We start from the raw sequence: 57,671 nt of genomic DNA on the forward strand, positions 1-57,671 counted from the left end.
CTCCGGTGACTGGATGCGAGTGTGGTAACCCACATCCTGCCGGAGGTCTTCATCTCATCTCGACCGTTCGCAACGTCCCAAGGAACTACATCTAGTCGTCGGACTTCCCGCCAAAGACGATCTCATCCCAGCTCGGGACCGAGCGGCGACCCGATTTCTTCGAGCGCTTGGGCTTCTCCTGCTTCGGCGCCCGCTCGACCTCGATATTGAGCTCATCTTCTCTCGGCTCCGAAACCTCGCGCTCCGGGAAGGACAGCACGACCGCGTCGTGCGCTTCCTCGGGACGGGAGGGGTGCGCGGCCGGAATATCGTCGCCCGCACCAAAGAGCGGATCGGAGAGCTCATCGACGTCGCCGAACGGTGACGGCTCGGGGCGGCGGCCCCGATTCTTCGCCAAGTGATCAAGGAGCGATTCGGTCGCGCCCGCGGGTTCCTCGGTCTCTTCGGGGCTGGGCGCCGGCGGCTCGTCGGGTTCAAAGGAGCGGACATGGCGACGCGCGCGCGGCGACGACGAATCGGTCTCGGATAGCCAGCGGGCCTCATCTTCTAGCGCACGCACCGAGCGGCTTGCCATATCGAGGCGCCAACGGGCCGTGCGGGTCTTGCCGCCCGCGTCGAACTCGACGGTCACATTCCACGGTTCGCGTGATTCGCGGAACGCATTCCAGGAAAGCGAATCGGTATCGACGCCGCGCTCCGCGAGACGATCGACAACAATCTCCCCGAGCGTGGGGGCACCAAGTTCATGGCCGACGGTGCACTCGCGCGCGACCTGGATCGCCCATTCACGTTCGGCGATGATCGGGCCCTCGAAGCGCTGGACATAGTCCTCGCTCACCTTGCCCTCGGCAGCGATATCGCTGACGGACACCCCGGCGCGCAGCATCTCTTGGATCTCGCGCGGCCGCAGCGTGCCATCCGAAGGAGCCGGGTTCGGCTTCGGTGACTGCATCGGCCGACGCACGGCCTGGCGCAATTCGGGCGTGATCGGCAGGTGGTAGGTCGTTCCTGCGTCGTCGCTAAGGACAAGATGGGTGCCATCCGCCTGGAGTGACACAAAGTTCAGCTTGGTCATCAAACCTCCCGCTCTTACGCCTGAACACTACATGGTAGTTTCTTAACCCTTGCCGAGGCACGCCGTTTGGCGCGCGGGTTCACGTATCTGGACCTAGCCGTGAGCGAAACCTCACTAGGCCATCAGTCCTGGTATGGGCATCGTGGCCGGTTTTATGGTAAGAATCCTCTGGTATGCATCATGACGATGTAACTGACAGCCACCCTCAACCTAAGCGGAGCGTGACGCCCGATGGCCACCGATTACGACGCACCACGTAAGAACGACGATGAACTTAATGAGTCGTCGCTGGAAGAACTCAAGGCGCGGCGTGGTGAAGCTAACTCCGCGTCGGTAGATGAAGACGAAACCGAAGCCGCCGAAGGATTCGAACTGCCCGGTGCGGATCTTTCCAATGAGGAGCTCTCGGTTCGCGTGCTGCCCCCGCAGTCTGACGAATTCACCTGCATGCAGTGCTTCCTCGTCCACCACATCTCGCAGCTGGCTTCCAACGAGGGCGGCGTGATGATCTGTGAGGAATGCCTGGGTTAAGCGCCCGTTACTTCGTGTGTTTGAAGGGCCTGCACCAACTGGTGCGGGTCCTTTACGCATACCAGCCAGTACGGCGTCGGATCGCGCGGATCGTCGACACTGACCTTGACCGCGCTGCGTGCCCACGGCCGGTGCACGACCCACGCGCGGGTGTCAGCCCCCGGACCCATGGCATGCCGCAGCGCGGCCACATCGAGGATCTTCGCGTCTTTTAAGAACTGGACTGGGATGTGGGCGCCACCGGCACACAGTTCGCCGTCGCTCACGCTGACTTTCGGGCTCGAGCCGAGCAACAGTGCGAGGCCGACCGCGCCACCGATGACGGCCACGATGATCGCGAGGGCATGGGAGACCGGAATGAACAGTAACCCAAACGAGGCGGCCAGGAGCACGACGACTATGGTCGTGGCCACGGTGGGGTAGAGGCGAGAAGAGTAGCGCGTCGAGGTCACCCTTCTACTGTGACACATTGGGAAGGCGCCACAAACCGCGATACCGTTAGGCCCGTGAGCGATTTGACTATCTCAGTACAACTTCTGCATCCCGACGCACGCCTGCCGCACCGTGCGCACTATGATGACGCCGGCGCCGACCTGATGAGCGTCGAAGAATGCGAAATCGCTCCGGGCGAGCGGGCTCTTGTCGGAACCGGCATCGCGATTGAGGTGCCGCGCGGATATGCCGCCTTCGTGCACCCGCGCTCGGGTCTCGCCGCGAAGCAGGGCCTTACGGTCTTAAACGCGCCCGGAACGATCGATTCGGGCTACCGCGGTGAAGTCAAGGTCATCGTGCACAACACCGATCCCCACGCCACCGCCCACATCGGCGTGGGGGATCGGATCGCGCAGCTCGTTATCCAAGAGGTGGCTCTCCCACGGTTTACAGCCGCGGACCGCCTCAGTGACTCGGAGCGTGCCGCCGGCGGATTTGGGTCGACGGGCATCGCTGGAAAGGACACCAACTAATGGCATGGTTTAGGCGTAAGAAGGCCGACGCAGCCGAGGACATGGCGCCGCTCGAAGAAGAGCAGGTTGACAGCGTTGCCGAGGAGCTTACCGGCCCGTTCGATATCTCGCAGCTCGACGACCTTGATGATCGCCTCGACCTGGGCGTGCTCAAGGTGCCGCCGCGCATGAAAATGAACGTGCGTATCGAGCTCGACGCCGCCACCCGGGCGCCGCTCGCTGTCGCGGTCGGGATGGACGATTCCGTCATGCAGCTGCAGGTATTTGCGGCGCCGACGTCGCGCGGCATCTGGAGCGAGCTGCTCGAAGAGCGCGCCGAGACCGGCGAGGCCCAAAACGCCGGGGTCGTACGCCAGCACGGTCCGTTTGGCAGCGAAATCGTCTTGCATCTGCCCATTCAGACGCCTGCGGGCACGGGGACCCGCCATCTGCGTTTCGTTGGGATCGACGGCCCGCGCTGGATGCTGCAGGCGATGTTCATCGGCCCGGCTGCGCATGACCCGAGCGCCGCTGTCGCGCTCGAAAAGGTGCTGCGTGACGTCGTCGTTGACCGCGGCAGCGAACCGCTGCCTCCGAAGCGCGTCATCCCTGTGACGATCCCGGGATCGGCGGTGGCCGATGATGCCAACCCGAACCTCGCGATGCCCGGCCGCGGACCAGAAATCCAGGAGATCCGCTAACGCAATGTCGACCACGATCGCATCGGCGGCTCTGCCGATGTCCCAGCTGAATCCTCGGATGCGTGCCCGCGTCGCGGGCCGGATCACGGCGGTGACATACCGTCCGAGCACGCGGCATCCCGAACTGCGCGCGCAACTGTCGGACGATACCGGCAGCATCGGACTCGTCTTCCATGGCCGGCGCGCGATCGCCGGGATCGAGCCGGGTCGCTATCTCATGGCGACCGGCACGGTGGCATCCAGCCCGGATGGCAACCTCATGTTCGATCCGGAATATCGGCTGCTGATTGCCAAGGAGGAGTCGTCATGACGACGCCGGAACAGCCCACCGAACGCAAAAGCGGGATGAAGCAGCTCGCCGCCGAAGAATTCGATCTGGCCGAGGCGATCGGTGGGGTGCGCGGCGTCGTCGAATCCGTCCTGCCCGTCATCGTTTTTCTGGGTGTTTACCTGCCGACGCACCGGCTGCTGCTCGCCTCCGGCCTTGCCCTGCTCGCCGCCACGATCGCGCTCTTGGCGCGCCTTCTCGCGCGCACGCCGATCACCCAGGCGCTCGGTGGGTTCCTCGGTGTCGCGATCTGCGCGATGTGGGCGGCCTATTCGGGCAGCGCGGAAGGCTATTTCGCGCCCGGCCTCGCAATTAACGCGGTATACGCCGCGATCATGCTCATTTCGATGCTCGTGCGCTACCCGCTCATCGGGCTCGCCGACGGCCTCATCCGAGGCGAGAACAACTGGCGCACGAGCCCGCGGATGCCGCGCTATTACGCCATTACGCTGCTGTGGGCCGCCATGTTCGCGTTGCGGCTTGGCGTCCAGTGGCCGCTGTATACGTCGGGCAACGTTGCGGCGCTGGGCACCGCGCGCCTGCTCATGGGCATCCCGCTGTTCGCGGTCGTGATCTTTATCAGCTGGTTGGCTCTTCGTCGGAAGGATCCAGATCAGTCGGCTCCGGAGCCAGCAGCTCCTGCAGCTGAGATAGCTCCGTCGTCAGATCAGCCGCCACAATAAACAGCAGCTCATCGCCCGCCTCGAGCGTGTCATCGGGCTGCGGCGTGATCGGCTGCGCGGCGCGGATGATCGTCGCGAGTTGTACCGCCACCGGGAGGTTGAGGGTCTCGACCCGAGATCCGATCACCGGGCTCGTGGCCGGGAGCGTCAGCTCGTACATCGCCGCTCCGGAGGAGTGGAACGTGAAGAGGTGGACGAGTTCGCCGACGGACACGGCCTCTTCGACGAGCGCCGTCATGATGCGAGGCGTGGAGACCCGCACGTCAACGCCCCACGCGTCGTCGAACATCCACTCGTTCTTCGGGTTATTGACGCGCGCGACGATGCGCGGCACCCCGAATTCGGTCTTCGCGAGCAGCGAGACGACGAGATTGACCTTGTCATCGCCGCTCGCCGCGACGACGACATCGGCCTCATCGGCATTCGCCTGCTGCAGCGCCGTCGGCTCGCAGGCGTCGGCGAGGAGCCATTCGGCGTCGGCGACCGAGGCGATACGCATCGCCGAGGGGTTCTTGTCCACGAGTGTGATCTCGTGGCCGCGGCCGAGCAATTCTCGAGCGATCGATCGCCCGACCGAGCCGGCGCCAGCGATGAGAATATTCATGACCGACTCCTTTGCGGGCCCTTGCCGATGCGGCGTTCGATGACGGGCACCTCGTCCTTTTCGGCGACGCAGTGCAGCAGGTCTTGCTCTTGGATCACCGTGTCGGAGGAGGGCATCAGGCCTTTGCCAAGACGCGTAATGAAGGCGACGCGGGCGCCGGTCTGATCGACGAGTTCGGTAAGCGGCTCACCGATCCACTCCAGCGGCGCGGGCAGGGCCGTGAGCGCGATCCGGCCGGAGGCATCGATGAACTCGGTCGCGCCTCCCATGGGGAGCATGCGGCGCACGATCTGGTCCGTCGTCCACAACACGGTCGCGACGGTCGTGATCCCGAGGCGCTGGAAGACTTCGGCGCGTTTTGGATCGTAGATTCGGGCGACGACGTGTTCGACGCCGAAGACCTCGCGTGCGACGCGCGCGGCGATGATATTGGAGTTATCGCCGCTGGAGACGGCGGCAAACGCGTAGGCGTCTTCGATTCCGGCCTGGCGCAGTGCGTCGCGGTCGAAGCCGACCCCGGTGACGCGCTGTCCGGAAAAGTCGGATTCTAGGCGCCGAAACGCGTCGGAATTCACGTCAATAACGGCCACGGAGTGGCCTGCCGAGTCGAGGTAGGTCGCGAGCATGGCGCCGACGCGACCGCATCCCATGATTACGAAGTGCACAACACCTCACGCTACTCCCTTGCGCGACAGTTACCAATGTTGCGGGCATCGGCTCTAGCATGAAAAGCGTGTCCGTTCATCCCAGCGCTCTCCAGCGTTTCCTCCTCGGCAAGCCCCTGGCGGCCGACCGGTCGCGCGAGACGCGGCGCTCGAAACGCTGGGCGCTGCCCGTCTTCGCCCCCACCATGGTCTCGGCCGTGGCGTATGCGCCGGACGAAATCCTCTTAACGCTCGCGCTCGCGGGTATCGGCGCGATCGCCATCTCGCCGTGGGTCGGTCTCGCGGTCGTCCTTGTCATGGCGGTGGTCGTGGCGGCGTATCGGCAGAACATCGATGCCTACCCGACGGGCGGCGGCGACTATGAGGTCGCGACGAAGAACCTGGGACGGCGCGCTGGGCTCACCGTCGCATCGGCGATGCTCATCGACTTCGCTCTCACCGTGGCCGTATCAGTGGCGGCCGCCGCACACTATCTCGCTGCCCCTATCCCCGCGCTGGCCGACTACAGGCTGCCGATTGCGATCTTGACCGTCATCGCGCTGGCCCTCGTGAACCTGCGCCACTCGCGCGAATCGGGCCGGGTGCTGGCCATTCCCGTCTACCTATACCTCGCCTCGATCGGGCTGCTGACGGTGGTGGGTGCAGTGCGCTATGCCCTCGGCACGCTCCCGCCGGCGGCAAGCGCGGGCCTCGAGCTCACGGGATCATCGACCCTCGATGCCGGCCTGATGGGGTTTGCTGGCGCCATGCTCGTTCTGCGTGTGTTCTCGTCCGGCTGCGCCGCCCTGACATCCGTGGCGAACGTGAGCACTCGCGTCCATACCTTCAGCGAACCGCAGCGGCGTAATGCGCGTGTCACGCTCGTCGTCATCGCGGCGATCACCGCGGTGCTGCTCTTGGCCGTCATTCTCCTCGCGCGCCTCACGGGAGTGCGGATGCTCCCCGAGAGCTCCGCGAATCAGGATCCCGTCATCGCACAGCTCGCCGCGGCGATCTTCGACTTCGCGAGCCCGCTCGTGATCATCGTGGTCGCCGCGACCGCGATCGTGCTGGTCGTCGCCGCCAACTCCGCGATCAACGCGCTGCCCGTCCTTGGCGCGATCGTCGCGCGCGACAGCTACCTGCCGCGTCAGCTCTATACGCGCGGCGACCGGATGGTCTTCTCCCGCGGCATCGTCGTCCTCGCGGTCGTCTCGATCGCCCTCATCGTCGTCTTCGGCGCCGAGGTCACGCGCCTCATCCAGCTGTATATCGTCGGCGCGTTCCTGTCGTTTTCGCTCTCGCAGTTCGCGATGGTTCGTCACTTCACCCGCGCTCTGTCGATCTCGACGTCAGCGAGTGAACGCCGACTGCTCAAGCGGCGCCGCGTCATCGCCGCGATCGCCTTCGTCCTCACCGCGCTCGTCCTCGCGGTCACCCTGATCACGAAGTTCTTCTCCGGCGCGTGGCTCACGCTCGTACTCATCGGCGCGGCCTACCTCATCATGACGCGCATCGGCTCTCACTACGCCCACGTCGCCGAGCAGCTGGCGGTGCCCGACGTGGCCACGGCCCGCGCGCTGCCCTCGCGAGTCCACGCGATCGTGCTCGTCTCGGCGCTGAACCGGCCCGCGCTGCAAGCGATCTCCTATGCCCGCGCGACCCGCCCGGCGACACTGCAGGCCGTGCACGTCGCCGCGAATAAGGATGCGAGCGCGAAGCTACGCAAGGCCTGGGAGGACGCCGAGCTCCCGATCGACCTCACGATGGTCGATTCGCCGAATCGTGATATCTCGCGTCCCGTGATCGACTACGTGCGCTCGATCCGTCGCCAGTCGCCGCGCGACCTCATCGTCGTCTTCCTGCCCGAATTCGTCGTCAAGAATTTCAGCGGACACCTGCTGCATAACAACACCGCGCTACGCCTGAAATCCCGGCTGCTCTCGACGCCGGGAATCGTCGTGTCCTCGGTGCCATACCTCCTGGATGAAACCGGGCAGGAAGGAACTCATGAACCCCCTCGTTGAGATCACGGGCGTCGCACATGGCGGCACCTGCGTTGGCCGAGTCGAAAGCGGCAAAGTCGTCTTCGTTCGGCATACCGCGCCTGGGGAAACTGTGCGCGTGCGCATCACCGAAGAGCTCGCGACTCGGGCGTTTGCCGACGCGATCGAGGTCGTCGAGCCGAGCCCGCACCGCACCGAGCACGTCTGGCCGGCCGCGCAGCGCCACGATATCGGCGGCGCGGAGCTCGGGCACCTGAGTATCGAGGGCCAGCACGAGTTCAAAGAGGCCGTCCTCACGCACACGCTGCGCCGCATTGGGGGAGCGGACGTCGCCGAGGCGGCAACCGAGGTGCGACGCCCCATCCGCTCCGCGTACCGCCCGGGTGAAGGCAGCCGCACCCGACTACGCACGATCACCGACGACACGGGTCGTCCCGCGATGCGCAAGTTCCACTCCAACGAGCTCGTCGCGATCGACGACATGCCGCTCGCAGTGCCCGAACTGGCCGATCTGCGCGACATGATGGCGCCGGGTGGCACCGAGCTTCGCCATGTGGCGACCTCGCGCGGGGATGTCCACGTGTGCCCCGCGGGCGCGGAACAGCGGATTACCGAAGAGGTGCGCGTGGGGGATCGGACATATTCCTACCGCCTCACGACCGACCGATTCTGGCAGGCCCATCGCGCGGCACCCACGCTGCTCGCGAACCAGGTTGTTGACGCCCTGGGCGAGGTAGGCGACCCGACCGGTATCAACGTGCTCGAGCTGTTTTCCGGCGTCGGCCTCTTCTCCGCCCCCATCGCCGACGCGATCGGCTCGCGCGGCGCCCTCATCACCGTCGAGGGCGATAAGGCCGCCGTCGCCGATGCGAAGCGCAACGTGCCGCGTTGGGTCGAGGTCCGCGCCGCATCGATCGATCCGCGCTCCGTGTCCGCCCTCGTCGTCGAGCGGCCCATCGATGCCGTCGTGCTCGATCCGCCGCGCAGCGGCGCCGGGGCGAAGGTCTGCCGGATCCTCGCCGAAGCCGAGCCCACGGCGGTCGTCATGATCTCGTGCGACCCGGCAGCGCTCGCGCGCGATATCGCCGTCTTTATGCGTCACGGTTATCGCCTCGAGTGGGTCGAGCCCTTCGACCTGTTCGAACACACCCACCACCTCGAGACGACGGCATTACTCACGCTGAACTGACACGCGGCGTGCGCCGCAGTGTTAGAACGGTAGTGGAGTATCGGTTGGACGACGCCGCGTCGATAAAGTATCTTGATGTCGAGAGAGTTTTGTCGATTCGGTGAGAACTGCCCGGCAAATCAGGACCGCAAAGGAGACCCAGGTGGATTCATTTAACTCCCGCGCCACGCTCGACGTCGATGGCAATTCCTGTGAAATTCTCCGGCTCGACGCCGTTGAGGGCATCGAGAAGCTTCCCTACAGTTTGAAGATCCTCGCGGAGAACCTGCTGCGCACCGAAGACGGTGCCAACGTCACGGCCGACCACATCAAGGCGCTGGCCAACTGGGATCCGAGCGCGGAGCCCGATACGGAAATCCAATTCACGCCCGCCCGCGTCGTCATGCAGGACTTCACCGGCGTGCCGTGCGTCGTCGACCTCGCCACGATGCGGGAGGCCGTCGCCGACCTCGGCGGCAGCCCCGACAAGATCAACCCGCTGGCGCCCGCCGAACTCGTGATCGACCACTCGGTCGTCATCGACGTCTTCGGTCGCGAGGACGCGTTCGAACGCAACGTCGAGCTCGAATACGGCCGCAACGAGGAGCGCTACCAGTTCCTGCGCTGGGGCCAGGGTGCGTTCGATGACTTCAAGGTCGTCCCGCCGGGCACCGGCATCGTCCACCAGGTCAACATCGAATACCTCGCCCGCGGCGTCATGACGCGTGAGGTCGACGGCACGCTGCGCGCCTACCCCGACACCTGCGTCGGCACCGACTCGCACACGACGATGGTCAACGGCCTCGGCGTCCTTGGCTGGGGCGTCGGCGGTATCGAGGCCGAGGCGGCCATGCTCGGCCAGCCCGTCTCGATGCTCATCCCGCGCGTCGTCGGCTTCAAACTCACCGGCGAGATCCCGACGGGCGCAACCGCGACCGACGTCGTCCTCACGATCACGCAGATGCTGCGCGAGCACGGCGTCGTCGGGAAGTTCGTCGAGTTCTACGGCGAGGGCGTCTCAGCGGTGCCGCTGGCTAACCGCGCCACGATCGGCAACATGAGCCCGGAATTCGGTTCGACTGCCGCGATCTTCCCGATCGATGACGTCACCGTCGACTACTTCCGCCTGACCGGCCGCTCCGAGGAGCAGGTCAAGCTCATCGAGTCGTACGCCAAGGAGCAGGGCCTGTGGCACGATCCGTCGCGCGAGGCCGCCTACTCCGAATACCTCGAGCTCGACCTGTCGAGCGTCGTCCCGTCGATCGCCGGCCCGAAGCGCCCGCAGGATCGCATTCAGCTGAGCGAGGCGAAGGAGTCCTTCGCCGCTGTGCTGTCGAACTACGCGGCCGCCGACGAGGGCACGGACCTCGACGAGGCCATCGAAGAGACCTTCCCGGCTTCCGACCCGATCACTCCGAACGTCTCGGAGGATTCCGCCGAGGTCGCGACCGAAACCCCGACGGCGACGAAGCGCGCGCACAAGCGCGTGCCGCTGACGATGGCCGACGGAACCGAGACCGAACTCGACCACGGCGCCGTCGTGATCTCCTCGATCACATCCTGTACGAACACGTCGAACCCATCGGTCATGCTCGCCGCCGCGCTGCTCGCCCGCAATGCGGTCGAGCGGGGCCTTAAGGTGAAGCCCTGGGTGAAGACGTCGATGGCGCCCGGCTCGAAGGTCGTCACGCACTACTACGAGAAGGCTGGGCTTTGGCCCGCGCTCGAGGCGCTCGGCTACCACCTCGTCGGCTACGGCTGCACCACGTGCATCGGTAACTCGGGCCCGCTGCCCGAAGAGGTCTCCCAGGTCATCAACGACAACGACCTCGCGGTCGTCTCGGTGCTGTCCGGCAACCGCAACTTCGAGGGCCGCATCAACCCCGACGTCAAGATGAACTACCTGGCGTCCCCGCCGCTCGTCATCGCCTACGGCCTGGCCGGCACGATGGACTTCGACTTTGAGACCGAAGCCCTCGGCAAGGACAAGGACGGCAACGACGTCTACCTGCGTGACATCTGGCCCTCGCCCGATGAGGTGCGGGAGGTCATGGATTCTTCGATCACGCAGGAGATGTTCGAAGATGACTATGCCGACGTTTTCGCCGGTGATGAGCGCTGGCGTTCGCTGCAGACGCCCGAGGGCGACACCTTCGCCTGGGATGCCGACTCCACGTACGTGCGCAAGCCCCCGTACTTCGAGGGCATGACGATGGAGCTCACGCCCGTGGAGGACATCGCGGGGGCTCGCGTGCTCGCGAAGCTTGGCGATTCGGTCACGACGGACCACATCTCGCCGGCCGGCGCGATCAAGTTCGACTCGCCTGCGGGTAAGTACCTGAAGGACAACGGCGTGGAGCGTCGGGACTTCAACTCCTATGGCTCGCGTCGTGGCAACCACGAGGTCATGATCCGCGGTACCTTCGCCAACATTCGGCTGCGTAACCAGCTGCTCGATGGTGTCGAGGGCGGCTACACGAAGAACTTCCTTTCCGGTGAGCAGGACACGATCTTCGACGCGTCGCAGGCCTACCAGGAGGCCGACATTCCGCTGGTGATCCTCGGTGGCAAGGAATACGGTTCCGGCTCTTCGCGTGACTGGGCTGCCAAGGGCACCGCGCTGCTCGGTGTCAAGGCGGTCATCACCGAGTCCTTCGAGCGCATCCACCGTTCCAACCTCATCGGCATGGGTGTGCTGCCGCTGCAGTTCCCCGATGGCGAGAACGCGGATTCGCTCGGCCTCGATGGCACGGAGATCTTCGATATCGCTGGCATCACCGAACTGAACGACCGCGTCACGCCGAAGACGGTCAAAGTGACGGCGACGAAGGAAGACGGCTCCACCGTCGAGTTCGACGCGCGCGTGCGTATCGATACGCCCGGAGAGCGGGAATACTTCCGTAACGGCGGCATCCTGCAGTACGTGCTGCGTTCGCTCGCGAAGTAGGAGCGTTACTTTTCAGGTGGCCCGGATCGGCGACGGTCCGGGCCAATTGGCATGTTCGTTAAAACGGTGGCTCGCCGTCATCGGGCGGGTCCTTGGGGCGGGCGAGGAAGCGTCGGCGGCGCGGCGTGCGAACCGGTTCGTGCCGGGAGATTCCGCCGATATCCCAGGTGCGGCTGCCGTCGGCGTGGATCGCGCTCAGGCGCGCGGCCTCGGTGGTCTTGAGGCGGTGGCAGCGTTTGCACAACAGGTGGAGGTTCGCGACCGAGGTGGTGCCGCCGACGGCCCAGGGCTTGATGTGATCGAGTTCGAGGTTGCGAGTCCTCGTGCACCCGGGGCCGCGGCAGAAGCGGTCCCTGATTCGGACGGCATCGGCGATTGCCGCCGGCGGCCGGTACCGGGTGCGGCCGATATCGAGGACCTCGCCGGTGAGGGTGTCGGTGACGAGGCGTCGCCACGTGCCTCCGGCGGCCAGCAGGATCGCGACGGCCGGGCTGATCGGCCCGTAAACGTCGAGCCAGGGCACCTCAAGGCGGCTGGCATCAGCGGCGGTCTCGGTCGTGTCGCTGTCCGCGATGCTCTGCGCGATCGAGCGCGATCGCCTGCTCGGCGGGGAGCTGGCACACGATCCTCGCCATCCCGTGGGCGCGGATCTGGGGCCGTGAAACGCCGCGGGACGCCGCCGTCTTCTCGTGCTGCGCGTCGGCTTCATCGGGGCTAGTTCGATGAGGAGCTTCTTGACTTCCCGCGCCGCCTGGCTGGGCATGAGATGCTCGAGCCGCTTGGCGAGGACGGAGTCGACCGCGAGCCACATCGACGTGGTGAGGTCCTTCAGTGGGGCGACGAGGCCTCGGATGAGGCATGCTCGAGGGCCTCCAGCTGGCCGAAATCTCGCGTTAGCTCCATGAGCACTTCGGTGGACTACACCGAGCTGTCGTGCACCAGGCGCAGCTTCAGATCGAGGTCACCTGCGGGACCTGCGATCGGCGGAAGCTCCGGTGCTGTGGACATGCCTCAAGTCAAGCAGCAACCACCGACATTGAGCCGCGCGCCTGTTCTACGTCGCGTAGGGACCTGCAATCGCGGCGGCGAGAATATCGCGCACGGTCGGCGCCTCGAAAACGAAGCCCGCGTCCGTCAGCTTCTCAGGTACGACGCGCTGGCTGGCGAGCAGGAGCTCTTCGCCCATCGCGCCCATGGCCCGCAGCGCGGCCGTCGGCAGCGGCAGCGGGGAGCTGCGCCCGAGCAGATCCTGGAGCGTTTCGTGCCAGACCTCGAAGGGAACCGGTTCGGGGCCGACGACGTTAAGCGGGCCGGACAGCGAATCATGCTCCAGGGCGAACAGCGTCGCCGCGGCATGGTCCTTGATCCAGATCGACGGGAAGTACTGGTGGCCGTCACCGAGCTTTGCGCCGAGGCGGTAGCGGTAGAGAGGCAGGAGGACGCCGAGCAGACCGTCGGCGCGGTCCATGAGGTGGCCGGTGCGCAGCTGCAGGGTGCGCACGCCCAGATCGGCGACAGGGAGAGCCGCGGCCTCCCACGCCCGGCAGACCTCGGCGAGCCAGCCGTGACCGGCCGGGGAGTCTTCGGTGAGGATCTGGTTGCCGCGCGAGCCGTAAAACCCGACGGCCGATGCCGAGGCGAACACCCGCGGGCGGTCGGCCTCGGGAAGCTGCGCGATCGCGTCGGCGAGGAGCGTAACGGTCTCAATGCGCGAGGCGATGATCTCGCGCTGGCGGCCCGGCGTCCAGGGGCGGTCCGCGATGCCCGCGCCGGACAGGCACACGATGGCGTCCGCGCCCGCGAGCTGTGGGGCGTGGAGCTTGCCCGCTGCGGGGTCCCACAGGATCTCGCGCGCGGAGCGTGGGGCGCGCCGCACGAGATGGGTGACGTCCCAGCCGCGCTCATGCGCCAGCGCGGTAAGGGCAGTTCCGAGGAAGCCGGACGCGCCGGCGATGATGAGGCGTGCCATCTTCCTACTCTAGAGCCGCCCCTCGTCGTGCGCCTCAAGAGAGTCGCGATGCCGCCGAAACTCCGCGATGCGCGCGTTCATGCGGGAGCCCCAGGAGGACTCGGATTCGGCCTGTTCGAGGGCACGGCGCTGCTGGCGGTAGATGCGGCGCACGAGGTCGCGTTGAGCGACCCAGCCGATGAGTTTGCCGTCGTCATCGGTCACGGCGATGCCCTCGACGCCCGCCTCGAGAAGGGTGCGCAGGACGACGGAGGCGAATTCGCTGCGGCGGACGTGTTCGTCGCCGAGCTGCAGGCTCGTGACGGGCTGGGACGTGTCGATGCCCTGTTCGCTTGCGGTGGCGACGGCGAGGGCGCTGAGCGTGCCGAGGAAGGTGCCGTCGGTCGCGACGACGGGCACAACGGTGGTGCCGGATTCGCGGACGACGGTGGCCGCGTCCTTGATGGACAGGGTCTCGCCGATGATGGCGGGCTCGCGGCCCATGAGACCCTCGGCGCGCACACGCCCGATGAGGGTCTTTTCCACAGGGTCATCGAGCACATCGCCGCGGCGCACGAGTTTCGTCGTGTAGATCGTGTAGCGCGTGAGGAAGGTCGAGACGCCGGTCGCGAGGCCGACGAGCGCGCCGCCGATTGCGGGGCGCGCCCAGTCGGGGCCGCGGTAGGCGAGCGTCATGAGGTCGTCGATGACGTAGATCGAGCGGGAGAAGGCGACGCCGGCGAGGCCCGCGATGATGCCGCGCGAACGGCGAATAGCGGTTGACGGCGATCCCGCAGATGAGGCCGGAGATCACGGGAACGGCGATGACGAACGCCGGATGCCAACCGTAGGCGCCGTGGGACGCGCCGCCGGTGGCGCCATAGTCGCGAAAGTCCGTCATGAGATACGAGACCAGCGCGATGAGGTGCTGGAACGCGACGGCCGAAAGGCCCACGCAGATCCCGACGAGGGCGCACAGCGCCGCGAAGGCACTGCGGTGATGGGTCAGCAGCGATCGAATCCGCCGAACCGGCGGAGACGGTGGAGTGATCGGTGCCGACATGCGCGCCTAGCTCCAGGGCACGGCGGCTTCGATCCCGTGCGGCTTAAACCCGAGGACGTCGCCGTAGAACGCGAGCTCGGTCGCGGCCGCGTCCTTCTTCACATCGGCGGTGCGGAAGCCGTGCGCCTCGCCCGGGTACATCCGCAGCGCGACGCGCTGGCCGGCCGCGTGCAGGGCATCGTGGATGACCGTTGCCTGGCTGGGCGGTACGACCTTGTCGTCCTCGCCCTGCAGCAGCAGGACGGGCGCGGTGATCGCGTCGAGGTGGTGGATCGGGGAGCGGTCGCGGTAGGTGTCGCGGTCCTCGGGGTAGGCGCCGATGAGGCCATCGAGGTAGCGCGCCTCGAATATGTGCGTCTCCTTGGCGAGCAGCTCGAGGTCGGCGACGCCGTACAGGGAGGTCCCGGCGGCGAACACGTCGGAAGTCGACAGGGCACGCAGCACGGCGTAGCCGCCCGCGGAGCCGCCGCGGATAACCGCGCGGTTCTGATCGATGAGGCCGGAGTCAGCGAGGAAGCGCACGCCGGCGGCGATATCGGCATTGTCGATGACGCCCCACTGGCCGACGAGTAGGTCGCGGTAGGCGCGGCCGTAGCCGCTGGAGCCCGCGTAGTCGACGTCGAGGACGGCGAAGCCGCGCGTGGTCCAAAACTGGATGCCATCGCGCAGCACGGGCCACGTCGAGGAGGTCGGCCCGCCATGGACCATGACGATGAGTGGGGGCTTCTCGCCTTCCGGAGCCGTGACCTCGGGGTGGTGCGGGGAATAGAAGTAGCCGTAGGCCTCGTGCGCGGGCAGGCCATCGACCTCGGGCGTTTCCCAGCTGATCGGCTCGGGCAGCGAGATCCACTCTTCGGGCAGTGCGTCTTTTTCGGAGGTCGCGACGACGCGCGTGCGGGCGTGCGGCAGGTCGATGTTGAGGACGACGGGGGACTGGGTGGCAGAGCCGGCGAGGATCGCGACGCGGTCGTCGAGGCAGGCGGGCGTGCCGAGCGGGTCGTAGCCGATGAGCCATTCCTCGAGCTCGCCGGTGCGCCACGCGAGCGAGCCGATATGTCCCTGGCCGTCGGCCCTCCACTTGACGAGGACGTGCTCCTCATCGAGGACGGTATAGGGGCTTTGCATCACCCACGCGGGATCGGCGAATTCGGCCTCGGCCGGGTGCACGGTGCGCAGCCGAACCTGGGGCCCGAGCTCGGCGCGGTAGATATTCCACCAGCCGGAAAGGTCGTCAATGAACAGGAGGTCATCGTCGGTCACGAACATCGGGAACACCGCCGCAGACGTGCCGGAATCGATGCGCGTGATCTCCTTGATGCTCGTCTCGAAGCGTTCGCCGAGCATGATGCGGGTGTCATCCCACGGCATCTGGCCGAGCTCCCATTCGAACCAGGTGATGCGCTCGCGGGAGGGGGAAAGGCGCACCCCGGCGATGAAGTCGGCGCCGTCGTACAGCACGGTGCGCTCGAGGTCGGCGCAGTCGATATCGACGATGGCGTGACGCGGGTAGCCATCGGCGCGCGAGTTGTCGTAGATTTCGGCGACGGCGATGACGTGGCCGTCGACGGCGCTGATGTCGCAGTAGCGCCAGCCATCATCGGGCGTGATGGGGCTCGCCGACGCGCCGGGCTCGGCGGCGAGCGGCGCGCGGTAGAGGCGGCCGTCGTCGCGGTTAGAGACGATGACGTCGCTCCCTTCGATCGCGAGGGCGGGACCGCCGTATTCGTGCACGCGCGAGCCGATCGAGATTTCTTTTCCGGTCTCGTCGTGCAAGGGGATTTCGATCAGGTGGCCATCGCGCTCAACGGCGAGTCGCGTGATTCCGTCGCTGCCGGTTTTCGTCGTCACCAATCCGGTCTCGGTTAGGAGCGGATCGCCGAGCGTCGTCTTTGACGCGGTGAGGGCTTCAAGCGAAAGAATCGAGGGCCAGGCGCCATACGGCATCGTGGTGGTCGTCATAGCTCCCATTGTATGGCGCAGCGCTTCCCAAATCGTCATAGAGTGGGAGGTCGAAGTATGCCGCGCGTGCGAGGAGAGAAATGAGCCAACTATCCCGGTTGACGTCAATCGACGTCCTACGCAGGATGACGCCTTCCGAACTGCGCGCACTATCGGAAGAGATTCGCGAATTCCTCGTCGATGCGGTCTCCAAGACCGGCGGACACCTGGGGCCGAACCTCGGCGTCGTGGAGCTTTCGATCGCCCTGCACCGGGTGTTTGACTCGCCGAAGGACCGGCTCGTATTCGACACCGGCCACCAGTCCTATGTGCACAAAATTTTGACGGGCCGCACCGATTTTTCGGCGCTGCGCAAGCGCGGCGGGATCTCCGGCTACCCGGCGCGTAGCGAATCCATTCACGACATCGTCGAAAACTCGCACGCCTCGACGGCGCTGTCGTGGGCCGAGGGGATCGCCCGCGCCAACCGCATCAAGGGCCTGACCGATCGCAGCGTCGTCGCCGTCATCGGCGATGGCGCGTTGACCGGCGGCATGTCCTGGGAGGCGCTCAATACAATCGCCGACGAGGACGACACGCGCCTTATCGTCGTCATCAACGACAATGGCCGGTCCTATGAGCCGACGATCGGTGGCCTCGCCCATCACCTCGACGCGCTGCGCACGGCGCGCGGGTACGAAAAGTTCCTCGACTGGGGCAAGCGCACGCTGAAGAAGGGCGGCACTCCCGGTAACATGGCCTATGACGCGCTGCACGGGTTGAAAAAGGGCGTCAAGGACGTCATCGCGCCGCAGGGCTTTTTCGAAAACCTCGGCATCAAGTACATCGGCCCGGTTGACGGACACGATCCGATCGCGGTCGAGTTCGCGCTCACGCGCGCCAAGGCGTTCGGCGGTCCGGTCCTCGTGCACGTCATCACGGAAAAGGGGCGCGGCTACCGCCATGCGGAAAACCACGTCGCCGACCGCTTCCACGCCGTCGGCGTTATCCACCCCGAAACCGGCCTGCCGGTCGCGCCGTCGCGCTTCGGCTGGACGTCGGTTTTCGCTGAAGAGATGGTGAAGGTCGCGCGCAAACGCGCCGACGTCGTCGGGATCACCGCGGCGATGCTGCACCCCGTGGGCCTTGCGCCGATGCGCGAGGAATTCCCCGACCGTGTCTTTGACGTCGGCATCGCCGAGCAGCATGCCGTGACGTCCGCCGCGGGCCTCGCGTTTGGTGGCATGCACCCGGTCTTTGCCGTCTACGCGACGTTCCTCAACCGCGCCTATGACCAGCTGCTCCTGGACGTGGCGCTGCACAAGGCGCCGGTGACGTTCATGCTCGACCGCGCGGGCATCACGGGCGATGACGGCGCCTCGCACAACGGCATGTGGGATCTCGCGCTCATGCGTACGGTACCGGGCATCCGGGTCGCCGTGCCGCGCGATGGCGATGAGCTTGTCGCCCAGTTCCACGAGGCGCTCGACGAAGACGGCGGGCCGACGCTCGTGCGCTACCCGAAGGGCTCGCTGCCCGAGGCGCTGCCGGCGCAGCGCTCGATCGGCGAAGGCTATGATCGCGTCGACGTGCTGTCGGAAGCGCAGGGCGAGGAGGGCGCCCGCCGCGTCCTCGTCGTGGGCCTTGGTCCGTTTGCGCCGACCGCGGTCGCCGTCGGTAAGACGCTGGCCGGGCGCGGCGAGCACGTCACTGTCGTCGACCCGCGCTGGGTCCTGCCACATTCGCCAACCCTCATCGATCTCGCGAGCGCGGCCGACCTCGTTGTGCATATTGAAGACGGTCTCGTCGACGGTGGCATCGGCGACAGCCTGCGCGATGAGCTCGCGCGGCGCGGCAGCGCGACGCAGGTCGCCTGCTTCGGCATCCCGAAGGACTTCCACACGACGGCCTCACGCGCCCAGCTGATCGAGGATTTCGGACTGACTCCGGAAGCGATCGTCGCGTCCGTGGGAACCGACGCATGAGCGTTACTGACATGCGGGAGCACACGGTAGCCCCGCCTCCTGCCGCGCTGCGCTATGACGTCGTCGTCACGCTATTCGTCGGATTTTTGCTGCTGTCGAATATCTCGGCGACGAAACTTATCCAGCTTGATCTCGGCGGCCTGCAGCTGATTTTCGATGGGGGAGCGATCCTGTTTCCGCTCACCTATATCCTCGGCGACGTGCTCGCGGAGGTCTTCGGCTTTGCCCGTGCCAAGCGCGCGATCATCCTCGGGTTCGTCGTCTCGATCGTCGCGTCGCTCACGCTGTATCTCGTCCAGATCGCGCCGCCCGCGGCGGACTATCAGAACCAGGAAGCTTTCGCCGCGGTCCTCGGTTTTGTGCCGCGCATCGTCGCCGCCTCGCTCGCGGGCTATCTCGTCGGGCAGTATCTCAACGCCTGGGTCCTGACCTGGATGAAGGGCCGCAGCGAAAAGAACCTGTGGGCCCGTCTGCTCGGCTCGACGGTGGTCGGTGAGGCCGCCGATACGATTATTTTTTGCACGATCGCCTTCGCGGGCACCCTATCGAGTGGCAATCTCGTGAACTACATCGTCGTCGGGTTCGCCTACAAGGTGGGCCTGGAGGCACTCCTGCTGCCGGTGACCTACCGGGTGATCGGCCTCTTTAAGCGCTACCGAGTGGGAGAGTACCAATGAGCGAGGTCTTTACCGTAGGCGAGCGGCTCGCTACGGGCGGGCGCACAGGCACGATCCACACGCCGCACGGCGATATTCAGACCCCCGCGTTCATTCCCGTCGCGACCCAGGCGACGATCAAAGCGGTCCTGCCCGAGACGATTGCCTCCCTCGGAGCGCAGGCGGTCCTCGCCAACGCCTACCACCTCTACCTGCAGCCGGGCCACGAGGTCGTCGAGGCGGCCGGGGGACTGGGACGGTTCATGAACTGGCCCGGACCGACGTATACCGACTCCGGCGGCTTCCAGGTGCTCTCGCTCGGCTCCGGCTTTAAGAAGGTCCTGTCCGACCAGTTCGCGGGCAAAGCCAACGCCGACACGGACGTCGCCGAGGACAAGAGCCGGCGCGCCCAGGTCGACGATGACGGCGTCTGGTTTACCTCGCACCGCGACGGGACGAAGCACCGCTTCACGCCCGAGGTCTCGATGCAGGTCCAGCACGCCATCGGTGCCGACATCATCTTTGCCTTCGACGAGCTCACGACGCTGCTCAACAGCTACGACTACCAGGTCGAATCGCTCGAGCGCACCCGGTTGTGGGCGATCCGCAGCCTGCGCGAGCACACGCGCCTCATGGCCGCCCACCCGGATCGGCCACGCCAGCTTCTGTTCGGCGTCATCCAGGGCGCCCAATACGAGGACCTGCGCCGCAAGGCCGCCCGCGATCTGGGGGCGATGGAGGTCGACGGCGCGCACTTCCCGGGCTTCGGCATCGGGGGTGCGCTCGAGAAAGAAAACCTCGCGACGATCGTGCGCTGGGTGACAGAAGAACTGCCGGAGGACCGGCCGCGCCACCTGCTCGGAATCTCCGAGCCCGATGACCTTTTCAACGCGATCGCCGTCGGCGCTGACACGTTCGACTGCGTCTCGCCCTCGCGGGTCGCCCGCACCTCGGCGGTCTACACGCGCACGGGCCGCACGAATCTGCTGCGCAGCGAAAACCGGACGGCGTTCGTCCCCATCGACGAGACCTGCACGTGCTACACGTGTGAGAACTACACGCGCGCCTACCTTCACCACCTGTTTAAGGCCAAAGAGATGGTGGGGTCGACGCTCGCGACGATTCACAACGAGCATTTCACGCTGACATTGGTCGATCGGATCCGCAAATCCATCACGACCGGGGACTTCGAAAGGCTGCGAGCCGATGTTCTCGGAGACTATTACGGACAACGGTGTGAGTGAGGACACCGGTCGAATCGGTCGAAAGTCCCCTGGCTTTTGTGACCGATTCGTTACGGTAGAGGGGTAGTAACCGAATACCGAAGGAGGCCCGCTCGTGGCTACCGAAACCGCCGCCGCCGATACCATCCCCGAAGCTTGGCGCGGTTTTACTACGGGACGCTGGAACGATTCGATCGACGTTCGTGACTTCATCCAGCGCAACTACACGCCCTACGAAGGTGGAGCTGATTTCCTTTCCGGCGCGACGGAGCGCACCACCCACATCTGGGACGAGCTCTCCAAAATGTTCCCGGAAGAGCGTAAAAAGGGCGTCTACGACGTCGATCCACACACGCCCGCCGGCATCACCGCCCACGCCCCCGGCTACATCGACAAGGACGAGGAACTCATCGTCGGCCTGCAGACCGACGCTCCGCTCAAGCGCGCCATCATGCCCTACGGTGGCTGGCGCATGGTTGAAGGCGCACTGAAGACCTACGGCTACGAAGTCGATCCGGTCGTCCGCGATATCTTCACCAAGTACCGCAAGACCCACAACCAGGGCGTCTTCGACGTCTACCCGCCCGATGTGCGCAAGGCCCGCTCCGCCCACATCGTCACCGGCCTGCCCGATGCCTACGGCCGCGGCCGCATCATCGGCGACTACCGCCGCGTCGCCCTGTACGGCGTGGACCGCCTCATCGAGGCCAAGCAGGCCGAGCGCTGCGTGCTTGACAAGGTCCGCTCCACCGAGGACATCATCCGCGATCGCGAGGAAAACACCGAGCAGATCCGCGCGCTACAGGAACTCAAGCAGATGGCCGCGTCCTACGGCTACGACATCTCCGGCCCGGCCAAGAACGCTCACGAAGCGATCCAGTGGCTCTACTTCGCCTACCTCGCTGCCGTCAAGGAGCAAAACGGCGCGGCGATGAGCCTTGGCCGTACCTCGACCTTCCTCGACGTGTTCATCGAGCGCGACCTCGCCAACGGCGAGATCACCGAAGAACGCGCCCAGGAACTCATCGACGACTTCGTCATCAAGCTCCGGATCGTCCGCTTCCTGCGCACCCCGGAATACGACGAACTGTTCTCCGGCGACCCGACCTGGGTCACCGAGTCCATCGGCGGCATCGGCAACGACGGCCGCACGCTCGTCACCAAGAACTCCTTCCGCATGCTCCAGACCCTGTACAATCTCGGTCCGGCCCCCGAGCCGAACCTGACCGTGCTGTGGTCGCCCGAGCTGCCCGAAGGCTTCAAGAAGTTCTGCGCCAAGGTCTCGATCGACACCTCCGCAATCCAGTACGAGTCCGACACGCTCATCCGCACCTCCTGGGGCGATGACGCCGGCATCGCGTGCTGTGTCTCGGCGATGGCGATCGGCAAGCAGATGCAGTTCTTCGGAGCGCGCGTCAACCTCGCCAAGGCCCTCCTGTACGCCATCAACGGCGGTAAGGACGAGACGAGCGGCAAGCAGGTCGCGCCCGCGAGCGAACCCGTCGGCGAAGGCGTCCTCGACTACGAGGATGTGCGCGCCAAGTTCGATCACCTGCTCGACTGGCTCGCCAAGACCTACGTCGATGCGCTGAACTGCATCCACTACATGCACGACAAGTACTCCTACGAGCGCATCGAGATGGCGCTGCACGACAAGGAGATCCTGCGCACGATGGCCTGCGGCATCGCCGGCCTGTCCGTCGCGGCCGACTCCCTGTCCGCCATCAAGTTCGCGTCCGTCACCCCGGTGCGCGACGAGCGCGGCCTCGTCGTCGACTACCTCGTCGAAGGCGACTTCCCGAAGTTCGGCAACGACGATGATCGCGTCGACTCGATCGCCGTCGAGCTGGTCGGATCCTTCATGGAAAAGATCCGCGCGCTGCCGACCTACCGAAACTCGGTGCACACCCAGTCGGTGCTGACGATCACCTCGAACGTCGTCTACGGCAAGCACACCGGCAACACACCCGACGGGCGCCGTGCCGGCGAACCGTTCGCCCCGGGTGCCAACCCGATGAACGGCCGCGACACCCACGGCATGCTGGCCTCGGCCCTGTCGGTCGCGAAACTGCCGTACTCCGAGGCGCAGGACGGCATTTCGCTGACCAACACCGTCGTCCCCTCCGGCCTCGGCCGCACCGAGGACGAGCAGGTGAAGAACCTCGTTGGTCTGCTCGATGCCTACATGGGCTCCGAGGGCTTCCACGTCAACATCAACGTCCTGAACCGGGACACGCTGTATGACGCGATGGAAAACCCGGAGAAGTACCCGCAGCTCACCATCCGCGTGTCCGGTTACGCCGTGAACTTCGTGCGGTTGACGCGCGAGCAGCAGCTCGACGTCATCTCGCGGACGTTCCACGGTTCTATGTAGGGACACATGACCCATCCTCACGGCGGCATCGCCGGCGATGGCGTGACCGGAGAAGTCCGGCTCGAGCCCGCCGGCGAGGACGTCCCTCGCCTCCGCGGCTCGGCCGGACTTGCCGGTATCGACGCCGCGGAGGCGATGAGCCGTTCCGAGCACTTCGCCGCCGTACGCGCCGGCGAGATCGGCTCCTTACACTCCTGGGAGCTCGTCACCGCGGTCGATGGACCCGGAACCCGGCTCACCGTCTTCCTTGCCGGCTGCCCCCTGCGGTGCCTGTATTGCCACAACCCCGACACGCTGAAGATGCGCGACGGGGAGGCGGTGCGCACCGATGACCTGCTGGAGCGGATCACCCGCTACCGGCCCGTCTTTAACGCAACGCTCGGCGGCGTCACGTTCTCCGGGGGAGAGCCCCTCATGCAGCCCGCGTTCCTCTCCCGCCTGCTCGCCGGCTGCAAACAACTCGGCATCCATACCGCGATCGACACCTCCGGCTTCCTCGGAGCGAACGCGAGTGACGAGATGCTCGACAACCTCGACCTCGTCCTGCTCGACTTCAAATCGGGCATCCCCGAAACCTATAAGTCGGTCACGGGCCGCGACCTCGCGCCGACGATCGCATTCGGAAACCGGCTGAACGATAACGCGGTCGCGATGTGGATCCGCTTCGTGCTCGTCCCGGGCCTGACCGACGCGCCCGAGAACGTCGAACGCGTCGCCGATCAGGTCGCGCGCTGGGGATCCGTCCACCGCGTCGAGGTCCTGCCCTTCCACCAGATGGGGCGCGATAAGTGGGCGAGCCTCGGGCTGGACTATCAGCTATCTGACACGGAGCCGCCCTCAGCGGAGCAAACGGCCGCCGTCCGCCAGGTCTTCGCCGCCCGCGGCCTTGACGTGTACTAGAAATAGAGCTATGCAGGATTACTCTTCCGTCACCGCCGTCGTCCTCGGTGGCGATATCGGCGCCTATTCCGTGGCTCGTGCGTTCTTTCAGGCGACCGGTAATAGACCGACGATCATCTCCGCGTTCGGAGGCGGGATCGTGCGCGATTCCTCGATCGCGCGCCTGATCGTCGAGCCGCAGATGGAAGACCACGAGGTCCTTCTGCGCCATCTGCGTCAGATCGAGGCCGCCTCGAACGCAAACCATATTTTCGCGGTCGCGAGCGCGGACTGGAACGTCGAGAGCCTGATCGCGCTGCGCGATGACCTGCCCGAGCGCTTCATCGTGCCCTATCCCGACAAAGCTACCGTTGCCCGCGCGACGGATAAGGCGAGCTTCACCGAGCTGTGCGTCGCCCTCGGGATCCCGCATCCGCGCAGCGTCGTGCGTGCCCCGGGCGGCCCGATCCCCGCCGATGGAGAGGCGATCACGTACCCGATCGTCGCGAAGGCAACCGATACGCCCGCCTATCACGAGGTCGAATTTGCGGGGAAGAAGAAGGTCTTTACGTTTGCCTCGCCCGCCGAGGCGCAGGCAGCACTCACGGCCGCGGACGCCGCCGGCTATGCAGGTGACTTCCTGCTGCAGGAATACATCCCCGGACCCGACTCGCAGATGCGCGTGCTGAACCTTTATTGCCAGGCAGGCGGCAAGGTCGTCTTCGCGGGGCTCGGCCGCGTCCTGCTCGAAGAGCACGCCCCGAGCGCGATCGGTAACTCGGCAGCGATCATCACCGAGATCGACGAGGACATCATCGCGCACGCGAGCCGGATCGTGGAAGAACTCGGCTGGCACGGTTTCGCCTGTTTCGACATCAAGGTCGACCCGCGCACGGGCGTCCCGATGATCTTCGAGATGAACGCCCGGCTCGGCCGCGCCCACCACTACCTCACGGCCGTCGGCGCGAACCCCGTCGAGTTCTATCTGCGCGACTATGTTGCCGGGGAGGTCATCGATCGGCGCTACACGGTGGCAAAGGAAGGCCTGTACACGGTCGTACCGATCAGCCTGCTCATGATGTACACGCCCGGGGAGCGGGCGCGCATCGCGCGGCTTGTCGCGTCCGGCCGCGTCGCGAGCCCGCTGTTCAATACGTCTGAGCGCAGCCCGAAGCGGTGGGGATACGTGCTCGCCGCCTATGTCAACCAGTGGCGCAAGTTCCTGCGCCACCACCCGCCGACGAAGGCCGACCGGCCGGGCCTGGATCGCTAGAGTTTGCGCAGCGCCTCGGCAAGCGGGGCGGACAGCAGCGCGATCTGCCAGGAGCGGCTGCCCATCTCATCGAGGGCGGCTCGTACCGCGGCCGGGGTCGCGGGGAATTCCACCCAGGCAAGCAGGCGCTGATGCGCCGGGAGCAGCATGTTCTCGGCCGGGACGTTGTGTTGCTCGCCGACCTCGGCAACGACGGCGCGGATCGCGGCGAGCCGCTCGGCGGCCTCCGGATGGGACTGGCTCCAGCGCCGGTGATCGGGCAAGCCCGGATTGCCTGAGCCGCGCTTGCTCGGCAGTTCATCCGCGGGCAGGGCGCGGGCGCGTTCGAGCGCGTCATGCCAGTTCTCGGCGAGCCGGCGATGGCGCAGCCCTGACATCTTCTTGATCTGGCGCGAGTTACGCGGATTCGCCTTGACGATTGAGATCACCATGCGGTCGGGCAGCAGCCGCGAGGGGCACGTGTTCGTCTCTTGGCCGAGGCGGTCGCGCTCCCGCCACAGTTCGCGGGCCGCGGCTAGCTGGCGGCCGCTCTTGAGTTCAGACAGGCGAGAAATCCGCCGCCACTGATGCGGTTTCGGGGCCGGGGGCTCGAGCGTGCGAACGTATTCGAATTCTTCTTCGGCCCACGACAGCTTCTTCGCGTCTTTTAGGCGCGCGACCTGGCGTTCCATGACCTCATCGAGCAACTCCACGTCGAGCGCCGCATAGATCAGCCAGTCATGGGGCAGGGGCCGCTGCGACCAGTCGACGGCGGAGAACTCCTTGGCGAGGCGGATGCCGAGTTCGCGCTCGACGACGGCTCCGAGGGAGACCTTGGGATCGCCGAGCAGCCGCGCGGCGAGTTCCGTGTCGAAAATCGTCTTTGGTCGCATCCCGAGGCGGTTGAGGCACGGCAGGTCCTGGGAGGCCGCGTGCAGCACCCACGTGACATCGGCCATCGCATTGGACAGGGATGACAGGTCGAACAGGAATTCGGGATCGATGAGGGCCGTGCCGGCGCACTCGCGGCGCACCTGAACGAGGTAGGCATCGGAGGTGTAGCGAAAGCCCGAGGCGCGTTCGGTATCGACCGCGAGCGGCCCTTTGCCGCGCTTGAGCTTCGCAATATAGTCGGCGAGCTCGGCCTCTTCCGTCATGACGTCGGGGACACCGTTGCGAGGAACGGAAAGGAGGGGCAGCTCAGTTTCGCTCATAGTCCTGACGGCGGAATAATTCGGGGAATTGGAACGAGATCACAGGAGATCTCTACTAGGTTAAGCCATGCCTGCAGGTGAGGGCCAAGATCGCTCGTGACGGGCGTCCACGAGCCGCGGATCTCCATCTCGATGTCTTGATCAGACAGTTCGAGACCGCCGAAGGTCTCGGACAGTACCCGCGTGACGGTTCCCGACAGGTGGTGATAGCCGGCGCCCTGGTCATCGAGCGCGCTGGTCAGCCACGACCAGCCCACCTCGCCGAGCAGTGGGTCGTCGGCGACCTCGGAGTCCATGGGCGCCTTCACGAGGACGATGATGCGGAAGTCGCCGTGCCAGGCGGGTTGCCCGTCGGGGTCGTAGAGGATGACGAACCGGCCGTGGCCCGCGAGCTCATCGTCGTCGGTGAGGACTTCGGCACTGAGTGCGGCGGCATAGGGCGCGAGGCGCGTCGGCCCCGGAATCTCCGTCAGCGCGATCTCCGGCCGCAGCTGATGACCGCGCAGCGAGGCGAGTGCTGCACGAAAATCGCTGGGGGCAAGAGGTTCGGTCACATCGTCAGACTAGGACACGGGTGCGCCACCGGGGCGTAGGCGCGCCGATCCGCAAGATGACGCTGGAGCGGGCGGGCACGGTGACATCGGTCCTCGTCGTGGTCGCGTCCGTGTCGTCGGCGGTAAAGGCCTGCACGATGTGCCCATCGGCGACCTCGATCGTCTCCGGGTCCTCGCCGCGGTTGAGGATGACGATTAGCGGGCCGCGACGCATCGCAAACCAGTGATCGCCATAGGAGGGGGTGATGACGTGTTCCGTCTCGCCATCGCCGAAGGTCTCGCGTCGCAGGGCGATGAGCGAGGTGAACCAGGCGAGCATGCGGGCGTGGATCCCGGTTTCGCGCTCGTCCCATGGCAGGACGGCGGAGGTGACCGTCGCCGGGTCTTGCGGGTCGGGGACAGCGGCGTCCGGGCCGTACAGGTCCGTCCAGCCGTGTTCGGCGAATTCGCGGCGGCGGCCCTCCCGGATGGCGTGCGCGAGTTCGTTTTCGGCATAGTCGGTGAAGAACGGGAACGGCGTCGAGGCCGACCATTCCTGGCCCATGAACAGCATGGGGGTAAAGGGGGAGAGCAGCAGTAGCGCGGCGCCGCCGGCGACGAGCGGGGCGGGCAGGCGTTCGCTCGGGCGGTCGCCCATGCCGCGGTTACCGACCTGGTCATGGTTTTCGGTGAAGGCAACAAATCGCCTCGGGTCGACATCGGCGGGGACGGGGGTGCCCCAGTGCTTGCCGCGGAAGGAGGAGAACGTGCCGTTGTGGACGAAGACTTCGGTCAGGGCCTTGGCGAGGGTCGAGGACTCGCCGAAGTCGGCATAGTAGCCGTGGCGCTCCCCGGTGAGCCAGGCATGCAGCGCGTGGTGGATATCGTCGTCCCACTGGGCATCCATCCCGTAGCCGCCGCGGCGCGTAGGCGTGATCGTCGTGACGTCGTTGAGGTCGGATTCGGCGATGAGGCGCAGCGGCCGGCCGGTTTCCTCGCGGAGCTCGTCGACGCGATCGGAAAGCTCGGCGAGCAGGTGGTATTCGGAGTCGTCGATGAGCGCGTGAACGGCGTCAAGGCGGAGCGCATCGATGCGGAAGTCGGTGAACCAGCGCAGCGCGGAGTCGATGATGAAGTCGCGCACGTGCCGCGAGCCGGGCCCATCGAGGTTGATGGCCTGGCCCCACGGCGTGTGGTGGGCGTAGGTGAAATACGGGCCGAATTCGGCGAGGTAATTGCCCGACGGTCCGAGGTGGTTGTAGACGACGTCGAGGCACACCCCGATGCCGCGGGTGTGGGCGGCGTCGACGAATTCCTGCAGGGCGGTCGGTCCGCCGTAGGCCTCATGGACGGCCCACAGTCCCACGCCGTCATACCCCCAGCCGGCCTTGCCGGGGAAGGCGGCGATCGGCATGAGTTCGATCATCGTGATGCCGAGGTCAGCAAGGTGGTCCAGTCGCTCGATCGCGGAGCGCAGCGTGCCGGCCTCGGTGAACGTGCCAACGTGCAGCTCGTACATGACCGAGGTGAGGGCATCGATACCAATCTCGGCGCCGGAGTGCCACGCGTAGGCGGCGGCATCGACGACTTCGGAGGGGCCATGTACGCCCTCGGGTTGGAAAGCCGAGCGCGGATCGGGGCGGGCCGGGCCGCCGTCGAGGGAGAACGAGTAACGCGTGCCGGCCGGCAGGCTTGCGGTGAACCAGCCGTTGTCCTCGGCGCTCATGTCAGATCGGCCGTCGTCGGTGATGAGTTCAACGCGTGTTGCGTGCGGCGCCCACACGTCCACGGGGAGCGTCATGGTTTAACCTTCCGTCGCTTTGAGGACCGCTACGGGATAGTGCGCGAAGAGCTCGGCGAGCAGGGTGCGTCCGCCCGGATAGCTGCGTCCGGTCAGCACATCGGTGACGGGGCGTTCGGGCAGGACGACGACATGGTTGCGCAGGCCGCCGCGCTTCTCGGCGCGATGCCCGAGACGCTGGGCGACGACGGCGACCTGTTCGTCAGCCCCGCGGGTGTAGGCCAGCGCGAGGGTCGTCGTTGTGGGCAGTGGCGCGAGGATGCCGGACAGGAACGGATCGGGAAGCTCGCGGCGCAGCCGCGCAAGGCAGGCTGTGATCCAGAGTTTTTCCTCATCGAGGGTAGCGGGCCGGCGTCCGGCATCGAGCTCGGTGAGCAGGTCGGAAAGGCCCGCGAAATCGACGGGACGGCGATTGTCGGGATCGACGAGCGAGGAGCGCAGGACCTCGCTGCCCTGATAGATATCCGCGACGCCAACGAGCGAGAGCTGCACGGCCTTCGACGCGAGGATCGCCGTGCGGATGCCGCTTGCGAGATGCTGGTTGAGCGCCGCGAGGTCGGCCTGCAGGTCCTCATCGGCAAGCGCCGCCTGCGCCGCAGCGATCGTCGTGGCTTCGGTCTCCTCATCGACCCGCGTCCAGGAGGTGACGTCTTTTTGTTCGCGCGCCGACTTCGTGACGAACGCGGCGAGGCGTTCGGGCGTCATCGGGTCGGATTCGATCAGCGTGCCGAACAGGATCTGCCAGATGATGTTCTTCAGCCGGCCATGGACTCCGTCGAGCAGATGGCCGTGGTTTTGCAGGATCGTGCGCCAGGCGACGACGTCTTGGGAGAGCACCGAGATGCGGGCGCGCACGTCCTCGCCGCGTTTCGTATCGTGCGTCGTCCCGAGCGTCATCGACACCGGGTGGCTAGCGCCGTGGCGCTGCGCCCACGCGAACAGATCGTCGGGGTGGTAGCCGAAGGAGTGCGGGTCGGCGCCGACCTCAGTCAGCGAGATGAGTAGGCTCCACCGGTAGTAGGCGGTGTCCTCGACACCCTTCGCAGTCACGGCGCCGCACACCTGCTGGAAACGCACCGCGAGTTCGGCACGCCGCTGCTCGTGGGTGCGTCCCGCGCTGCCAGCCTCCGCGCCGCTCAGCAGGTCGAGCAGGACCTCGAGGGTCTGGAGCTGGTCGGTGGAGAGGTGGCGGCGTGCGCGCTCGTCCGCCCGGTCCAGGGTGGCGCGATCGTCGGTCTCCATCGGCGGCCACGGCTCACCCGCGGGGGCGGGACGCACGTAGGCGCGGTATCGGTCGATGCCGATGACGAGCTCGCGCAGGCAGGTAAGGATCGCGGCGCGCGTGTGGTCGCGCAGCCGAATATCGTCGTGGCAGATGTCGGCGGCGAGTTCGGCCAGGCGCTGCATTTCGGCGCCGAGCGAGCCGTCGATGATCTCGCGCTTGGATGCTTCGATGATCTCGTCGAGCGTGCCCGGCAGATCCCCGGTCAGCTCGGTCATGATGCGGGCCATATCGCCCTGGCCGTGGCTATCGACCTGGACGCCGCCGATGCGCCAGGCGGCGTCATAACCCGTCGTGCCCGCCACGTCCCAGGAGCTCGGCAGGACTTCGTCACCCTCGAGGATCTTTTCCGCGACGATATAGGCGCCGCCGGTTGCCTCCCACAGGCGCGCGAAATAGCCCTGCGGGTCGGCGAGCCCATCGGGGTGATCGATCCTAAAGGCGTTGATGAAACCGGCCTCGAAGAGCTCGAGGAGCAGCGCATGCGTCGCGTCGAAGACCTCCGGGATCTCGACGCGCACCGCGGCCAGGGTGCCGACGTCGAAAAAGCGGCGATAGTTCAGCTCTTTGTCGGCGACCTTCCAATACGCGAGGCGATAGTGCTGCCGGTCGACGAGTTCGGCCAGTGGCAGGTGTTCCGTGCCGGCGCGGATCGGGAAGACGTGATCGAAGTAGCGCAACACCGCAATGGGGTCGTTGCCTTCGCCTTCGATGACCTCGGTGTCGACCGTGAGATTGCCGGAGCCGAGCGCCTCGCCGATGCGCTCGCCCAGCACCGGCATGATGAGGCCGTCGTCGCCGAAGTCGACGTCGAACCACTGGGCATACGGTGAGTCGTGGCCGTCCTTCAGCACCGACCACAGGGCGCGGTTGTGCCACGCGGGGGTCGGCACGGCCATGTGGTTGGGGACGAGGTCGACGAGCACCGACATCCCCGCCTCGTGCGCGGCGCGGGAGAAGTCCTCGAAGGCCGCCCGGCCGCCGAGCTCCGCGGAAATGCGGGAGTGGTCGACCACGTCATAGCCGTGGGTCGAGCCCGGCGCGGCCTGCAGGATCGGGGAGAGGTAGACGTCGGTCACCCCGAGGTGGGCCAGGTAGGGCAGGACGGCCTTGGCGGCCGCGAAATCGAGCTCGCTCGTGAGTTGGAGTCGGTAGGTCGTGACCGGCTGGCGCCCCTCGGGCAAAGGACGGTGGGTATGCGTTGCCGACATACCTCGAGGCTATCGCGATTGGCGCATTTCCGGCGCGGGCGGGACCTCTCCCGTCGGCTCCTTGGGAAGCGGCGTCTCATCGGAGACCTCGCTGGGAATAAGGGAACGCAAATAGATCACCGACCGGGACTGCACCGTCAGCATCGAGCCGGGGTCGATGACCTCGCCCACGGCATCCGGCGCCTCGGTATTGAGGACGATCTCCCAGGACTTGCCGGGCTCCTTATCGGGGATCGAGAACTCGATCGCGTCCTCGGCGGCGTTGAACAAAATGAGGAAGGAGTCGTCGTGGATCTTCTGGCCGCGCGAGTCGGGCTCCGGGATCGCATCGCCGTTGAGATAGACCATGATCGAGCGGGCATACGTCGTCGACCAGTCCCGATCGAGCATCGTCTGCGCCGACGGGGTCAGCCATTCGAGGTCGTCTTGGTTGATATCGCCCTTGCCCGGCTGGCCGGCGAAGAACCGGCGACGACGGAAGACCGGATGGTTCTTTCGCAGCGCGATGAGGTCGGTGGTGAACTTCAGCAGCTGCGCGTCCTCGGGGGACAGGTCCCAGTCGATCCAGGACAGGGGGGTGTCCTGACAGTACGTATTGTTGTTGCCCTGCTGGGTGCGGCCCATCTCATCGCCGTGCGAGATCATGGGAACGCCCTGGCTGCCGAGCAGCGTGGCGAGGAAATTGCGTTGCTGGCGGGCGCGCAGATCCTTGATACGCTGATCGGTCGTCGGACCTTCGCAGCCGCAGTTCCACGACCGGTTATGGGACTCGCCGTCCATGTTGTTCTCGCCGTTGGCGTCGTTGCGTTTCTCGTTATAGGACACGAGGTCCGCGAGCGTGAAGCCGTCGTGCGCGGTGACGAAGTTGATCGAAGCGACCGGGCGGCGGCCGGAGTGCTCATACAGGTCCGCGCTGCCGGTCAGGCGCCGCGCGAACTCGGCGAGCGTTGAGGGCTCCCCGCGCCAAAAATCGCGCACGGTATCGCGATACTTGCCGTTCCATTCACTCCACAGGGGCGGGAAGTTACCGACCTGGTAGCCGCCGTCGCCCAGATCCCACGGCTCCGCAATGAGCTTGACCTGCGAGATCACCGGATCCTGGTGGACGAGTTCGAAGAAGACGGCGAGGCGGTCGACCTCGTGGAACTGGCGGGCGAGCGTGGACGCGAGGTCGAAGCGGAAGCCGTCGACGTGCATGTCTTCGACCCAGTAGCGCAGCGAATCCATAATGAGCTGCAGGACCGCTGGCGACCGCATGAGCAGCGAGTTACCCGTGCCGGTGGTGTCGAAATAGTGCGACGGGTCCTCATCAACGAGTCGGTAGTAGGCCGGGTTATCGATGCCGCGGAAGGACAGCGTCGGACCCAGGTGGTTGCCCTCGGCGGTGTGGTTGTAGACGACATCGAGGATGACTTCGATATCGGCCTCGTGCATCGCCTTGACGAGCGCCTTGAACTCTTGAACCTGCTGGCCGCGCGAGCCGTAGGCGGCATAGCCGTTGTGGGGTGCGAAGAACCCGATCGTGTTGTAGCCCCAGTAGTTGTGCAGGTTCCGCTCACGCAGATTCGGGTCGTCGACGAACTGGTGAACGGGCATGAGCTCGACCGCGGTCACGCCGAGTTCGACAAGGTGCTCGATGACGGCGGGGTGGGCCATACCCGCATACGTGCCGCGCAGTTCTTCGGGAACGTCGGGATGCAGAGCCGACATTCCCTTCACATGCGTCTCGTAAATGATCGTGTCGTGGTATTCGTGGCGCGGCGGGCGGTCGTGTCCCCAGTCGAAGAAGGGGTTGATGACGACGGCGAGCATGCCGTGTCCGGCGGAGTCGTCCTGGTTGCGCTTGCTGGGATCACCAAACTGGTAGGAGTACAGGGACGGGTCGCCATCGATCTGGCCGTCGATCGCCTTGGCATACGGATCGAGTAGCAGCTTGGACGGATCGAAGCGGTAGCCCTTTTCGGGCGCGTACTCGCCGTGGACACGGTAGCCGTAGCGGGTTCCGGGCTGGACGCCGGGAAGGTAGCAGTGCCAGACGTGGGCGTCTTGTTCCGTTAACTCGATCTGCGTTTCGGCCCCGTTATCGTCGATAAGACACAGCACCACGCGTTCGGCGAGGTTAGAAAAGATGGCAAAATTTGTGCCGGAGCCATCGAAGGTGGCTCCGAGCGGATACGACGTACCAGGCCAGATCTGCATGCTCCTAGATTCCCATGAGATGCCTCTCGCGCGAGTGACCTCGGAGTGGAGTTTGGTCACAATGCGCTCTCTCATGCGCTATTTCGCGGTTACGCGGGTCGCGAACTCACTACAATGACGCAATGCCTTGGTTAGAAATTTTTGGCTGGACCGGGTCAGCCATTTTGGTGTTTTCCATGATGCAACAGCGCATCATGCGACTGCGCATTATCAACCTCATCGGTTGCATCATCCACGTCATCTACAACACGGTGATCGGGGCCTGGCCGATCGTCGGCCTCAACGTGGTACTTTCGCTCGTCCAGATTGTCAACCTGTACAAGCTGCTCAACACCCGGCACGACGATCGCGAGTATCAGGTCGTCGACACCCGGGTGGACGATCCCTACCTGGCTCACCTTATGAATCAGCAGCGCGACGATATTGCGAAGTTCAACCCGCACTTTACGGGGATCGAATCCGCAACCCACGCGTTCCTCATCATGAAGGGGGCAGAGACCGTCGGATACGTGCTGGCGCACGACGGGAGAGACGGGCGCGCCCATATCGACCTCGACTTCGTATCCGAAAAGTACCGGGACTTCACGCCGGGCGAGTTCGTCTTTACGAATCCGGCCTGGTTCACTGACCACGGATTCCACACCGTCGTGGCCCCGGCTTCGGGTCCGGACTACTACCCGAATGTGGGTTTCGATAAGACCGACGAGGGCTACGTTAAGGCGCTTGCCTAGCACCCTTACAGTGTGGCGAGCGGCACCCGTGCTGATTTTGACCGGCTTGCTTTGGCCGGTCTAAGATAAGTGGGCGCCAAGGCGCACTGCGGATGTGGCTCAGTTGGTAGAGCATCACCTTGCCAAGGTGAGGGTCGCGGGTTCGAGTCCCGTCATCCGCTCGATAACACGATGCAAGCGTGTGAGACACGGCACCGGAATTCGGTTTTGAATCGAGGGATTGGTCCGGTAAAGTTTCAAGCCGCAGGTGATCGCAAGATCACCGCGACACAACGCTTGTGTCGGGCGATTGGCGCAGCGGTAGCGCGCTTCCTTCACACGGAAGAGGTCACTGGTTCGAACCCAGTATCGCCCACGCAACGGCGGGTCGCTAAGGGCGATTGGCGCAGCGGTAGCGCGCTTCCCTGACACGGAAGAGGTCACTGGTTCGAACCCAGTATCGCCCACCACCGCCGAAGCAACCGGGGAGACCCGGGATGCGGATGTGGCTCAGTTGGTAGAGCATCACCTTGCCAAGGTGAGGGTCGCGGGTTCGAGTCCCGTCATCCGCTCCAGGTCCGGCCCTTGGCCCGACCATGGTGGGTTGGCCGAGAGGCGAGGCAGCGGCCTGCAAAGCCGTATACACGGGTTCGAATCCCGTACCCACCTCCAGATCCCTTTGCGCAATGCGCAGGGGGATTTTTGTTTTCCCTTCCCGCAAATAGGGAAAGTGCGCGCCCGTCGCTAGACTTTAAACCGAGCCGCGCACGCGCACGAAGCCATACACAACACGAGGAGGACCGGTGTCTGACATCCAGGTAACCATTGACGGGAACGCAACCACGCTGCCCGAGGGGACCACCGGTACGACCGTGTACGAGGCTCGCCGCGACGTCGTCGCGATGAAGGTCAACGGCGAGTCCCAGGACCTGTTCCGCGTCATCCCCGATGGCGCCGTGATCGACGCGATCGACCTGTCCAGCGATGAGGGCCTGTCGATCCTGCGCCACTCCTGCGCGCACGTCCTCGCGCAGGCCGTACAGGACATTCACCCAGACGTCGACCTCGGAATCGGCCCGCCGATCACCGACGGCTTTTACTACGACTTCGGCAATGTTGAGCCCTTCACCCCCGAAGACCTGAAGGCCATCGAAAAGCGCATGGGCCGTATCGTGAAGGAGGGCCAGAGCTTCGCGCGTCGCGAAGTGAGCGACGATGAGGCGCGCGCCGAACTCGCCAACCAGCCCTACAAGCTCGAGCTCATTGGGCTCAAGGGTGCGAACGCCGATGATGCCGCGGAAGGCGCGAGCGTCGAGGTCGGCGGCGGCCAGCTCACTATGTACGACAACGTGCGCCGCGGGGGAGCGGTCGCCTGGAGCGATCTGTGCCGCGGACCGCACGTGCCCACCACCAAGTTCATCGGCAACGGCTTTGCCTTGCAGCGCTCGGCCGCAGCCTACTGGCGCGGTAGCGAGAAGAACCCGCAGCTGCAGCGCATCTACGGCACCGCCTGGGCATCCAAGGACGACTTACGCGCGCACCTCGACCGCCTCGCCGAGGCCGAGCGCCGTGACCACCGCAAGCTCGGCAACGAGCTCGACCTGTTCTCCTTCCCCGACGAGATCGGCTCGGGACTTGCGAACTTCCATCCCAAGGGCGGCATCATCCGCATGGAGATGGAAGAGTACTCGCGTAAGCGCCACATCGAGGCCGGCTACGAGTTCGTCTATACCCCGCACATCACGAAGGAAAACCTCTTTCAGACCTCCGGCCACCTCGAGTGGTACGCCGATGGCATGTACCCGCCGATGCGCCTGGAAGAAGAACGTGACGAATCCGGGCAGATTACGAAGCAGGGGCAGGACTACTACCTCAAGCCCATGAACTGCCCGATGCACAACCTCATCTTCGACTCGCGCGGCCGGTCTTACCGGGACCTGCCGATGCGACTATTCGAGTTCGGCACCGTCTACCGGCTGGAAAAGTCAGGCGTCGTACATGGCCTTGCGCGTGGCCGCGGCTTCACCCAGGACGATGCGCACATCTACTGCACGCGCGAGCAGATGAAGGACGAGCTCGCCTCGCTGCTCACGTTCGTGCTCGATCTATTGAAGGATTACGGTCTGAACGACTTTTACCTCGAGTTGTCGACCAAGAACGAAGACAAATTCGTGGGCGATGACGACACCTGGGAGGAAGCAACCCGGGTGCTCGAAGAGGTCGCCACGGCCTCGGGCCTCGACCTTGTGCCCGATCCGGGCGGCGCCGCATTCTACGGCCCGAAGATCTCCGTGCAGGCGAAGGACGCGATCGGTCGCACGTGGCAGATGTCGACGATCCAGCTCGACTTCAACCTGCCCGAGCGCTTCGACCTCGAATACACCGCGGCCGATGGCACCCGCAAGCGTCCGGTGATGATTCACCGCGCGCTATTCGGCTCGATCGAGCGCTTCTTCGCGGTACTGCTGGAGCATTACGCGGGCGCGTTCCCGGCCTGGCTGTCGCCGGTCCAGGTGCGTTGCATCCCCGTCGCCGACGCCTTTGAAGGCTACCTCGACGAGGTCGCCGCCAAGCTCCGCGCCGAAGGCATCCGCGTCGAGGTCGATCGCAGCGATGACCGTTTTGGCAAGAAGATCCGCAACGCCGCCAAGGACAAGATCCCCTTCACCCTGATCGCGGGTGGCGAGGACGAAGCAGCCGACGCCGTCTCCTTCCGATACCGCGGCGGCGAGCAGCGCAACGGCGTCAAGATCGACCAAGCCATCGCCGAGATCGTCGAAGTCGTTCGCTCGCGGCGCAACGACGACAACTTCGTGACCGATGACGCCTGAGTCACAGGACATGCCGGCGGGGGTCCCAGACGCGTTCGAGCGCCTGTGGACCCCGCACCGGATGGTCTATGTCGGGGGCGAGAACAAACCCACCGACGCGACGAGTGAGCAGTGCCCGTTTTGTGCGGCGCCTGCGCGTAGCGATGAGGACGCACTGATCGTCGCGCGCGGTGAGCACTGCTTCGTCATCTTGAACCTCTACCCGTACAACCCAGGCCACCTGCTCGTGTGCCCCTATCGCCACGTGGCCCGCTACGTGGATTTGAGCGCCGAAGAACGCGCCGAGTTCGGTGAGATCTCCGCGCAGGCGGTCCGAGTCCTGGAAAAGGTCTCCGCCCCGCATGGGTTCAACCTCGGGATGAACCAGGGCGAGGTGGCAGGCGCCGGGATCGCCGCGCACCTGCACCAGCACATCGTGCCGCGCTGGGGCGGGGACGCCAACTTCTTCCCGATCATCGCGCAAACGAAAGCGTTGCCGCAGGTGCTGGGAGACACCCGCACCCTGCTCGCAGAAGGATGGAACGCGTGTTAGGTCAGCACGGTCGCGGCGCCATGAAAGCCGTCTTCACCCCGCTCGCCACACAGCTCGTCAAACTCGGGGTGAGCCCCGATGCGGTCACCATCACGGGCACGGTGTTGGCGTCCACCGCCGCGCTCGCCCTCATCGCTCCCGGTTACTTGATCGTCGGATCGCTCACGGTCGGCCTGGTCGTCTTCACCGATTCCCTCGACGGAATCATGGCCCGGCTCATCGGGCGGGAATCGCCGTGGGGCGCATTCCTGGACTCCACGCTCGATCGCATCACGGACGGCGCGATCTTCGCGGCCCTCGCGATCTACTTCGCCTCCGTTCCGGGCACGATCGGACGCTGGGGCCTGTACGCGGGGATTGCTGCGGCGATCCTCGGCGGCGTCGTGCCCTATGCGCGTGCGCGTGCCGAAGCGGTCGGTTATACCGCGTCCGTCGGGATCGCCGAGCGTTCGGATCGGCTCTTGATCGCCCTCCTCGCGACGCTCCTCGTCGGGCTCGGACTGCCACTGTGGGTGCTGGCGGTTGCGCTCACCTACCTGGCGATCGCCGCCGCCATCACGGTCGGCCAGCGTCTTGCGACCGTCAAGAAACAGGCAGGGGCATGAAAGACCGCCTCCTCGCCACCGCTTTCGCCCTCGCGCCCCGACTGCCGGGCCGCCTCGTGCGAGCCGCCGCCCACCTGGGCGCCGATGCCACGTGGTTGGTACGCGGCTCCGGCGTGAAACAGCTGGAGAAGAATCTCGTGCGCGTTGGGGCCGCGACCCCCGAGACCGTCGCAGGTGCTAGCCGGCAAGCGATGCGGCACTACATGCGCTACTACGCCGAGGCGCTGCAACTGTCATCGCTCACGCCCGAGCAAGTGGACGCCCGCGTCTCGGTGGTTATGGACCCGACGATTGCTGAAAAGTGTGCTCAAGGCTCCGTCATTTTGACGCTTGGCCACCTCGGCAACTGGGACCTGGCTGGTGCCTGGGCCTCGCGCCACCTCGCGCCCGTGCTTACGGTTGCCGAACATCTCAAGCCCGAAGAGGTCTTCCAAGCCTTCGTGGCGCTGCGCGAGGCCGTCGGGATGACGATCCTGCCGCTCGACAAGGGCGGGGCCGTCTTCCCCCAGTTGCTGCGGCGTAGCCGAACCGAGCGCCGACTCGTGTGCTTGCTCGCCGACCGCGACCTGTCACGTTCGGGCGTGCCCGCCCAGATCTGCGGCCATCCGGCGCGCGTCGCGGCCGGCCCCGCGGCCCTGTCACTCGCAGCAAAGATCCCGCTGTACTTCGTCGGCAGTCGTCATATTCGCCTCACGGGCGAGCGTCGCCGCCGCGCGGGCACGCCGTGGGGCATGGAGCTCGAGTTCTCCGCGCCCTGCGTGACGGATCTGAAGGGCGCGGAGGGCGTCGCCGATCTCACCGCCCAGTGGACCGCGCATCTATCGGACTACCTGCGGCGCTATCCGCTTCATTGGCACATGCTGCAGCCGGTCTTCGATGCCGACCTCGACATGGCGAGAATCGAGGCGAAGCAGGGGAGTGGGACATGAGAATCGGTCTTGTCTGCCCCTATGCCTTCGACGTTCCCGGCGGCGTCCAGTTCCATATCCGCGACCTCGCCGAGTGGCTGATCGCGGCCGGTCATGACGTCTCGGTCCTGGCACCGATCGATAAAGACACCGACGTGCCGGACTATTACGTCTCGGCCGGTGGCTCATTCCCGGTTCCGTATAACGGCTCGACCGCCCGCCTGTGCTTTGGCCCCGGAGCCGCCAAACGCACGCAACGGTGGCTGACCGGGGGAAACTTCGACGTCATCCATATTCACGAACCGCTCACGCCCTCGCTCGGCATGATCGCACTGTGGCAGGCGGAGGTCCCGATCGTTGCCACGTTCCATTCCAACCAGTCGCGATCGCGCGCGATGTGGACGATGCGACTGCCCTTCCAGCCGATGCTGGACAAGATCACGGCGCCGATCGCCGTCTCCAGCGAAGCTCGTCGCACGATCGTCGAGCACCTCGGCGCGAACCCCGCGATCATCCCGAACGGGGTCCAGCTGTCGGCCTTCGCGGTGGAGCCCAAGGCCGAGTGGGCAGGCACCCGCATCACGGGTGATGCCAAGCGCCCGGTCATCAGTTTCCTGGCCCGCCTCGATGAACCCCGCAAGGGGCTGCCCGTACTCGCCGGAGCGATTCCGCGTGTCTTGGAACGCTATCCGGGCGCACGCTTCCTCATCGCGGGGCGCGGCGAGGCCGAAAAGGAACGGGCCGAACTCGCGGCCGTTGGCGATGCGGTGACATTCCTCGGTCCGCTGAGCGAGGCCGATAAGGCGGCCCTGTTTGCCTCGAGCGATATCTACGTGGCCTCGCAAACGGGCGGCGAGTCTTTCGGCATCGTCCTCGTCGAGGCGATGGGGGGCGGCTCGAGCGTCATCGCTTCCGGGATCACCGCATTCCGCGATGTCCTCGACCAAGGCCGGGCAGGTGACCTGTTCGACGTCAACGACTCCGCATCGCTGGCCTCGACGATCATGACGGTGTTGGAACGCGACCCGGCCGACAAGACGGAACGTGACCGGTACGTCGAACAGTGGCGCGGCCAGTATGACTGGGACAGCGTGGGCCGACGCATCGTCGCGACCTATGAGTACTGCCTCAGAGCGGGTGTGCCCGACGACGATGGCGGTTGGTTCCCCGCCGCCTGGAAGTTCGGCGGTGACTCGCGGTGAGCACCGGACAGTACTTGCTCATTGCCGCGGGCATTGTCGCGGTGATCCTTGTCGTGCGCGGCGTCATCCTGGCGCGCCGCCTCGACCGCCTGCACAAGGCGCTGATCTCCTGCCGCCACGTCCTCGATGCCGAACTCGTCAAGCGCGCGAGCGCCTGCCTCGAACTTGCCGGCAGCCAAGCCCTCGATCCCGCCTCCTCCTACCTGCTGTCCTCCGCGGCGCACGCGTCGCTGTCCGGCACGGGCTCCGTCGTCGCCGACGGCCTCGAACGGCAGGAGGTCATCACGCACGAGGGCACGCTCGCGGACACTATCGTCGAGCGCGACCGCGCCCGCGTCGAAAGCGAACTCACGAGCGTGCTGCGGCAGGTCCTGACCGTCTTGCCCGACGACGCTCCCGCCCGACAGTCGCCGGCGTTTTCCGACGTGTTGCGTTCCTGGTATCAGGCCGCCCTCGCCCGCACGTTCCATGATTCGCGCCAAGCCCAGGTTCTGCGGATCCGCCGTGATCCCCAGGTGCGGGTCATGAAGCTCGCCGGTTTTGCCGCGACCCCGATCGCATTCGACGCCGACCTTGGCGGCTCGCCGTACTCCGTGCCCGGGACGACAACGCGCGTCGAGACGCGAGGAAGTGACTCGTGGCCGATCGGCCCGTCGGGCTATCCCGAACGCGATGCGGCTCGCGTGATCCTCTTCGACCCCGACGGCCGCCTCCTTGTCATCCACGGTCATGACCGCGATGACGTCAATCATCACTGGTGGTTCACGCCCGGCGGCGGCCGCGACGAGGGCGAAGACCCTCGCAGCGCGGCGGCGCGCGAACTCGCCGAAGAAACCGGGATCACGCTCGATCCTGCCGCGCTCATCGGCCCCGTCGCCGTGCGCAGCTCCAAGTTCGAATTCCTCTCCGAAACCCGCGTCCAGCACGAAGTGTTCTTCACCTATACGCTCGCCGAACCGGTCGACGAATTCGACTCCTCGGGCTTCACCGCGACCGAGAACGACGTCCTCGATGAGTTCGCCTGGCGCAGCATCGAGGAGATGGAACAGATGCGCGCAGCGGGCGAGACGATTTACCCCCTCGCCCTCATCGAGATGGCGACGCGCTTGCGTCGCCACGGCTGGGACGGGTCGACGCCGAAGATAAATTGATTAGGCTAGCGACATGACGCAACTCACAGCCGACGATGCTCGCCATGTTTCTGACCTCACCTCTCGCATCGTCGACCAAGTGTCACACGGCCTTACCGGCAAAGACGACGTCATTACGACAGCCTTCCAAGTAATGCTCACCGGCGGGCACCTGCTCATCGAAGACGTGCCCGGCGTCGGCAAAACCCTCCTCGCGACAGGCCTCGCCCGCGCCTGCCGCCTGAGCTTCGCGCGCATCCAATTCACGGCCGACCTCATGCCCGGCGATATCACCGGCGTCCGCGTCTACCAGCCCGCCTCCGGTAACTGGTCCTTCGAGGCCGGTCCGATCTTCCACGAACTCGTCCTCGCCGACGAGATCAACCGCTCCGGCCCCCGCACGCAGTCCGCGCTGCTGGAAGCGATGGAAGAGCGCCGCGTCAGCGTCGACGGGACGACGTATCGCACGCCCCAGCCGTTCTTCGTCATCGCGACAGCGAACCCCGTCGAGATGGACGGCACGTTCCAACTGCCCGAGGCCCAGCGCGACCGCTTCACCGCGCGCCTGTCGATCGGCTACCTCGACGAGGCGGCCGAGGCCGCGATGGTCGCGCAACGCACAAGCGCGTCCTTCGACCAACAAGCGGCCTCGAGTATCGCCGCCGTTGCCTCGCCCGAGGATCTGCTCACCGCGATGGCGTGCGTTCGCAAGGTGCACGTGGCCGAATCCCTGCACAGCTACGCCGTCCGCCTCGCTCGCACGACACGCAACCCCGACCTCTTCCGGCTCGGAATCTCGCCGCGCGGCGTCATCCACCTCATCGTCATGGCCAAAGCCATCGCGCTCACCGCGGGTCGCACCTACGTGCTACCCGACGACGTGCAGGACGCCGTCCATGCCACGTGGCACCACCGACTGACGCTGTCCGCCGCGGCGAGCCGGGCGGGGGACCGCGTCGGCGATATCCTCTCGACCCTCATTTCTCGGACCCCCGCCCCGGCCCGAGCGGATACCTAGATGCCCAATATTCGTCCTACCCTCGGCGTCCTCGTCACGCTCGCCGGGCTTGGCCTCGCGGTCTACCTCGCAGCCGTCTTCTCGCTGCGCGTCGGCGCGGTCATCGCGGGCATCCTCATCGGGATCATCGTCTCCGGCATCATCGGAGCGGTCCTGCGCCGGCGGGAGATCGTCGTCTCTCCCGTCGATGACGTCATTACCGCGGGCGAGGTGCCGACCTGGCGCGGCGATGGCTGGATACTGTCGCTACCGCCCGTGGACTACGGCTATGCGCACCTGCCCATCGTGGAGTTGCGTGCCATGCTGCCGTTCGGGCTCGGCCACGGCTATTCGCCGGTCCACTCCCGCGAGGACGTCCTCATCTTGCCCAAGGCCGCACCGGTCGATACGGACATCATCGCGACCGTCGTGCGTTCGCAGCGCGCAATCTCAGCCACGACGATCGGCGCGATGCAGGCGCGCCGCTATATCCCGGGGGACTCGCCGCGCGCCGTCCACTGGAAGGCCAGCGCGAAGACCGGCGAGCTCATGTCCAAGGTCGCGGAGCTCGAACCGCATCCCACGATCGCGCTCGCCATCGACAACCGCTCCGGCAGCGCCGTGCACTTCGGCAACGTGCTTGCCACGTCGCTTGGCGTCGTGCAAACCCTTGCGCGGGTCGGCGCCGACATCGTCGTCGTCGGCCCCGCGGGCCAGATCCTTACGCTCGGCGACTCCGAACGCCATATCCACGAAACCCTCGCCGTCATGTCGTTCGGCGAAGAACTGCCCGCACCGCTCGGGTATCTCGACGATGCCCGCGTCGTTTTGTGGGCTGGCGACGGCCCCGCCCCGCAGCGGCTGCGCGGCATCCCCGTCCGTCAGGTCCCCGTCACCGGGGGCGACAGCTCCCCGCATCGCGTCACGAACGTGACCGACGTGTCGATCCAACACGACGAGGATCGACCAGACACGCTTGCCGCGAGGCTCATGCGCTCGGCGATCGCGCTACTCGCCTCCCTCGCCACGATTGGAACGGTCGGTTCCGTCGCACCCGGCGGCTGGCTGCTCGTCGCCGCCGTGCTCGCCACCTTGATCGTCGCCGCCGGGGCGGTCATACGGTCGACGGCGCGGTTTAAGGATTCCTCCCTTACCGTCGCGGCGATCCAACTGCTCATACCGATAGCGTTTTATCTTCTGCGGTTTGGCCTCAGCAGTCCGGCAGAAATCATCGGCTCGGGCACGCATCAGCTCGACACGATGTATCCCGGCGACCACGCTACCGGTGCACTATCAACCCTGCTCGCGCTCATCACGTCGCTGCTCGCGATCGCCTTCGATACCGACATGGCGGCGGCACGCTCGTCGGCCTATCTGTGGCGCCGCGGCCCGCGCCAGGGTTTTGTCGTCGGGCGCGCATCGGGCAGCGGGTTGTTTACCATCCTCGTGCTCCTCGTCATTGCTGCGATTCCGGAGATCTTCGGCGGCCGTTTCCTGCTGAACTGGCCCACTCTCGTGATCGGGGCGCTCATCATCGCGATCGCGCTGCTCCAATCGAGGGACCTGCGCCTGCAGCGACTGAAATCTTTTACCACCGTGGCGACGGTGACCGTGATCGTCCTCGGTGCCCTCACCGGCCTCGCGGCACCGATGACCACCAACAGCACGCCGCTTGCCCAACAGTTCGGGTCCGGCATAGCGCCGCTGTACCGGATCACGGGAGCCACCGCCCTCGACCCGCAGGTCTCCTTAATCCAAAGCCGGATCCAGACCCGGATGAGTCCTGTCGCACGGACGTCGCGACCCGAGTACCTGCGAACCGCGGTCCTCGACCGATTCGATGGCTCCCGCTGGTCGATGACGAAGGAACCCGACGCTCTCACCTCAGCTCCTACCGATCCCGCGATCTTCGACCAGAACCCCGAGTTGTGGGTCGAGCTGGCAAAGCCAGCCTCCGGCCTACTGCCGCTGCCCGTGGCACCGGTGGCGCTTCAAATCGATGAGGGGATCGCCCAGCGAATCGCCCCGGACGCGAGCGGGGTTCGGATCGAGGATCCCGCGGCGCTGTACCGCGTGAGCTATCGGCCGCAGCGCGGGATCGATGAATGGCTGAACGGGGCGGTAGCGCCCGAACAGGACCCGGAGCGCAGCGTCGACATCGTCCCCGATGAGGCACGCGCGCAGCGCGCCCGGGAGATCGTAAAGGGATCGACCGACCCGTCCATCCAGGTCGGCGAGCTGCTGCGCTACTTCTCGCAGTTCAGTTACTCTCTGAACGTCGCGACCCCGCTCGGCGTTGATCCGCTCGAGCATTTCTTGACCGAGCGCGCCGGCTACTGCGAGCAGTTCGCCGCGACCTTTGCGCTGTTCGCCAACGACCTCGGCATCCCGGCCCGCGTCGCGGTCGGCTACGCACCCGGACGGCCGACCGATGACGGCTACGTCATCACCGCCTCGCAAGCGCACGCCTGGGTCGAAGTTTATCTCGACGGCACCTGGCTCACGGTCGATCCGACGCCGGGCGGTCCCGCGATCGAACGCGAATCCCAGCTCGAACTCGGTACCTTCCCGCGTACGCTGCCGAGTGCCCCGCCCTCGCCCCTTCCGACGAACAGTACGCTCGAGCCGGACGCCCCCGAACCGTCCGCGCCTACCGGCGGTGGCGAGCGCCCCGATACCGGGAACGCCCCCGACCTCGGTGCGGGCCCCACCCAGGTAACGCCGCTCTCGCCCTGGATCCCGCTGGCCGCGCTCATCGCAGTGATGGCGGTCGCCATTGTGGTCGCGCGGGCGCGGCTGACGCGCGACCCGGCCTACGTGCTCGCGGACCTCGACGATGGGCTGCGCGTCGCGCTGCGGAAGTCGGGACAGCAGGCACCGGCCGGAATGTCCGAGATCGCGATGGGGGAAAAACTCGCCGGATGCCGCAGCGACCTGGCCGAACCCGCGCGCGATGTGGCACAGATTTTGACAACTGCCAGGTATCAGCCGGAAGGCGTCACACTCACCGCGGCCGAACGCCGCCGCGCCCACGACCTCGCGAGACAGCTGCGCCGACGGTCGTGAGATAATGAGGAGCGGAATTGTCGTTAATACGGATGGAGTTCTTACATGGCCGGCCACTCTAAATGGGCCACAACGAAACATAAGAAGGCCGCACTCGACGCCAAGCGCGGCAAGCTTTTTGCTCGCCTGGTGAAAAATATTGAGGTCTCGGCTCGCACCGGTGGCGGTGACCCCGCGGCCAACCCCACCCTGTATGACGCGATCCAAAAGGCGAAGCGCAACTCCGTTCCGGCCGACAATATCGAGCGCGCCGTCAAGCGTGGCTCCGGTGAAGAAACCGGCGGTGCCGACTGGGAAACGATCATGTATGAGGGCTACGGCCCTGGCGGCGTCGCCTTCCTGATCGAATGCCTCACCGATAACCGCAACCGCGCCGCCTCCGACGTGCGCGTCGCGCTCACCCGTAACGGCGGCAACCTCGCCGACCCGGGCAGCGTGTCCTACCTGTTCTCCCGCAAGGGCGTCATCGTAGTTCCCAAGACCGAAGGGATGACGGAAGACGACATCCTGGACGCCGTCTTGGAAGCGGGCGCCGAAGAGGTCGAGGACCAGGGCGAGGTTTTCGAGATCCGCACCGAGCCGGGTGACGTTGTCGCCGTGCGCACCGCGCTGCAGGACGCCGGCGTCGAATACGACTCGGCCGAAGCCCAGTTCGTCCCCGCAACCGAGGTCGAGGTTGATCTGGAAGGCGCCAAGAAGTGCCTGCGCCTGGTCGATGCGCTCGAAGACTGCGATGACGTCCAAAACGTCTTCGCCAACTTCGATGCCTCCGATGAGGTCATGGCTCAACTCGACGCGGAGTAGGACCTGTCTCCGCTCATCATCCTCATTGCTGTGGCCGCCTTCATTCTTGGAGGCGGCCTGCAGCGCATTTGTGGGATGGGAACCGGCGTCGTCGCAGGACCAATCCTCGCGCTCGCCATGGGCCCGGTGCTCGGGGTCCTCACGACAAACACCGCGGCGATCGTCACCGCGGCGGTCCTTACGGTCTCGCTGCGCGCGCACGTCGACTGGCGGCGCGTCGCGATCATCTGCGTAACCGGCGCGATCGGGATCGGTATCGGCGTCGCGGTCATTCATCGCGTGACCTCCGCCTGGCTCGAGGTCGTCATCGCGACCCTGCTCCTTGCCGGCCTCGCGACAACGTCCATCGCGGCGCGCCCGCGGCCCGGCCGGGCACCTCAATTCGATGCGCTCGGCGGCGGCATCGGGGGAGTGATGAACGCGCTCGTCGGGATGGCCGGACCTATTCTCGTGCTGGACTCGCGCCTGACGGGCTGGGAACAACAGCGGTTCGCCGCCTCGCTGCAGCCGATCTTCCTGTTCCTCAATATCGGATCGGTGCTCGCCAAGGTCGTCCCGGGCCTGCCGCCCGGCGTCGACCTGCCGCCGTGGTGGGTCGTCCCCATCGTCTTTGCCTCGGTCTTATTCGGTGCCTGGCTCGGCGGGCGGTTGGCGCCGCGCGTCTCCAGTACCCACGCACGTACCCTCGCCATCCTCGTCGCCTCCGCCGGCTGCATCACGCTGCTGGTCCGCGGCGCGAGCACGCTCCTTTAGGATCAGCAGTATGCGAATCATGGGAATCGACCCCGGCCTCACCCGATGCGGTATCGCCGTGATCGAAGGACCGAAGGCGGGCCTACCGGGCTCGATCGGTTCGCCCAAACCCACCTTCGTCGCCGCCGACGTCCTTCGCACCCACCCGAATAAGGACCTCGAATTCCGCCTCGCCGAAATGAGCGCGCAACTCAATGAGTGGGTGGAGCGCTACCGTCCGGAGATCCTGCTCGTGGAGCGCGTCTTCGCGCAGCACAACGTCTCCACGGTGATGACCACGGCACAGGTCGCTGGACTCGCGATGGTCGCTGCCGCCTCGCGCGGCATTCCCGTCGGCCAACACACGCCGTCGGAGGTCAAGGCCGCGGTCACCGGCTACGGCGATGCCCCCAAGGAACAGGTCCAGCACATGGTCCAGCGCATCCTGGCCCTGCCGAAGCTGTCGCAGCCCGCCGACGCCGCCGACGCACTGGCGCTCGCCATCTGCCACTCGTGGCGCCAAGGCAGCGCCGTCGCCACCGATACCTCGATCCAGACGACCGCGCAGCAACGCTGGGCCGCAGCGGAACGCGCGGCGCGCCGCACCGGCTATCGCGCGGGACGTGGTCGGATGGGAAAGAAGTCGTCCTAGCCGCCCGGCGCGTTATCGTTCGATTCGTACAGTTGTTCTACTATGCTGGACCCAGTGGCTAACATAAGGAAGTGGGCATGATCGATCACGTTCGCGGATCCGTCGCCAGCGTCGGGCTCGACTACGCGGTCATCGATGTAGGCGGCTTCGGAATGCGTCTGGAGGCGAGCCCCGGCACTCTCGCGAGCTTACGCGTCGGGGAGGATGTCACGCTCGTGACCGAGTTCCTCGTGCGCCAAGACGCCATGACGCTCTACGGTTTCCTCGATACCGATGAACGAACCTGTTTCAGGGCCCTGCAAACGGTGACGGGCGTTGGGGCGCGCACCGCCCTGGCGGTCCTCGCGGTCCACACGCCCGATGAGCTTCGCCGCGCGATCGCGAGCGAGGACCTTGCCGCCTTGCAAAAGGTGCCCGGCATTGGAAAGAAGTCGGCGAGCCGGATGGCGCTCGAGCTCAAAGATAAGCTCGGTGCGCCGGTCTCCGATATTCCTGCCGCGCCTCTCGCCGCCGACGTTGATGCCGCGGTCGTCGATGCGCTCATCGGCCTGGGATGGCAGTCGAAGGTCGCCGAGAGCGCCGTCGGCGACGTCATGGCGCCGGGGATGACGACCTCGCAAATCTTGCGCGCCGCCCTCCAGCACCTCGGAGGCAAGGCGTGAGCGAAGAGGAGTTCGACGACCGGTTCGTCGACGCGCGCGCCGGGGACCTCGAACGCGCCGCCGAGGCGGCCCTGCGTCCCGGAACGCTGCACGAGTTTGTCGGCCAGCCGAAACTGCGCGCCCAGCTCGATCTCGTTCTTACCGCCGCGGCTCAGCGCGGCAGCGCACCCGATCACGTCCTGCTGTCGGGCCCGCCCGGCCTGGGTAAGACGACGCTTGCGATGATTATCGCCGCGGAAACCGGGGGAGTGCTGCGCCCGACGTCAGGGCCCGCCGTCCAGCACGCGGGCGACCTCGCCGCGATCCTGTCCTCACTCAACGAACACGACGTCCTGTTCATCGACGAGATCCACCGCCTGGCGCGCGCGGCCGAGGAGATGCTCTATCTCGCGATGGAAGACTTCCGGGTCGATGTCGTCGTCGGCAAGGGCCCGGGCGCAACGTCGATCCCGCTCACGCTGCCACGCTTCACGGTCGTCGGAGCGACGACGCGCGCGGGGCTGCTACCCGCGCCGCTGCGCGACCGATTCGGCCTCACGGGCCACCTCGAGTTTTACTCCACCGACGAACTCCACTCCGTCCTGACTCGCTCGGCGGGTTTGCTTGGCGCCGAGCTCGACGCGGACGCGGCCGAGCTCCTGGCCGCGCGCTCACGTGGCACACCCCGTATCGCCAACCGGCTGCTGCGCCGCGTGCAGGACTGGGCACAGGTCCACGGCACGGGCCGGCTCGATCGCGAAGCGACCGAAGCCGCGCTCGAGCTGTTCGAGGTCGATGCCAAGGGGTTGGACCGGCTCGATCGCGCCGTCCTGCAGGCGCTGTGCACCCGCTTTGGCGGGGGACCGGTGGGCCTCACGACGCTAGCCGTCGCCGTCGGGGAAGAAGCCGAAACCGTCGAGACCGTGGCCGAGCCATTCCTCGTGCGCGAGGACTTCATCGTCCGCTCGCCGCGCGGCCGGATGGCGACGGTACAGGCCTACCAGCACCTCGGCCTCACCCCGCCATCCAACGGAGCGCTTCCCGGCCTTTAACGTGGCACACCGCACCTCTTCTTTCGATCAGCGCCGCACTGGCCTAGAATCGGGGAGGTTAATCGAAATCTTTGCTTGGAGATAATCCATGGATCCTCTCATTTTGATGCTCATCGTCGTCCTCGGCATGGTGCTGTTGATGAACTTTTTCGGCAAGAAGCAGCGCCAGCGCATTATGGAGCAGCGGGAAACCGCGATCGTCGTGGGCAATCAGGTGCGGACCCAATCGGGTTTCTACGGAACCATCGTCGACATTGACGGCGACACCGTCACGCTCGAATCTCCCTCCGGTGATGAGACCGTGTGGCACAAGCACGCCATCGCGATGGAACAGGCGCCGCCGTATGCCGTGCCGGAGACCACGACGGATGAATTCGTCGAGCAGGATCCCGCACTGGCCGAGGGGTACGAGCCCGAATTCGGTGAGCGCCTCGATCCCGATACGCCCCGCCCGGATGAGGACAAGCCCAAACAGTCCTAACGTCCGCGCCCATCTAACCGTTCGTCGCTGAAAAGATCACCTGTGAGTACGACTCCCCATCGTTCTAAAACGGAACCCAGCGCAGCGCCGCGCCCGTGGCGATCGCTGATCACCCTCGCCATCGTCACGATCGCGATCTTTGTATCGCTTGGGATCGGCACCAAAACCTCCGATGCGTCCTGGGCACCGAAGCTCGCGCTCGACCTTGAGGGCGGCACGCAGCTGGTCCTCACGCCGAAGACGACAGACGGCTCGGAGATCACCTCGGAGGACATCAACGAAGCGATCGCGATCATTCGCCAGCGCGTCGACGCCTCCGGCGTGGCGGAAGCCGAGATCACGCGCCAGGGCCAGCAGAACATCGTCGTGTCGCTGCCCGGTAAACCGAGCGATGCCACGCTCGATCTCGTACGTCAATCGGCCCTCATGCGATTCCGTCCCGTCCTGCAGATCGGCCAGCCGGGTGTCGTCCCGGCCGATCAGCTGAACCTGCCGGACAAGGCCAAGGAACACCCGAAGGCCGAAGAAGATAAGTACTTCGCGCTCGCCGACCAAGACGGCGACGGCAAGCTCTCCGAAGAACCGCAGACGGCGCCGAGCAATAATTCGGACCCCGCCTGGGTGACGGAAAAGATCCTGTACGACTTCTTGAAGCACGACTGCACCGACCCGGCCAACCTCACTGGCGGCACCGTCAGTGATGCGAAGAAGCCGCTCGTCGCATGCGATGCGAAGGGCGAGGGAAAGTTCATCCTCGGCCCGGCAGACCTTGAAGGCACGGAGATCAAGACCGCCGTGGGCCGCCCGCACATGCAGGGCCAGGTCCTCACCGGCGACTATGAAGTCGGCCTGGAGTTCAAGTCAGACGGCACCCAGCAGTTCGCCGAGGTCTCCAAGCGCCTCGTGTCGCTGCCGGCGCCGCGCAACCAGTTCGCGATGGTCCTCGACGGCCTCGTGATCTCGGCGCCGCGCATGCAGGCGACGATCGTCGACGGGAAGGCCTCCATCACGGGTGGCTTCACGCAGGAGGCCGCACTCGCACTGGCAAAGCAGCTGAGCTTCGGCTCGCTGCCACTGAACTTCGAAGTCCAGTCCGAAGAGCAGATCTCCGCGACGCTTGGCACCGAACAGCTCGAGCGCGGTATCCTCGCCGGCCTCATCGGACTTGGCCTCGTCATGGTCTACATGATCTTCACCTACCGCGGCCTGTCGATCATCACGCTCGCCTCGCTCATCATCGCTGCGGTGCTGTCCTACGGCACGATCGCGGTGTTGAGCTGGGTCCAGGGCTACCGATTATCGTTGCCCGGTGTCGCCGGCTTGATCGTCGCCATCGGTATTACCGCCGACTCGTTCATCGTCTACTTCGAACGCGTGCGCGATGAGGTCCGCGAGGGTGCCTCGCTGCAGCGCGCCGTGACCGAAGGCTGGCGTCGTGCTCGACGCACGATCCTCGCCTCCGACGCGGTGAACTTCCTCGCGGCGATCGTGCTCTACTTCCTCGCTGTCGGCGGTGTGCGTGGCTTCGCGTTCACGCTCGGCCTCACGACCCTCGTCGACCTGCTCGTCGTCTTCCTGTTCACGCATCCGCTGATGGAACTGCTCGTGCGCACCAAGTTCTTCGGTGAGGGACACAAGCTCTCCGGCCTGGACCCGACCCATCTCGGCGCCAGCCCGATATATCAGGGCCGCGGCCGCATTGCGACCGGGCAACCGAAGAAGGCGAAGGCCAGCGCTGGCGGTATGACGATTGCGGAGCGGCGGGCAGCAGAGCGAGAAGCACAGCGCGCCAAGAATGAGGAGGGCGTCGTATGATTTCGCTCGCGAAGTTTGGTAACGAGCTTTACACCGGCGAACGTTCCTACCCGATCGTCCAGCGTCGCAAGTGGTGGTTCATCATCGCGATCGCGGCCATGGCGCTCTCGGGCCTCATCGTCGCCACCATCGGCCTGAACCCCGGCATCGAGTTCCGTGGCGGCACCGAGTTCACGATCACGAATACCCAAAACCATTCGGGCGATAAGGCGCGTGAAGTCCTTTCCGGCCACGATGTGAAGGAACCGCCGCGCGTCTCGACCGTTGGCAACAGCACGGTGCGCATCCAAACCGAGAACATCCCGGTTCCCGAGGGGAAAACCTCCGGTGAGATCCTGCGCGAAGTCGCGGACGAACTGGGCGCAGCCTACGGCGTCGGCGAAGCGGATGTCACGTCCAACTCGGTCGGCCCGTCGTGGGGCGCGGACGTGTCCAAGAAGGCGCTGCAGGGCCTCGTGACCTTCATGGTGCTCGTCACGATCGTCATGGCGATTTACTTCCGTGCCTGGCGCATGGGCCTGGCCGCGATCCTCGCCCTCATCCACGACGTCATCGTCACCGTCGGTATCTATGCCCTCGTGGGCTTCGAAGTCACGCCGGCATCGGTCATCGGCCTGCTGACGATTCTCGGCTACTCGCTGTATGACACCGTCGTCGTGTTCGATAAAGTCCGCGAAAACACCGAGCACCTGTTCGACCAGTACGAGGACACCTACGAAGAACGCGCGAACCTCGCGGTCAACCAGACGCTCGTGCGCTCGATCAACACCTCGATCGTCGGCATCTTGCCGGTCGGCTCGATCCTCTTCGTCGGTGCGTTCCTGCTCGGTGCTGGCACGCTTCGCGATATCGCGCTCGCGCTGTTTATCGGCATGATCGTCTCGACCGCGTCCTCGATCTTTATCGCGACGCCGCTGGAAGTCCAGTTCCGTAATCGCGAAACGAAGATCGCCGAGCACACCCGCCAGGTTCGCCGTCATCGCGGCGAAGAGGACGCTGGCGAACTTGTCGGCGCGCATCCCGCCACAGGTTCAGGTCACAAGGCTAAAGTGGAAACGTCACCCGATGTCCTTCCCGGCCAGCACCTGGGAAATCGACACCAGCCCCGAAAGAAGAAGGCTCGCCGATGACCTCGCCGCAGCTGCCGTCTAGCCTCACGGATCTCGTTCTTACACATATCCGCGAAGTTCCTGACTTTCCGGAACCGTGCGTCCTGTTTCGTGACATCACGCCCCTGCTCGCCGATGGCAAAGCGTTCCGGGAACTGATCAAGGGACTCGCCGATTTCTATCGCGGCCGGATCGACTCGGTCGCGGGCCTGGAGTCACGCGGGTTCATCCTCGCGGCGCCTCTCGCGGTCGAACTCGGCATCGGGATGATCACGATCCGTAAGGCCGGCAAGCTGCCCGGCGCCGTCTTCGGCGTGGACTATGCGCTCGAATACGGCACTGCGCGCATGGAGGTTCACCCGGAGATCGTCAAGGACGGCGATCGCGTGCTCATCATTGATGACGTCCTCGCTACGGGCGGGACGGCGCGCGCGGCAATCGACCTCGTCGAACATTCCGGTGGCGAAGCGACAGCGCTGTGCATGCTGCTAGAACTCGCGGATCTGAACGGCCGCAAGAAGCTCGAGGGCTACACCGTCGACTCGGTTGTCGTCTACGAGTAGATCCGAAGGTTTTTCGGCTGAACTAGACTAGGGACATGAGTTCCCCTGAGCCGACGTCCCCGGACACCGCGAGTCCGCAGCGATCGCGGTTGCATTGGCTGGGGTCACGTAAGAGTAAGGTCGACCCGGCGCTAGAGACGCTCGTGAAGTCCCTTCACGAGCACCATCCGAAAGCGCCGACCGACCTCATCGAGCGCGCCTATGTCGTGGCCAAGCGTGCGCACGAGGGGCAATTCCGCAAGAGCGGGGAACCGTACATCACCCATCCCGTCGCCGTCGCGGAGATCCTCGCTGATCTCGGCATGACTCCACCGACGCTGGCCGCCGCGCTACTGCACGACACGGTCGAGGATACGTCCTACCGGCTATCCGACCTCAAGGCGGAGTTCGGCGAAGACATCGCGCTGTTAGTCGATGGCGTCACGAAGCTCGACAAGGTCAACTACGGCGATGCCGCGCAGGCCGAGACCGTGCGCAAGATGGTCGTCGCGATGTCGAAGGACATCCGGGTCCTCATCATCAAACTCGGCGACCGCCTCCATAACGCTCGGACGTGGAAGTACGTGCCGTCGGAGTCCGCGAAGCGTAAGGCCCGCGAGACCCTCGAGATTTACGCACAGCTTGCGCATCGCCTCGGCATGAACGCGATCAAGTGGGAACTGGAAGACCTCTCCTTCGAAACGCTCTATCCGGAGGTCTACCAGGAGATCATCCACCTCGTCGCGGATCGCGCCCCGGCCCGAACCGAATACCTCAACAATGTGCTCTCGCGCATCGAGGATGTGCTGAAGCAGGCTGGGATCCCGGCGACGGTCACGGGCCGCCCGAAGCACTACTATTCGATCTACCAAAAGATGATCGTGCGCGGTCGCGACTTCAACGACATCTACGACCTCGTGGGCATCCGCGTCCTCGTCGACACGGTCACGCAGTGCTACGGCGTGCTTGGCGCGCTGCACGGCTGCTGGAAGCCGCTGCCCGGCCGGTTCAAGGACTATATTTCGGTCCCGAAGTTCAACCTCTACCAGTCGCTGCATACGACGCTGCTCGGCCCCGGCGGCAAGCCCATCGAGGTCCAGATCCGCACCTACGAGATGCATAAGGCTGCCGAGTTCGGCGTCGCCGCGCACTGGAAGTACAAGCAAAACCCGAACGCGACGAAGTCTTCCGAGGCCTCCGATACCGACCCGCAGGATATGCGCTGGCTGCGCCAGCTCGTCGACTGGCAGCGCGAGACACAAGACCCGGCGGAGTTCCTCGAATCGCTGCGCTATGAGATGGCCTCGACTGAGGTCTACGTCTTCACCCCTCGCGGGGACGTCATCACGCTGCCGTCGGGATCGACCCCGATCGACTTCGCGTACACGGTCCACACGGAGGTCGGCCACCACACGGTCGGCGCGCGAGTCAACGGCAAGCTCATCCCGCTGGAGACCCAGCTGGAAAACGGCGATACGGTCGAGATCTTTACCTCCAAGGCCGAAAACGCCGGACCGAGCCGCGACTGGCTCACGTTCGTCGGATCGGCACGTGCCCGCAATAAGATCCGTGCATGGTTTTCCAAGGAGCGCCGCGAAGAGGCTGTCGAAGAGGGCAAGACGCTCATCGCGAAGGCGATGCGCAAGCAGAATCTGCCGATCCAGCGCCTGATGAACCACCAGACGCTCACCTCGCTGGCCGATCAGCTGAAGTACCAGGACGTCTCCGCGCTGTACGCTGCCGTCGGCGAACGTCATATCTCGGCCGGCAACGTCGTCACCCACCTCATCGAACTCGTCGGGGGCGACCAGGGCGCCGAAGAAGACCTCGCCGAGGCGACCGTCCCGGGCGCTATCCAGGAACGCCGTGCCTCTCTGAACGAGCCGAACATCATCGTCGAGGGCATGCAGCAGGGCGAGGCCTGGGTGAAGCTCGCCAAGTGCTGTACGCCCGTGCCGGGTGACGAGATCATCGGCTTTGTGACGCGCGGCTCCGGCATTTCCGTGCATCGCGAGGACTGCGCGAACGTCGACCACCTGCGTCGCCAGCCCGACCGCATGATCGGCGTCAGCTGGGGCGAGCACAATCAGGGTTCCTTCCTCGTCCAGGTCCAGGTCCAGGCGATCGATCGCTCCGGCCTGCTCAACGACATCACGAAGATCCTGTCCGATAACCAGGTCAATATTCACTCGGCGACGTCAACGGTCAACCGTGATCGCCTCGCCGTGCTGCGCTTCGTTTTCGAACTTGGCGATGCGACGCACATGTCGCATATCCTGTCGGCGATCCGTCAGGTCGATGGCGTCTACGAGGCGGCACGTATCCGTCCGGGGGCTCGCCGCCAGCGCGTCTAGGACGCGGCTTTCAGCACGGCGATCGCCTCCTGCCACATGTGTGGCGACATGCGGGTGGCGCGGCAGCGGTGGGCGAGGGCGTCCGGATCGATATGGCGACGGACGTCCACGATATCGGTCAGGTAGGTCAGCCCGTGGAACTGCAGAACGTCCATGACACTGCGATACGGCTCCGTCACGATCCGATCCTCGAACCGGACGAAATCGCGGTAGTGCATGTGCACGTTCAGCACTTTGACGTTCTTAGGCCTAAGCCCGGAGCGCGGATAGATCTCGTGCACGTCCGGTAGGCGAGCGCCCCACACGAACAGCGCCGAGCGCCCCGCGATGACTTGCTCGCTGCCGAGGTGGTGGGTGACCAGGCGCGCCCGGAAATCGGGACTTAGCCGGATGGGAAGCTCGGAGGCAACGCGCGTGAGATAGCTCAGCTGCCAGTCATGGTCTTCGAGCAGCGGATCGATCACGGCAGGTGCGGGCGGGCGCGGGCGTAATCCGGTAAAGGCAGTATCCATGCCTCTAAGTGGACAACGAAACGGGGCGCTGTGGGAGTTATCCACAGCGCCCCGTTGCTCGGCAGCGTTAGCTGATCGTGTCGAGCCACGCCTGCTTCGCGGCGCGCTCTTCTTGCAGCTTCTTCACCTTCGCATCGTTGCCGGCGGACGTGGCCGCGGCGATGTCCTCATCGAGCTTCGCGAGGGATTCTTCGATCTGGGTCGCCAGCGCGCTCTTGCGGGCGGTGACCTCCGGGTCGGTAGCGCGCCACTGCTCCTGCTCGGCTTCGCGGATCGCGTCCTCGACCTTGCGCATCCGGACCTCGACCTCGGACATCGCGTTGCGCGGAACGAAGCCGATCTGCTCCCATTCATCCTGGATGGGACGCAGCGCCGCGCGGGCACGCTTCGGATCCGTCACGGGCAGGATCGCCTCGGCGCGCTCGCACAGCGCACGCTTCTTCGTGAGGTTTTCCTGCTGCTCTTGATCGGTCTGCGCGTTGGCGGCGTTGCGGGCGTCGAAGAAGACCTGCTGGGCGGCACGGAACCGCTTCCACAGCTCGTCATCTTCCTTCCGGTTGGATCGTCCCGCAGCCTTCCACTCATCCATCAGCGCGCGGTAGGCGGTCGTCGTGCGACCCCAGTCCGTCGAGTTAGCCATCTCGGAGGCGCGGGTAATGAGCTCTTCCTTCTTCGCCTTGACTTCCTTCTGCTTGGAGTCGAGCTCGGAGAAGAACTGGCGACGGTGCCGATCGAACGTCGTGCGAGCGTGGGAGAAGCGCTTCCACAGCGCGTCCTCGGTCGGTCGGTCCAGACGCGGACCGCGCCGCTGGGCTTCCTTCCACTCATCGAGCAGCGCCCGAATCTGCTGGCCGGACTGCCGCCACTGGACCTTTTGTGGGTCCTTTGCCGCAATCTTTTCGGCGCGCGCGACGATGTTCTCGCGGCGCTCGACCGCTTCCTTCTTCGCCGCTTCGCGTTCGGCGGCGGCCTGCTTCTTGCGCTCCGCACCGGCATCCTTGAGCGCCTGGACGCGATCGCGTAGCGCCTGCAGGTCACCGACGGCGGCCGGGGCTGCGACCTGCTCAGCGAGCGAAGACAGCGTAGTGTCGACATCGCGCGGGCCAAGCTGGGGCAGGCGCGCCTCGGCAAGGCGGATCTCGGCTTCGATATCCAAGAAGCGCTGGACGTAGAAGCTCAGGGCTTCGTCCTTGGACGCGTCGGGGAACTGTCCAACGGCGCGCTCACCGGATTCTTCTTTAACCCACACGGTTCCGTCATCGTCAACGCGTCCCCACTGCCCGGCCTGCTCTGCATCGAAGCTCGGGGCCGCAACGGCCACCTGGGCCACGCCGGTGGGGGCCGTCGGCGGCGCGGGAGCTACCGGTTCGGGTGCGGGCGCGGGGCGGGCCGCGGGTGCGGGCGCAGGAGTCGGTGCGGGCGTCGGGGCCGGGGCCTTGGCTGGTTCCTCCTGAGCGGGCTCCGCCTTAGCCGTGCGCGGGAAGGTCGGGGGAGTCGGCATCGGGGCCGGTTCCGCTTTCGGTGCAGGTTCGCTACGTGGAGTGACGGGCTGAGGCGATACGGTCTTGGGTTGTTCCTCAGCGGGAACCTGTTCGAGATTCTGGTGCTCTTCGGTCACCGAACTCACTCCTTTATTTCGGTGCGATACCCGAGGGAAATCGCGAGGGTGCGCCAGGCATTGCGCACAGTACATGTCTACTCTAGTGTCTGGCAGATCACGGTCAAGTCCCTTGTAGTGGTGTAACGGCGTTTTCCTCTCGTTTGGGGTTTTAGCTTGCTAGTGCGGGCGTGTCGGTATCGGTCATGG

At 65.7% G+C, this 57,671-nt stretch carries 48 protein-coding genes and 5 tRNA genes; 38 read left to right on the plus strand and 15 right to left on the minus strand.

The window, feature by feature from the left end:
- Positions 1 to 91: 91 nt before the first annotated feature.
- Complete coding sequence (gene sepH, locus BSZ39_RS01490) at positions 92 to 1,075, minus strand: septation protein SepH (RefSeq protein ID WP_073715634.1); 984 nt, start codon at positions 1,073 to 1,075, stop codon at positions 92 to 94.
- A gap of 231 nt (positions 1,076 to 1,306) precedes the next feature.
- Between sepH and BSZ39_RS01495 the strand changes: the two genes are divergently transcribed.
- The gene (locus BSZ39_RS01495) at positions 1,307 to 1,606 is read left to right on the plus strand and encodes a DUF4193 domain-containing protein (protein ID WP_073715635.1); all 300 of its coding nucleotides are present in this window, start codon (positions 1,307 to 1,309) and stop codon (positions 1,604 to 1,606) included.
- Here BSZ39_RS01495 and BSZ39_RS01500 read toward each other — a convergent pair.
- Positions 1,603 to 2,076: a DUF3093 domain-containing protein gene (locus BSZ39_RS01500; protein ID WP_073715636.1), complete on the minus strand. Its 474-nt coding sequence runs from the start codon at positions 2,074 to 2,076 to the stop codon at positions 1,603 to 1,605. The two genes, BSZ39_RS01495 and BSZ39_RS01500, sit on opposite strands and share 4 nt — an antisense overlap.
- Before the next feature lie 36 nt (positions 2,077 to 2,112).
- On the opposite strand from BSZ39_RS01500, the gene dut reads away from it, so the two are divergent.
- From dut to BSZ39_RS01520, 4 genes are read left to right on the plus strand one after another with little or no spacing between them, the layout of a single operon-like run.
- A complete protein-coding gene (gene dut / locus BSZ39_RS01505; protein WP_073715637.1) occupies positions 2,113 to 2,571 on the plus strand; it encodes a dUTP diphosphatase in 459 nt (152 codons plus the stop codon).
- Positions 2,571 to 3,251, plus strand: a complete 681-nt coding sequence (locus BSZ39_RS01510; RefSeq protein WP_073715638.1) for a DUF3710 domain-containing protein — start codon at positions 2,571 to 2,573, stop codon at positions 3,249 to 3,251. Before dut ends, BSZ39_RS01510 begins: the two co-directional genes overlap by 1 nt.
- A 4-nt stretch (positions 3,252 to 3,255) precedes the next feature.
- Positions 3,256 to 3,561 (plus strand): OB-fold nucleic acid binding domain-containing protein, encoded by a 306-nt coding sequence (locus BSZ39_RS01515; protein WP_083602846.1) that lies wholly within the window; start codon positions 3,256 to 3,258, stop codon positions 3,559 to 3,561.
- Positions 3,558 to 4,262 carry a DUF3159 domain-containing protein gene (locus BSZ39_RS01520; protein ID WP_083602847.1) on the plus strand — a complete coding sequence of 235 codons (705 nt, stop codon included), beginning with the start codon at positions 3,558 to 3,560 and terminating at the stop codon, positions 4,260 to 4,262. The genes BSZ39_RS01515 and BSZ39_RS01520 overlap by 4 nt, the downstream gene beginning before the upstream one ends.
- Here the strand turns inward: BSZ39_RS01520 and BSZ39_RS01525 are convergent.
- Both BSZ39_RS01525 and BSZ39_RS01530 read right to left on the minus strand, forming a co-directional pair.
- Complete coding sequence (locus tag BSZ39_RS01525) at positions 4,159 to 4,866, minus strand: potassium channel family protein (RefSeq protein WP_073715640.1); 708 nt, start codon at positions 4,864 to 4,866, stop codon at positions 4,159 to 4,161. The two genes, BSZ39_RS01520 and BSZ39_RS01525, sit on opposite strands and share 104 nt — an antisense overlap.
- Positions 4,863 to 5,531 (minus strand): potassium channel family protein, encoded by a 669-nt coding sequence (locus BSZ39_RS01530; protein WP_073715641.1) that lies wholly within the window; start codon positions 5,529 to 5,531, stop codon positions 4,863 to 4,865. Before BSZ39_RS01530 ends, BSZ39_RS01525 begins: the two co-directional genes overlap by 4 nt.
- Positions 5,532 to 5,599: 68 nt before the next feature.
- Here BSZ39_RS01530 and BSZ39_RS01535 point away from each other — a divergent pair, with 68 nt between their 5' ends.
- The 3 genes from BSZ39_RS01535 to acnA all read left to right on the plus strand — a co-directional run bounded on the left by BSZ39_RS01535 (position 5,600) and on the right by acnA (position 11,631).
- Positions 5,600 to 7,537, plus strand: a complete 1,938-nt coding sequence (locus BSZ39_RS01535; RefSeq protein ID WP_222842833.1) for an APC family permease — start codon at positions 5,600 to 5,602, stop codon at positions 7,535 to 7,537.
- Positions 7,521 to 8,705, plus strand: coding sequence for a class I SAM-dependent RNA methyltransferase (locus BSZ39_RS01540; RefSeq protein WP_158025063.1), 1,185 nt, complete (start codon positions 7,521 to 7,523; stop codon positions 8,703 to 8,705). The genes BSZ39_RS01535 and BSZ39_RS01540 overlap by 17 nt, the downstream gene beginning before the upstream one ends.
- Positions 8,706 to 8,847: 142 nt before the next feature.
- Positions 8,848 to 11,631, plus strand: coding sequence for an aconitate hydratase AcnA (gene acnA, locus BSZ39_RS01545; protein WP_281247107.1), 2,784 nt, complete (start codon positions 8,848 to 8,850; stop codon positions 11,629 to 11,631).
- A 58-nt stretch (positions 11,632 to 11,689) separates the two neighbouring features.
- Here the strand turns inward: acnA and BSZ39_RS01550 are convergent, their stop codons facing one another.
- The 4 genes from BSZ39_RS01550 to BSZ39_RS01565 all read right to left on the minus strand — a co-directional run bounded on the left by BSZ39_RS01550 (position 11,690) and on the right by BSZ39_RS01565 (position 16,601).
- Entirely contained in the window at positions 11,690 to 12,442 is a 753-nt protein-coding gene (locus BSZ39_RS01550) for an HNH endonuclease (RefSeq protein ID WP_073715644.1), read from the minus strand.
- Positions 12,443 to 12,685: 243 nt separating this feature from the next.
- On the minus strand, positions 12,686 to 13,600 hold the full coding sequence (locus BSZ39_RS01555) for a TIGR01777 family oxidoreductase (protein ID WP_073715645.1): 915 nt from the start codon (positions 13,598 to 13,600) through the stop codon (positions 12,686 to 12,688).
- Between the two features lie 9 nt (positions 13,601 to 13,609).
- Positions 13,610 to 14,275: a CBS domain-containing protein gene (locus BSZ39_RS01560; RefSeq protein ID WP_073715646.1), complete on the minus strand. Its 666-nt coding sequence runs from the start codon at positions 14,273 to 14,275 to the stop codon at positions 13,610 to 13,612.
- A 373-nt stretch (positions 14,276 to 14,648) separates the two neighbouring features.
- Positions 14,649 to 16,601, minus strand: a complete 1,953-nt coding sequence (locus BSZ39_RS01565; protein ID WP_073715647.1) for an alpha/beta hydrolase family protein — start codon at positions 16,599 to 16,601, stop codon at positions 14,649 to 14,651.
- Between the two features lie 80 nt (positions 16,602 to 16,681).
- Between BSZ39_RS01565 and dxs the strand changes: the two genes are divergently transcribed.
- The 6 genes from dxs (at position 16,682) to BSZ39_RS01595 (ending at position 24,970) form a co-directional block, all read left to right on the plus strand.
- On the plus strand, positions 16,682 to 18,565 hold the full coding sequence (gene dxs / locus BSZ39_RS01570; protein ID WP_073715648.1) for a 1-deoxy-D-xylulose-5-phosphate synthase: 1,884 nt from the start codon (positions 16,682 to 16,684) through the stop codon (positions 18,563 to 18,565).
- Positions 18,562 to 19,242, plus strand: a complete 681-nt coding sequence (locus BSZ39_RS01575; protein ID WP_245792396.1) for a queuosine precursor transporter — start codon at positions 18,562 to 18,564, stop codon at positions 19,240 to 19,242. Before dxs ends, BSZ39_RS01575 begins: the two co-directional genes overlap by 4 nt.
- Positions 19,239 to 20,465, plus strand: coding sequence for a tRNA guanosine(34) transglycosylase Tgt (gene tgt, locus BSZ39_RS01580; RefSeq protein ID WP_073715650.1), 1,227 nt, complete (start codon positions 19,239 to 19,241; stop codon positions 20,463 to 20,465). Before BSZ39_RS01575 ends, tgt begins: the two co-directional genes overlap by 4 nt.
- Positions 20,466 to 20,559: 94 nt before the next feature.
- Positions 20,560 to 22,818: a formate C-acetyltransferase gene (pflB, locus tag BSZ39_RS01585; RefSeq protein WP_073715651.1), complete on the plus strand. Its 2,259-nt coding sequence runs from the start codon at positions 20,560 to 20,562 to the stop codon at positions 22,816 to 22,818.
- A gap of 6 nt (positions 22,819 to 22,824) precedes the next feature.
- Complete coding sequence (pflA, locus tag BSZ39_RS01590; RefSeq protein ID WP_073715652.1) at positions 22,825 to 23,718, plus strand: pyruvate formate-lyase-activating protein; 894 nt, start codon at positions 22,825 to 22,827, stop codon at positions 23,716 to 23,718.
- Between the two features lie 10 nt (positions 23,719 to 23,728).
- Positions 23,729 to 24,970: a carboxylate--amine ligase gene (locus BSZ39_RS01595; RefSeq protein ID WP_073715653.1), complete on the plus strand. Its 1,242-nt coding sequence runs from the start codon at positions 23,729 to 23,731 to the stop codon at positions 24,968 to 24,970.
- On the opposite strand, the gene BSZ39_RS01600 is transcribed toward BSZ39_RS01595, so the two are convergent.
- From BSZ39_RS01600 to glgX, 5 genes are read right to left on the minus strand one after another with little or no spacing between them, the layout of a single operon-like run.
- Entirely contained in the window at positions 24,967 to 26,163 is a 1,197-nt protein-coding gene (locus BSZ39_RS01600) for an HRDC domain-containing protein (RefSeq protein ID WP_073715654.1), read from the minus strand. The genes BSZ39_RS01595 and BSZ39_RS01600 overlap by 4 nt on opposite strands.
- Complete coding sequence (locus BSZ39_RS01605; protein WP_073715655.1) at positions 26,160 to 26,717, minus strand: DUF3000 domain-containing protein; 558 nt, start codon at positions 26,715 to 26,717, stop codon at positions 26,160 to 26,162. Before BSZ39_RS01605 ends, BSZ39_RS01600 begins: the two co-directional genes overlap by 4 nt.
- Before the next feature lie 4 nt (positions 26,718 to 26,721).
- A complete protein-coding gene (treZ, locus tag BSZ39_RS01610; protein ID WP_073715656.1) occupies positions 26,722 to 28,497 on the minus strand; it encodes a malto-oligosyltrehalose trehalohydrolase in 1,776 nt (591 codons plus the stop codon).
- A gap of 3 nt (positions 28,498 to 28,500) precedes the next feature.
- Complete coding sequence (gene treY, locus BSZ39_RS01615) at positions 28,501 to 30,990, minus strand: malto-oligosyltrehalose synthase (protein WP_073715657.1); 2,490 nt, start codon at positions 30,988 to 30,990, stop codon at positions 28,501 to 28,503.
- A 9-nt stretch (positions 30,991 to 30,999) separates the two neighbouring features.
- Complete coding sequence (gene glgX, locus BSZ39_RS01620; protein WP_083602848.1) at positions 31,000 to 33,189, minus strand: glycogen debranching protein GlgX; 2,190 nt, start codon at positions 33,187 to 33,189, stop codon at positions 31,000 to 31,002.
- A gap of 176 nt (positions 33,190 to 33,365) precedes the next feature.
- Here glgX and BSZ39_RS01625 point away from each other — a divergent pair, with 176 nt between their 5' ends.
- The 24 genes from BSZ39_RS01625 to BSZ39_RS01740 all read left to right on the plus strand — a co-directional run bounded on the left by BSZ39_RS01625 (position 33,366) and on the right by BSZ39_RS01740 (position 55,352).
- Entirely contained in the window at positions 33,366 to 33,920 is a 555-nt protein-coding gene (locus tag BSZ39_RS01625) for a hypothetical protein (protein WP_222842834.1), read from the plus strand.
- A gap of 88 nt (positions 33,921 to 34,008) precedes the next feature.
- A tRNA-Gly gene (locus BSZ39_RS01630) sits at positions 34,009 to 34,081 on the plus strand.
- A gap of 122 nt (positions 34,082 to 34,203) precedes the next feature.
- Positions 34,204 to 34,275: transfer RNA gene (locus BSZ39_RS01635), tRNA-Val, on the plus strand.
- A 19-nt stretch (positions 34,276 to 34,294) separates the two neighbouring features.
- Positions 34,295 to 34,369: transfer RNA gene (locus BSZ39_RS01640), tRNA-Val, on the plus strand.
- 29 nt (positions 34,370 to 34,398) lie between these two features.
- A tRNA-Gly gene (locus BSZ39_RS01645) sits at positions 34,399 to 34,474 on the plus strand.
- Between the two features lie 23 nt (positions 34,475 to 34,497).
- Positions 34,498 to 34,571, plus strand: a tRNA-Cys gene (locus BSZ39_RS01650).
- A 131-nt stretch (positions 34,572 to 34,702) separates the two neighbouring features.
- The gene (gene thrS / locus BSZ39_RS01655) at positions 34,703 to 36,730 is read left to right on the plus strand and encodes a threonine--tRNA ligase (protein WP_073715659.1); all 2,028 of its coding nucleotides are present in this window, start codon (positions 34,703 to 34,705) and stop codon (positions 36,728 to 36,730) included.
- Entirely contained in the window at positions 36,720 to 37,262 is a 543-nt protein-coding gene (locus BSZ39_RS01660; RefSeq protein ID WP_073715660.1) for an HIT family protein, read from the plus strand. The genes thrS and BSZ39_RS01660 overlap by 11 nt, the downstream gene beginning before the upstream one ends.
- On the plus strand, positions 37,256 to 37,867 hold the full coding sequence (pgsA, locus tag BSZ39_RS01665; RefSeq protein WP_222842835.1) for a phosphatidylinositol phosphate synthase: 612 nt from the start codon (positions 37,256 to 37,258) through the stop codon (positions 37,865 to 37,867). The genes BSZ39_RS01660 and pgsA overlap by 7 nt, the downstream gene beginning before the upstream one ends.
- Complete coding sequence (locus tag BSZ39_RS01670; protein WP_073715662.1) at positions 37,864 to 38,796, plus strand: phosphatidylinositol mannoside acyltransferase; 933 nt, start codon at positions 37,864 to 37,866, stop codon at positions 38,794 to 38,796. The genes pgsA and BSZ39_RS01670 overlap by 4 nt, the downstream gene beginning before the upstream one ends.
- Complete coding sequence (locus BSZ39_RS01675; RefSeq protein ID WP_073715663.1) at positions 38,793 to 39,977, plus strand: glycosyltransferase family 4 protein; 1,185 nt, start codon at positions 38,793 to 38,795, stop codon at positions 39,975 to 39,977. Before BSZ39_RS01670 ends, BSZ39_RS01675 begins: the two co-directional genes overlap by 4 nt.
- Entirely contained in the window at positions 39,974 to 41,128 is a 1,155-nt protein-coding gene (locus BSZ39_RS14460; protein ID WP_245792397.1) for an NUDIX hydrolase, read from the plus strand. The genes BSZ39_RS01675 and BSZ39_RS14460 overlap by 4 nt, the downstream gene beginning before the upstream one ends.
- Positions 41,129 to 41,141: 13 nt before the next feature.
- Positions 41,142 to 42,125 (plus strand): AAA family ATPase, encoded by a 984-nt coding sequence (locus BSZ39_RS01685; RefSeq protein ID WP_073715664.1) that lies wholly within the window; start codon positions 41,142 to 41,144, stop codon positions 42,123 to 42,125.
- Positions 42,126 to 45,170, plus strand: a complete 3,045-nt coding sequence (locus BSZ39_RS01690; RefSeq protein ID WP_073715665.1) for a transglutaminaseTgpA domain-containing protein — start codon at positions 42,126 to 42,128, stop codon at positions 45,168 to 45,170. It abuts the gene before it with no gap.
- A 45-nt stretch (positions 45,171 to 45,215) separates the two neighbouring features.
- Positions 45,216 to 45,974, plus strand: a complete 759-nt coding sequence (locus BSZ39_RS01695) for a YebC/PmpR family DNA-binding transcriptional regulator (protein ID WP_073715666.1) — start codon at positions 45,216 to 45,218, stop codon at positions 45,972 to 45,974.
- 30 nt (positions 45,975 to 46,004) lie between these two features.
- The gene (locus tag BSZ39_RS01700; RefSeq protein ID WP_143180320.1) at positions 46,005 to 46,727 is read left to right on the plus strand and encodes a sulfite exporter TauE/SafE family protein; all 723 of its coding nucleotides are present in this window, start codon (positions 46,005 to 46,007) and stop codon (positions 46,725 to 46,727) included.
- A gap of 10 nt (positions 46,728 to 46,737) precedes the next feature.
- Positions 46,738 to 47,358, plus strand: a complete 621-nt coding sequence (gene ruvC / locus BSZ39_RS01705) for a crossover junction endodeoxyribonuclease RuvC (protein ID WP_073715668.1) — start codon at positions 46,738 to 46,740, stop codon at positions 47,356 to 47,358.
- A 77-nt stretch (positions 47,359 to 47,435) separates the two neighbouring features.
- Positions 47,436 to 48,020: a Holliday junction branch migration protein RuvA gene (gene ruvA / locus BSZ39_RS01710; protein ID WP_073715669.1), complete on the plus strand. Its 585-nt coding sequence runs from the start codon at positions 47,436 to 47,438 to the stop codon at positions 48,018 to 48,020.
- On the plus strand, positions 48,017 to 49,051 hold the full coding sequence (ruvB, locus tag BSZ39_RS01715) for a Holliday junction branch migration DNA helicase RuvB (protein ID WP_073715670.1): 1,035 nt from the start codon (positions 48,017 to 48,019) through the stop codon (positions 49,049 to 49,051). The genes ruvA and ruvB overlap by 4 nt, the downstream gene beginning before the upstream one ends.
- An 88-nt stretch (positions 49,052 to 49,139) precedes the next feature.
- Entirely contained in the window at positions 49,140 to 49,532 is a 393-nt protein-coding gene (locus BSZ39_RS01720) for a preprotein translocase subunit YajC (RefSeq protein ID WP_143180321.1), read from the plus strand.
- A gap of 42 nt (positions 49,533 to 49,574) precedes the next feature.
- Positions 49,575 to 51,347, plus strand: coding sequence for a protein translocase subunit SecD (gene secD, locus BSZ39_RS01725; protein WP_073715671.1), 1,773 nt, complete (start codon positions 49,575 to 49,577; stop codon positions 51,345 to 51,347).
- Positions 51,344 to 52,477 carry a protein translocase subunit SecF gene (gene secF, locus BSZ39_RS01730; protein ID WP_073715672.1) on the plus strand — a complete coding sequence of 378 codons (1,134 nt, stop codon included), beginning with the start codon at positions 51,344 to 51,346 and terminating at the stop codon, positions 52,475 to 52,477. The genes secD and secF overlap by 4 nt, the downstream gene beginning before the upstream one ends.
- Positions 52,474 to 53,019: an adenine phosphoribosyltransferase gene (locus tag BSZ39_RS01735; RefSeq protein WP_073715673.1), complete on the plus strand. Its 546-nt coding sequence runs from the start codon at positions 52,474 to 52,476 to the stop codon at positions 53,017 to 53,019. The genes secF and BSZ39_RS01735 overlap by 4 nt, the downstream gene beginning before the upstream one ends.
- A gap of 35 nt (positions 53,020 to 53,054) precedes the next feature.
- Positions 53,055 to 55,352: a RelA/SpoT family protein gene (locus tag BSZ39_RS01740; protein ID WP_073715674.1), complete on the plus strand. Its 2,298-nt coding sequence runs from the start codon at positions 53,055 to 53,057 to the stop codon at positions 55,350 to 55,352.
- On the opposite strand, the gene BSZ39_RS01745 is transcribed toward BSZ39_RS01740, so the two are convergent.
- Together BSZ39_RS01745 and BSZ39_RS01750 are read right to left on the minus strand one after the other, a co-directional pair.
- The gene (locus BSZ39_RS01745) at positions 55,349 to 55,864 is read right to left on the minus strand and encodes a hypothetical protein (RefSeq protein WP_143180322.1); all 516 of its coding nucleotides are present in this window, start codon (positions 55,862 to 55,864) and stop codon (positions 55,349 to 55,351) included. The two genes, BSZ39_RS01740 and BSZ39_RS01745, sit on opposite strands and share 4 nt — an antisense overlap.
- 67 nt (positions 55,865 to 55,931) lie before the next feature.
- Complete coding sequence (locus tag BSZ39_RS01750; protein ID WP_158025064.1) at positions 55,932 to 57,482, minus strand: DUF349 domain-containing protein; 1,551 nt, start codon at positions 57,480 to 57,482, stop codon at positions 55,932 to 55,934.
- Positions 57,483 to 57,671: the final 189 nt, after the last annotated feature.

This window comes from Bowdeniella nasicola (genome assembly GCF_001907295.1).
Taxonomy (GTDB): Bacteria; Actinomycetota; Actinomycetes; order Actinomycetales; family Actinomycetaceae; genus Bowdeniella; species Bowdeniella nasicola.

What these genes read in the sequence shown, in the direction of transcription:
- sepH (WP_073715634.1), bottom strand. Translation starts at nt 1,075, where the DNA reads ATGACCAAGCTGAACTTTGTGTCACTCCAGGCGGATGGCACCCATCTT.
- BSZ39_RS01495 (WP_073715635.1), top strand. Translation starts at nt 1,307, where the DNA reads ATGGCCACCGATTACGACGCACCACGTAAGAACGACGATGAACTTAAT.
- BSZ39_RS01500 (WP_073715636.1), bottom strand. Translation starts at nt 2,076, where the DNA reads ATGTGTCACAGTAGAAGGGTGACCTCGACGCGCTACTCTTCTCGCCTC.
- BSZ39_RS01510 (WP_073715638.1), top strand. Translation starts at nt 2,571, where the DNA reads ATGGCATGGTTTAGGCGTAAGAAGGCCGACGCAGCCGAGGACATGGCG.
- BSZ39_RS01515 (WP_083602846.1), top strand. Translation starts at nt 3,256, where the DNA reads ATGTCGACCACGATCGCATCGGCGGCTCTGCCGATGTCCCAGCTGAAT.
- BSZ39_RS01520 (WP_083602847.1), top strand. Translation starts at nt 3,558, where the DNA reads ATGACGACGCCGGAACAGCCCACCGAACGCAAAAGCGGGATGAAGCAG.
- BSZ39_RS01525 (WP_073715640.1), bottom strand. Translation starts at nt 4,866, where the DNA reads ATGAATATTCTCATCGCTGGCGCCGGCTCGGTCGGGCGATCGATCGCT.
- BSZ39_RS01540 (WP_158025063.1), top strand. Translation starts at nt 7,521, where the DNA reads ATGAACCCCCTCGTTGAGATCACGGGCGTCGCACATGGCGGCACCTGC.
- BSZ39_RS01550 (WP_073715644.1), bottom strand. Translation starts at nt 12,442, where the DNA reads ATGTGGCTCGCGGTCGACTCCGTCCTCGCCAAGCGGCTCGAGCATCTC.
- BSZ39_RS01555 (WP_073715645.1), bottom strand. Translation starts at nt 13,600, where the DNA reads ATGGCACGCCTCATCATCGCCGGCGCGTCCGGCTTCCTCGGAACTGCC.
- BSZ39_RS01560 (WP_073715646.1), bottom strand. Translation starts at nt 14,275, where the DNA reads ATGACGCTCGCCTACCGCGGCCCCGACTGGGCGCGCCCCGCAATCGGC.
- BSZ39_RS01565 (WP_073715647.1), bottom strand. Translation starts at nt 16,601, where the DNA reads ATGACGACCACCACGATGCCGTATGGCGCCTGGCCCTCGATTCTTTCG.
- dxs (WP_073715648.1), top strand. Translation starts at nt 16,682, where the DNA reads ATGAGCCAACTATCCCGGTTGACGTCAATCGACGTCCTACGCAGGATG.
- BSZ39_RS01575 (WP_245792396.1), top strand. Translation starts at nt 18,562, where the DNA reads ATGAGCGTTACTGACATGCGGGAGCACACGGTAGCCCCGCCTCCTGCC.
- tgt (WP_073715650.1), top strand. Translation starts at nt 19,239, where the DNA reads ATGAGCGAGGTCTTTACCGTAGGCGAGCGGCTCGCTACGGGCGGGCGC.
- pflA (WP_073715652.1), top strand. Translation starts at nt 22,825, where the DNA reads ATGACCCATCCTCACGGCGGCATCGCCGGCGATGGCGTGACCGGAGAA.
- BSZ39_RS01595 (WP_073715653.1), top strand. Translation starts at nt 23,729, where the DNA reads ATGCAGGATTACTCTTCCGTCACCGCCGTCGTCCTCGGTGGCGATATC.
- BSZ39_RS01600 (WP_073715654.1), bottom strand. Translation starts at nt 26,163, where the DNA reads ATGAGCGAAACTGAGCTGCCCCTCCTTTCCGTTCCTCGCAACGGTGTC.
- treZ (WP_073715656.1), bottom strand. Translation starts at nt 28,497, where the DNA reads ATGACGCTCCCCGTGGACGTGTGGGCGCCGCACGCAACACGCGTTGAA.
- treY (WP_073715657.1), bottom strand. Translation starts at nt 30,990, where the DNA reads ATGTCGGCAACGCATACCCACCGTCCTTTGCCCGAGGGGCGCCAGCCG.
- glgX (WP_083602848.1), bottom strand. Translation starts at nt 33,189, where the DNA reads ATGCAGATCTGGCCTGGTACGTCGTATCCGCTCGGAGCCACCTTCGAT.
- BSZ39_RS01625 (WP_222842834.1), top strand. Translation starts at nt 33,366, where the DNA reads ATGATGCAACAGCGCATCATGCGACTGCGCATTATCAACCTCATCGGT.
- BSZ39_RS01660 (WP_073715660.1), top strand. Translation starts at nt 36,720, where the DNA reads ATGACGCCTGAGTCACAGGACATGCCGGCGGGGGTCCCAGACGCGTTC.
- BSZ39_RS01670 (WP_073715662.1), top strand. Translation starts at nt 37,864, where the DNA reads ATGAAAGACCGCCTCCTCGCCACCGCTTTCGCCCTCGCGCCCCGACTG.
- BSZ39_RS01675 (WP_073715663.1), top strand. Translation starts at nt 38,793, where the DNA reads ATGAGAATCGGTCTTGTCTGCCCCTATGCCTTCGACGTTCCCGGCGGC.
- BSZ39_RS01685 (WP_073715664.1), top strand. Translation starts at nt 41,142, where the DNA reads ATGACGCAACTCACAGCCGACGATGCTCGCCATGTTTCTGACCTCACC.
- BSZ39_RS01690 (WP_073715665.1), top strand. Translation starts at nt 42,126, where the DNA reads ATGCCCAATATTCGTCCTACCCTCGGCGTCCTCGTCACGCTCGCCGGG.
- BSZ39_RS01695 (WP_073715666.1), top strand. Translation starts at nt 45,216, where the DNA reads ATGGCCGGCCACTCTAAATGGGCCACAACGAAACATAAGAAGGCCGCA.
- ruvC (WP_073715668.1), top strand. Translation starts at nt 46,738, where the DNA reads ATGCGAATCATGGGAATCGACCCCGGCCTCACCCGATGCGGTATCGCC.
- ruvA (WP_073715669.1), top strand. Translation starts at nt 47,436, where the DNA reads ATGATCGATCACGTTCGCGGATCCGTCGCCAGCGTCGGGCTCGACTAC.
- BSZ39_RS01720 (WP_143180321.1), top strand. Translation starts at nt 49,140, where the DNA reads ATGGATCCTCTCATTTTGATGCTCATCGTCGTCCTCGGCATGGTGCTG.
- secF (WP_073715672.1), top strand. Translation starts at nt 51,344, where the DNA reads ATGATTTCGCTCGCGAAGTTTGGTAACGAGCTTTACACCGGCGAACGT.
- BSZ39_RS01735 (WP_073715673.1), top strand. Translation starts at nt 52,474, where the DNA reads ATGACCTCGCCGCAGCTGCCGTCTAGCCTCACGGATCTCGTTCTTACA.
- BSZ39_RS01740 (WP_073715674.1), top strand. Translation starts at nt 53,055, where the DNA reads ATGAGTTCCCCTGAGCCGACGTCCCCGGACACCGCGAGTCCGCAGCGA.
- BSZ39_RS01745 (WP_143180322.1), bottom strand. Translation starts at nt 55,864, where the DNA reads ATGGATACTGCCTTTACCGGATTACGCCCGCGCCCGCCCGCACCTGCC.